The 54,669-nt window shown below is 66.2% G+C and carries 54 protein-coding genes, 1 tRNA gene and 9 pseudogenes (1 of these 64 only partly in view); 32 read left to right on the top strand and 32 right to left on the bottom strand.

Annotated elements, in window-relative coordinates; genetic code table 11:
* Positions 1-450 precede the first annotated feature (450 nt).
* Complete coding sequence (locus LPC10_RS00585) at positions 451-1,011, top strand: thermonuclease family protein (protein ID WP_231345039.1); 561 nt, start codon at positions 451-453, stop codon at positions 1,009-1,011.
* 766 nt (positions 1,012-1,777) lie between these two features.
* Here LPC10_RS00585 and LPC10_RS00580 read toward each other — a convergent pair.
* From LPC10_RS00580 to LPC10_RS00565, 4 genes and pseudogenes are all read right to left on the bottom strand, one after another.
* Positions 1,778-1,996, bottom strand: a complete 219-nt coding sequence (locus LPC10_RS00580) for a hypothetical protein (protein ID WP_131801310.1) — start codon at positions 1,994-1,996, stop codon at positions 1,778-1,780.
* Positions 1,997-2,473: 477 nt separating this feature from the next.
* A pseudogene (locus LPC10_RS00575) lies at positions 2,474-2,575 on the bottom strand (Na+/H+ antiporter NhaA); the annotation flags it as partial.
* A gap of 63 nt (positions 2,576-2,638) precedes the next feature.
* Positions 2,639-2,950 (bottom strand): annotated as a pseudogene (locus LPC10_RS00570) (integrase core domain-containing protein); the annotation flags it as partial.
* Positions 2,951-2,966: 16 nt separating this feature from the next.
* Positions 2,967-4,046: pseudogene (locus LPC10_RS00565) on the bottom strand (IS110 family transposase).
* 357 nt (positions 4,047-4,403) lie between these two features.
* Between LPC10_RS00565 and LPC10_RS00560 the strand changes: the two are divergent.
* Entirely contained in the window at positions 4,404-5,447 is a 1,044-nt protein-coding gene (locus LPC10_RS00560; protein WP_063987259.1) for a YeeE/YedE family protein, read from the top strand.
* 13 nt (positions 5,448-5,460) lie between these two features.
* On the opposite strand, the gene LPC10_RS00555 is transcribed toward LPC10_RS00560, so the two are convergent.
* Complete coding sequence (locus tag LPC10_RS00555; RefSeq protein ID WP_063987258.1) at positions 5,461-5,814, bottom strand: helix-turn-helix transcriptional regulator; 354 nt, start codon at positions 5,812-5,814, stop codon at positions 5,461-5,463.
* Positions 5,815-5,860: 46 nt separating this feature from the next.
* Positions 5,861-6,226: a thioredoxin family protein gene (locus tag LPC10_RS00550; RefSeq protein ID WP_231345038.1), complete on the bottom strand. Its 366-nt coding sequence runs from the start codon at positions 6,224-6,226 to the stop codon at positions 5,861-5,863.
* A gap of 156 nt (positions 6,227-6,382) precedes the next feature.
* Here LPC10_RS00550 and LPC10_RS00545 point away from each other — a divergent pair, with 156 nt between their 5' ends.
* The 10 genes from LPC10_RS00545 to LPC10_RS00500 all read left to right on the top strand — a co-directional run bounded on the left by LPC10_RS00545 (position 6,383) and on the right by LPC10_RS00500 (position 14,654).
* Positions 6,383-6,970 carry a thioredoxin family protein gene (locus LPC10_RS00545; RefSeq protein ID WP_063987275.1) on the top strand — a complete coding sequence of 196 codons (588 nt, stop codon included), beginning with the start codon at positions 6,383-6,385 and terminating at the stop codon, positions 6,968-6,970.
* Positions 6,971-7,139: 169 nt separating this feature from the next.
* Positions 7,140-7,616, top strand: a complete 477-nt coding sequence (gene soxX, locus LPC10_RS00540) for a sulfur oxidation c-type cytochrome SoxX (RefSeq protein WP_231345037.1) — start codon at positions 7,140-7,142, stop codon at positions 7,614-7,616.
* Between the two features lie 33 nt (positions 7,617-7,649).
* Complete coding sequence (gene soxY, locus LPC10_RS00535; protein ID WP_063987274.1) at positions 7,650-8,108, top strand: thiosulfate oxidation carrier protein SoxY; 459 nt, start codon at positions 7,650-7,652, stop codon at positions 8,106-8,108.
* A 41-nt stretch (positions 8,109-8,149) separates the two neighbouring features.
* On the top strand, positions 8,150-8,479 hold the full coding sequence (gene soxZ, locus LPC10_RS00530; protein ID WP_063987254.1) for a thiosulfate oxidation carrier complex protein SoxZ: 330 nt from the start codon (positions 8,150-8,152) through the stop codon (positions 8,477-8,479).
* A 58-nt stretch (positions 8,480-8,537) separates the two neighbouring features.
* The gene (soxA, locus tag LPC10_RS00525) at positions 8,538-9,380 is read left to right on the top strand and encodes a sulfur oxidation c-type cytochrome SoxA (RefSeq protein WP_063987253.1); all 843 of its coding nucleotides are present in this window, start codon (positions 8,538-8,540) and stop codon (positions 9,378-9,380) included.
* Positions 9,381-9,397: 17 nt separating this feature from the next.
* Positions 9,398-11,077, top strand: coding sequence for a thiosulfohydrolase SoxB (soxB, locus tag LPC10_RS00520; protein WP_063987252.1), 1,680 nt, complete (start codon positions 9,398-9,400; stop codon positions 11,075-11,077).
* A 53-nt stretch (positions 11,078-11,130) separates the two neighbouring features.
* A complete protein-coding gene (gene soxC / locus LPC10_RS00515; protein ID WP_063987251.1) occupies positions 11,131-12,426 on the top strand; it encodes a sulfite dehydrogenase in 1,296 nt (431 codons plus the stop codon).
* Entirely contained in the window at positions 12,410-13,087 is a 678-nt protein-coding gene (locus LPC10_RS00510; protein ID WP_231345036.1) for a c-type cytochrome, read from the top strand. Before soxC ends, LPC10_RS00510 begins: the two co-directional genes overlap by 17 nt.
* A gap of 26 nt (positions 13,088-13,113) precedes the next feature.
* Positions 13,114-14,091, top strand: a complete 978-nt coding sequence (locus tag LPC10_RS00505; RefSeq protein ID WP_082912022.1) for an MBL fold metallo-hydrolase — start codon at positions 13,114-13,116, stop codon at positions 14,089-14,091.
* Between the two features lie 239 nt (positions 14,092-14,330).
* Positions 14,331-14,654 carry a DsrE family protein gene (locus tag LPC10_RS00500; RefSeq protein WP_231345035.1) on the top strand — a complete coding sequence of 108 codons (324 nt, stop codon included), beginning with the start codon at positions 14,331-14,333 and terminating at the stop codon, positions 14,652-14,654.
* 204 nt (positions 14,655-14,858) lie between these two features.
* Here LPC10_RS00500 and LPC10_RS00495 read toward each other — a convergent pair whose 3' ends face one another.
* From LPC10_RS00495 to dsbD, 10 genes are all read right to left on the bottom strand, one after another.
* Entirely contained in the window at positions 14,859-15,560 is a 702-nt protein-coding gene (locus LPC10_RS00495; protein WP_231345034.1) for a sigma-70 family RNA polymerase sigma factor, read from the bottom strand.
* 94 nt (positions 15,561-15,654) lie between these two features.
* Positions 15,655-16,041 carry a rhodanese-like domain-containing protein gene (locus tag LPC10_RS00490; RefSeq protein WP_063987247.1) on the bottom strand — a complete coding sequence of 129 codons (387 nt, stop codon included), beginning with the start codon at positions 16,039-16,041 and terminating at the stop codon, positions 15,655-15,657.
* 11 nt (positions 16,042-16,052) lie between these two features.
* Positions 16,053-16,964, bottom strand: coding sequence for an MBL fold metallo-hydrolase (locus LPC10_RS00485; protein WP_063987246.1), 912 nt, complete (start codon positions 16,962-16,964; stop codon positions 16,053-16,055).
* 21 nt (positions 16,965-16,985) lie between these two features.
* Positions 16,986-17,795: a sulfite exporter TauE/SafE family protein gene (locus LPC10_RS00480; protein WP_231345033.1), complete on the bottom strand. Its 810-nt coding sequence runs from the start codon at positions 17,793-17,795 to the stop codon at positions 16,986-16,988.
* Entirely contained in the window at positions 17,792-18,235 is a 444-nt protein-coding gene (locus tag LPC10_RS00475; RefSeq protein ID WP_063987244.1) for a YeeE/YedE family protein, read from the bottom strand. Before LPC10_RS00475 ends, LPC10_RS00480 begins: the two co-directional genes overlap by 4 nt.
* Positions 18,236-18,238: 3 nt before the next feature.
* A complete protein-coding gene (locus tag LPC10_RS00470; RefSeq protein WP_063987243.1) occupies positions 18,239-18,664 on the bottom strand; it encodes a YeeE/YedE family protein in 426 nt (141 codons plus the stop codon).
* A gap of 252 nt (positions 18,665-18,916) precedes the next feature.
* Entirely contained in the window at positions 18,917-19,378 is a 462-nt protein-coding gene (locus LPC10_RS00465; protein ID WP_063987242.1) for a DsrE family protein, read from the bottom strand.
* A complete protein-coding gene (locus LPC10_RS00460) occupies positions 19,365-20,213 on the bottom strand; it encodes a L,D-transpeptidase (protein ID WP_231345032.1) in 849 nt (282 codons plus the stop codon). The genes LPC10_RS00465 and LPC10_RS00460 overlap by 14 nt, the downstream gene beginning before the upstream one ends.
* On the bottom strand, positions 20,213-20,848 hold the full coding sequence (locus LPC10_RS00455) for a DsbA family protein (protein ID WP_063987241.1): 636 nt from the start codon (positions 20,846-20,848) through the stop codon (positions 20,213-20,215). The genes LPC10_RS00460 and LPC10_RS00455 overlap by 1 nt, the downstream gene beginning before the upstream one ends.
* 40 nt (positions 20,849-20,888) lie before the next feature.
* Entirely contained in the window at positions 20,889-22,634 is a 1,746-nt protein-coding gene (dsbD, locus tag LPC10_RS00450) for a protein-disulfide reductase DsbD (RefSeq protein ID WP_231345030.1), read from the bottom strand.
* A 101-nt stretch (positions 22,635-22,735) separates the two neighbouring features.
* Between dsbD and LPC10_RS00445 the strand changes: the two genes are divergently transcribed.
* Positions 22,736-23,398 (top strand): response regulator, encoded by a 663-nt coding sequence (locus tag LPC10_RS00445; protein ID WP_063987239.1) that lies wholly within the window; start codon positions 22,736-22,738, stop codon positions 23,396-23,398.
* Positions 23,395-24,711, top strand: a complete 1,317-nt coding sequence (locus LPC10_RS00440) for an ATP-binding protein (RefSeq protein WP_231345029.1) — start codon at positions 23,395-23,397, stop codon at positions 24,709-24,711. Before LPC10_RS00445 ends, LPC10_RS00440 begins: the two co-directional genes overlap by 4 nt.
* Before the next feature lie 6 nt (positions 24,712-24,717).
* On the opposite strand, the gene LPC10_RS00435 is transcribed toward LPC10_RS00440, so the two are convergent.
* The gene (locus LPC10_RS00435; RefSeq protein ID WP_063987237.1) at positions 24,718-25,041 is read right to left on the bottom strand and encodes a helix-turn-helix transcriptional regulator; all 324 of its coding nucleotides are present in this window, start codon (positions 25,039-25,041) and stop codon (positions 24,718-24,720) included.
* Between the two features lie 219 nt (positions 25,042-25,260).
* Here LPC10_RS00435 and LPC10_RS00430 point away from each other — a divergent pair, with 219 nt between their 5' ends.
* From LPC10_RS00430 to LPC10_RS00410, 6 genes and pseudogenes are all read left to right on the top strand, one after another.
* Positions 25,261-25,470, top strand: coding sequence for a heavy-metal-associated domain-containing protein (locus tag LPC10_RS00430; protein ID WP_063987236.1), 210 nt, complete (start codon positions 25,261-25,263; stop codon positions 25,468-25,470).
* A 257-nt stretch (positions 25,471-25,727) separates the two neighbouring features.
* The gene (locus LPC10_RS00425) at positions 25,728-26,021 is read left to right on the top strand and encodes a hypothetical protein (protein WP_231345026.1); all 294 of its coding nucleotides are present in this window, start codon (positions 25,728-25,730) and stop codon (positions 26,019-26,021) included.
* A gap of 75 nt (positions 26,022-26,096) precedes the next feature.
* A pseudogene (locus LPC10_RS00420) lies at positions 26,097-27,059 on the top strand (carboxypeptidase-like regulatory domain-containing protein); the annotation flags it as partial.
* 131 nt (positions 27,060-27,190) lie between these two features.
* A pseudogene (locus LPC10_RS00415) lies at positions 27,191-27,619 on the top strand (integrase core domain-containing protein); the annotation flags it as partial.
* A 73-nt stretch (positions 27,620-27,692) separates the two neighbouring features.
* Positions 27,693-27,872: pseudogene (locus LPC10_RS25610) on the top strand (hypothetical protein); the annotation flags it as partial.
* 214 nt (positions 27,873-28,086) lie between these two features.
* On the top strand, positions 28,087-28,473 hold the full coding sequence (locus LPC10_RS00410) for a hypothetical protein (RefSeq protein WP_231345024.1): 387 nt from the start codon (positions 28,087-28,089) through the stop codon (positions 28,471-28,473).
* Positions 28,474-28,624: 151 nt separating this feature from the next.
* Here LPC10_RS00410 and LPC10_RS00405 read toward each other — a convergent pair whose 3' ends face one another.
* From LPC10_RS00405 to fabI, 4 genes are read right to left on the bottom strand one after another with little or no spacing between them, the layout of a single operon-like run.
* Positions 28,625-29,815, bottom strand: coding sequence for an acetate/propionate family kinase (locus LPC10_RS00405; RefSeq protein ID WP_231345021.1), 1,191 nt, complete (start codon positions 29,813-29,815; stop codon positions 28,625-28,627).
* Positions 29,812-31,221, bottom strand: a complete 1,410-nt coding sequence (locus tag LPC10_RS00400; protein ID WP_231345020.1) for a bifunctional enoyl-CoA hydratase/phosphate acetyltransferase — start codon at positions 31,219-31,221, stop codon at positions 29,812-29,814. The genes LPC10_RS00405 and LPC10_RS00400 overlap by 4 nt, the downstream gene beginning before the upstream one ends.
* Positions 31,218-33,593, bottom strand: a complete 2,376-nt coding sequence (locus LPC10_RS00395; protein WP_231345019.1) for a DUF3141 domain-containing protein — start codon at positions 33,591-33,593, stop codon at positions 31,218-31,220. The genes LPC10_RS00400 and LPC10_RS00395 overlap by 4 nt, the downstream gene beginning before the upstream one ends.
* A gap of 12 nt (positions 33,594-33,605) precedes the next feature.
* Positions 33,606-34,415 (bottom strand): enoyl-ACP reductase FabI, encoded by an 810-nt coding sequence (gene fabI / locus LPC10_RS00390; RefSeq protein ID WP_205780421.1) that lies wholly within the window; start codon positions 34,413-34,415, stop codon positions 33,606-33,608.
* Between the two features lie 295 nt (positions 34,416-34,710).
* Between fabI and LPC10_RS00385 the strand changes: the two genes are divergently transcribed.
* Both LPC10_RS00385 and LPC10_RS00380 read left to right on the top strand, forming a co-directional pair.
* Entirely contained in the window at positions 34,711-36,036 is a 1,326-nt protein-coding gene (locus LPC10_RS00385; protein WP_063988212.1) for an IS701 family transposase, read from the top strand.
* Positions 36,037-36,257: 221 nt separating this feature from the next.
* Positions 36,258-36,512, top strand: a complete 255-nt coding sequence (locus tag LPC10_RS00380) for a hypothetical protein (protein WP_063987230.1) — start codon at positions 36,258-36,260, stop codon at positions 36,510-36,512.
* 18 nt (positions 36,513-36,530) lie between these two features.
* On the opposite strand, the gene LPC10_RS00375 is transcribed toward LPC10_RS00380, so the two are convergent.
* Complete coding sequence (locus tag LPC10_RS00375) at positions 36,531-36,830, bottom strand: hypothetical protein (RefSeq protein WP_063987229.1); 300 nt, start codon at positions 36,828-36,830, stop codon at positions 36,531-36,533.
* A 450-nt stretch (positions 36,831-37,280) separates the two neighbouring features.
* Between LPC10_RS00375 and LPC10_RS00370 the strand changes: the two are divergent.
* Together LPC10_RS00370 and LPC10_RS00365 are read left to right on the top strand one after the other, a co-directional pair.
* Positions 37,281-38,156, top strand: a pseudogene (locus LPC10_RS00370) (IS3 family transposase); the annotation flags it as partial.
* A gap of 1 nt (position 38,157) precedes the next feature.
* Positions 38,158-38,460 (top strand): annotated as a pseudogene (locus LPC10_RS00365) (transposase); the annotation flags it as partial.
* A 203-nt stretch (positions 38,461-38,663) separates the two neighbouring features.
* On the opposite strand, the gene LPC10_RS00360 reads toward LPC10_RS00365, so the two are convergent.
* Positions 38,664-39,524 (bottom strand): helix-turn-helix domain-containing protein, encoded by an 861-nt coding sequence (locus LPC10_RS00360; RefSeq protein ID WP_231345018.1) that lies wholly within the window; start codon positions 39,522-39,524, stop codon positions 38,664-38,666.
* Between the two features lie 104 nt (positions 39,525-39,628).
* Here LPC10_RS00360 and LPC10_RS00355 point away from each other — a divergent pair, with 104 nt between their 5' ends.
* The 3 genes from LPC10_RS00355 to LPC10_RS00345 all read left to right on the top strand — a co-directional run bounded on the left by LPC10_RS00355 (position 39,629) and on the right by LPC10_RS00345 (position 42,987).
* The gene (locus LPC10_RS00355; RefSeq protein WP_063988385.1) at positions 39,629-40,825 is read left to right on the top strand and encodes an MFS transporter; all 1,197 of its coding nucleotides are present in this window, start codon (positions 39,629-39,631) and stop codon (positions 40,823-40,825) included.
* 565 nt (positions 40,826-41,390) lie between these two features.
* A complete protein-coding gene (locus tag LPC10_RS00350; RefSeq protein ID WP_063988384.1) occupies positions 41,391-41,987 on the top strand; it encodes a DUF6088 family protein in 597 nt (198 codons plus the stop codon).
* Positions 41,980-42,987: a nucleotidyl transferase AbiEii/AbiGii toxin family protein gene (locus LPC10_RS00345; protein ID WP_231345017.1), complete on the top strand. Its 1,008-nt coding sequence runs from the start codon at positions 41,980-41,982 to the stop codon at positions 42,985-42,987. Before LPC10_RS00350 ends, LPC10_RS00345 begins: the two co-directional genes overlap by 8 nt.
* Positions 42,988-42,989: 2 nt before the next feature.
* Here the strand turns inward: LPC10_RS00345 and LPC10_RS00340 are convergent.
* Both LPC10_RS00340 and LPC10_RS00335 read right to left on the bottom strand, forming a co-directional pair.
* A pseudogene (locus tag LPC10_RS00340) lies at positions 42,990-43,145 on the bottom strand (integrase); the annotation flags it as partial.
* A gap of 292 nt (positions 43,146-43,437) precedes the next feature.
* Positions 43,438-44,976 (bottom strand): Arm DNA-binding domain-containing protein, encoded by a 1,539-nt coding sequence (locus tag LPC10_RS00335; RefSeq protein WP_231345016.1) that lies wholly within the window; start codon positions 44,974-44,976, stop codon positions 43,438-43,440.
* A 39-nt stretch (positions 44,977-45,015) separates the two neighbouring features.
* Here LPC10_RS00335 and LPC10_RS00330 point away from each other — a divergent pair.
* Both LPC10_RS00330 and LPC10_RS00325 read left to right on the top strand, forming a co-directional pair.
* A tRNA-Leu gene (locus LPC10_RS00330) sits at positions 45,016-45,164 on the top strand.
* Between the two features lie 141 nt (positions 45,165-45,305).
* Positions 45,306-45,743, top strand: coding sequence for a hypothetical protein (locus LPC10_RS00325; protein WP_231345015.1), 438 nt, complete (start codon positions 45,306-45,308; stop codon positions 45,741-45,743).
* A 4-nt stretch (positions 45,744-45,747) separates the two neighbouring features.
* Here LPC10_RS00325 and LPC10_RS00320 read toward each other — a convergent pair whose 3' ends face one another.
* Positions 45,748-46,014: a pyocin activator PrtN family protein gene (locus LPC10_RS00320; protein ID WP_231345014.1), complete on the bottom strand. Its 267-nt coding sequence runs from the start codon at positions 46,012-46,014 to the stop codon at positions 45,748-45,750.
* A 66-nt stretch (positions 46,015-46,080) separates the two neighbouring features.
* On the opposite strand from LPC10_RS00320, the gene LPC10_RS00315 reads away from it, so the two are divergent.
* Positions 46,081-47,228 (top strand): IS3-like element ISMch5 family transposase gene (locus LPC10_RS00315; RefSeq protein WP_231343685.1). Its coding sequence is split into 2 segments (ribosomal slippage): positions 46,081-46,330 and positions 46,330-47,228, totalling 1,149 coding nucleotides; the frame shifts between segments, so codons are not numbered across the junction.
* Between the two features lie 329 nt (positions 47,229-47,557).
* Positions 47,558-47,734, top strand: a complete 177-nt coding sequence (locus LPC10_RS00310) for an SDR family oxidoreductase (RefSeq protein WP_370644751.1) — start codon at positions 47,558-47,560, stop codon at positions 47,732-47,734.
* A gap of 26 nt (positions 47,735-47,760) precedes the next feature.
* On the opposite strand, the gene LPC10_RS00305 is transcribed toward LPC10_RS00310, so the two are convergent.
* From LPC10_RS00305 to LPC10_RS00280, 6 genes are all read right to left on the bottom strand, one after another.
* Entirely contained in the window at positions 47,761-47,883 is a 123-nt protein-coding gene (locus tag LPC10_RS00305) for a DUF4113 domain-containing protein (protein ID WP_370644616.1), read from the bottom strand.
* 63 nt (positions 47,884-47,946) lie between these two features.
* Positions 47,947-48,786, bottom strand: a complete 840-nt coding sequence (locus LPC10_RS00300) for a DUF1194 domain-containing protein (RefSeq protein WP_231345013.1) — start codon at positions 48,784-48,786, stop codon at positions 47,947-47,949.
* Between the two features lie 12 nt (positions 48,787-48,798).
* On the bottom strand, positions 48,799-49,779 hold the full coding sequence (locus LPC10_RS00295; RefSeq protein WP_231345011.1) for an FAD:protein FMN transferase: 981 nt from the start codon (positions 49,777-49,779) through the stop codon (positions 48,799-48,801).
* A gap of 5 nt (positions 49,780-49,784) precedes the next feature.
* Entirely contained in the window at positions 49,785-51,902 is a 2,118-nt protein-coding gene (locus tag LPC10_RS00290) for a 4Fe-4S binding protein (protein ID WP_231345010.1), read from the bottom strand.
* Positions 51,899-52,912 (bottom strand): YVTN family beta-propeller repeat protein, encoded by a 1,014-nt coding sequence (locus LPC10_RS00285; protein WP_231347146.1) that lies wholly within the window; start codon positions 52,910-52,912, stop codon positions 51,899-51,901. The genes LPC10_RS00290 and LPC10_RS00285 overlap by 4 nt, the downstream gene beginning before the upstream one ends.
* A gap of 47 nt (positions 52,913-52,959) precedes the next feature.
* On the bottom strand, positions 52,960-54,186 hold the full coding sequence (locus LPC10_RS00280; RefSeq protein ID WP_231345008.1) for an ABC transporter substrate-binding protein: 1,227 nt from the start codon (positions 54,184-54,186) through the stop codon (positions 52,960-52,962).
* Positions 54,187-54,347: 161 nt separating this feature from the next.
* On the opposite strand from LPC10_RS00280, the gene pedF reads away from it, so the two are divergent.
* Positions 54,348-54,669 carry the 5' portion of a cytochrome c-550 PedF gene (gene pedF / locus LPC10_RS00275; RefSeq protein WP_003602763.1) on the top strand. Its footprint extends 101 nt past the window's final position, so only the first 322 of its 423 coding nucleotides appear in the window; it begins with the start codon at positions 54,348-54,350; its stop codon lies off the right edge, out of view.

Below are 54,669 nucleotides of genomic sequence, written 5' to 3'. Positions count from 1 at the left end.
GATTTTATGTAATACTTGTCGCGCAAAACTGCGACCGTGCAGATAAGGTCATTGACCTGCCCCGCGAGTTTACTGCTGATACTCAAATAATTTCTGTGCAGATAAAATAGGAAATGAAGTGGGTCTGGGAGCAAAGCTGATCATGATCGCGATCGCGGCTGGCATATTCATGCTTTTGATGGATGTGCTATCACCTCCAGATAGGTGCGACGACGAACAAGTGCAAGTTGATACAATTGCTGGGATAGCATGTATGCCACGAACGCGGTGAAACTTATAAATCTGACAGCGACACACAGATTTTCAATGCATTATTTGCATCACATCAGTATTTTTGTTAGAAAACCTTTCGGTATGGTCCGGCTTTACAATGCCACAGCTTAGCCGCAGTGTTCCAGTAGCTCGGCTGTCGCCTGTGATCGACACAGGGCATGTCGTTTGGTGGGATCAATGCGCAACCTGTATCCTGCTCTTGCAGCCCTGTTGCTGTTCAACACACCGGGCATAGCCGAGCCCCTTCGTGGGACTGCCACAGTCATCGATGGTGACACCCTTGAAATCCACGGCGCTCAAATCAGGCTCTACGGCATCGACGCACCGGAGCGTGGCCAGCTGTGTGGGGATGCACGCGAGCGGGACTATCCGTGCGGCCGGCGTGCTGCCCAGGCGTTGATCCAGAAGGTCGCTGGCGCCGCGGTCACCTGTGAGCCGAAGAGTACGACAGCGAACAAGCGTGTTTATGCCATATGCCGGGTTGGTGAAACCGATCTGGGAGCCTGGATGGTCAGGTCGGGCCTGGCTCTGGCCAACCGGCATGTCAGCCGGCGTTATCTGCCGCAGGAAGAGCGCGCCTGGGGCGCCAAGACAGGGCTATGGGCCGGCGTGTTCGAGATGCCGTGGGAATGGCGCAAGCAGCAGACTGCCAAACCTACACACAAGACAGCCTCGGCTGACGCGCCGGTAACCGGTGCCATATCCTCCCCAAGCGCACCTGTTGCGGACACCCAATAGCTGGGCCGCTTCGTTCCCAGCCCTGAGGCTTCCGTCTCGCCTGGCTTGCGCAGGACGGAAAACGCGCTGGCCGTCAGGGCAGCGGCCAGCCAGCTCCGCAGGGATGCAGATCAGGCAGTGTGCCCGCATCGCTCTCCGCACTTATGCGCCCGGCTTGCCTGTCGGTCGCCAAATACGTGGGCCACCCGGAATTGCTCGCGACGCAGATTCTGTCGCCGCCTGCCGTCAGAACGCCCGACAACTGAAACAGCTTTGCCGACAATACATGCGCGCAAAATTCAAAGGGTGAGCAGTCACCGGCGCGTACGATTTTGATCCCTTGCGGCGCTGATTTATTTTATTTTTTGGCCTGTACGTGCGGGATCTTATCGAGTAGGTACCCGCCTACGGTCTTCCATTACGGTTTTCGTCCGGGCGCATGGTTGCTACGTCACTGTAGTTCTCGACCGAAGACTCTCGCTTTCCCGAAGCGGGCGACAACCATTGTCGTTCGTCTTTTCCGGATGCTGCATGGCAGCGGATCGTGGCCCTCAGTCCATGGACCGCCATCAATCCTTGCATGGCGTTGCTGACAGCGTTCGGATGTAGCGGGACAAATCTCCCAAGACCTTCCTCGCACATCACAATTGCCAGCCCTTCACAAGCAAGGACGCATAATCTCTAAAGGTGGCGAGCCAGCCGCCCCCGAGAAGAGTTTGGCTGGCCCGCATGACGTCTGCTTTTTGTGTCAGAAGTCCCACAATCTTGACGATGATTTAGTAACAGATCAGACAGGGTCTTTCATCCCGCCCTCTTCCAGATTTGTGTTGCTTGCGCGGTTACTGAAAGTTCTCCAATCGATCAATTCGCCATTGGAGAGGCGGATGCCGACGTTCCGCATACCTAGCTTCGTAACTCGCTCAGCCTCTTGATAAGCGCTGAGGGCGGTCAGGCGCACCACCGACACGCACCCTTTGGACGTCGTCCACTGAACTGTGAAGGCCATCTCTACTCCGAGCGATGGTTCAGACTTCAATTAGCCCGCAAATCAAGCGTTCAAGGCGTTTTGATCTATCAGATATGCGCCAGATTTAAATAAAACATGATCTAAAATATGACTTTCCTTTGTCTGGATCGTCAATGCAGTAACTTGCTTTTCAAAAGCATTGCTAAAATATGTATACAAAATACGCAGCATTATACCTCATAATGCGACACCAACACAGATCACAACGAAGAGGTCGCCGGAGTGGCCGAGCTTTCTCATGCGGCGTACATGCCGCCAAATAGGGGCGCTTCGGAAGCCCATTCGTTGCACGAAACTTGGGAATGCATTGCCGCTCGCGCATCGCTCCAAACGGATTAGAGTCGTGCCCGGTGGTGTTGCGACAGGAGGGTAGCTGGAGCGTTGACCGGTGAAGGAGCCAGCGATGCTTCACCGTTGTCTGTCGAGCTGCGCGAGCGCGTCGTGGCGGCTGTGACTGAGCGCAGCAAAGTAGGACGGAGCAGCCGGGGAGTTGGCGACGATCAGCGCCAGTGCGGCGCTGAGGATGAGCACGATGCCGCCGGATGCCTCGCCGGTCATGAAACGTCGCAACAGCCCCGCGTGTGAACCGCGCCGGGTTTCCCGGAGGCCATTTGGTTTGTGTCAGGCGGCGGCCAAGGCTTGCCCCGCAGCCTGAGTGAAGTAGCACGCTTCGACCTCAGCGGGAGGCACGTTGCCGATCGGTTCGAGAAGCCGGCGGGTGTTGAACCAATCGACCCATTCGAGGGTGGCGAACTCGACCGCCTCGAAGGACCGCCACGGTCCACGGCGATGGATCACCTCGGTCTTGAACAGACCGTTGATCGTCTCGGCCAGGGCGTTGTCGTAAGAGTCGCCGACGCTGCCGACCGAGGGCTCGACGCCCGCCTCCGCCAATCGCTCCGTGTAGCGCAGGGCAAGGTACTGCGAACCCCTGACGCCCTTCTATGTGTCAAGGGGCGACACGGGTCTGATTGATCGTCCGCTGCCGGTGGGTGATGAGCGTGAACACCTCGCGGGCGATGTAGCGCTTCAGGCAGCGGATCGCTTCCAGCTTGGAGTGGCCTTCTGCGATGCGGCGGGCCACGTATGCCTTGGTCCGCTCATCGGTTCGCAGTCGCCCGATGGCGATGATGTGCAGCGCGCTGTTGGCCGTGCGATCACCGCCCCGGTTGAGGCGATGGCGCACTGTCTTGCCCGACGAGGCCGGCACGGGGCTCACGCCACACAACGCCGCGAAGCCTACCTCCGAGCGTAGGCGTCTGGGATTGTCGCCGGCCGTCAGGAGAAGCTGCGCGGCGCCATTGCGGCCGATGGAGTTGCGGGCCACGAGTTCCGGCGCGAGTTCGTCGACGATGGCGCCGATCATGGCATCAAGATCGGCGATCTCATCGTGCAGTTACAGGTAGCGCCGCGCTAGGGACTTCAGGCCGATCCGGTAGGCGGCCTCGACGTCGCGATAGGCGCTTAAATCAGGCCGCCACGCCGCCAGGGTCCGCACGAGCTGCATCCGGGTCATCCGGCGCAGCGTCTCGCGCAGTCCGTCGGGCGCGCACACGATGGTGTTGTGAATCATCTGCAGGGCGATGCGCCGAGCCGCAACCGCGGTCTTCCGGCACGCGCTCAGGACGCGCAACGGCTCGACCATGCCGTCTCGGGTGCGTGGTGTGACGGTACGGGTGCCAGCAAAAGCCGCGTGCGCCGCGCTCTGAGCATCGAAGTCGTCATTCTTGCCGCGCCGACGGCGATCCTGGGCGTCGGGGGCTGTCACCTCCAGCACCTCGATCCCAGCCTGTTGCAAGAAGCGCAGAAGACCAGCGCCGTAGCTGCCGGTCGATTCGACCCCGACGCGTTGCAGCAGGCCGAACGAGCGCATCCAGGCCAGCATCTGCCGATAGCCCTGGCGGGTCGCTGCAAAGCTGGTGGTCGCCAGAACCCGATCCCGGTCGTCGACGACCGCAGCAACGTGCAGATCCTTATGAGTGTCGACACCACCGACGACGTGTCGCTCATGAGCTTGCTGCGCACCCATCCCATCCTCCTGGCGATCGAGCCTGAGGGCTTCACCACGACCGGATGCGCGGACAGGACAGTCACGAGACCAGACGGTCAGGCCCTTCTCGGGTCACAGGCATCGGCGAGGCAAAACCTCACCGCAGGGCGTTCCCGGGCAGCCGACAGGTCCGGGGAAAGACACGATCGGTCGATTAGAGTGCGGGTCAGGCCACGCCAGGACGCCCTGCGGCGCCAACTTAACCGATGGTCCATCGCTGTGCGGGTTAGACCGCCCGGGAACTGGCGCCGATCTTCTGACTATCCGAGTGCGCCGAGCGGCGAAACGGACGCGGCCATTTGACAACACCCTGCGGGAATGAGCGAACCTGCGCCGATGTTGGAGACCCTGTCGGCACACCTCATCCGGGCGGCGCTCGGCCTGATCCTGGGAGCACTGCTGGGTTTTGTCGCGCGCAGGAGCCGGTTCTGCACCCTGGGTGCCATCGAAGATGCCGTCTACGCGCGAGACACGCGCCGCGCCCGTGCTTGGCTACTGGCCGCCGGCCTCGCGATCCTGGGGACGCAGCTTCTGGAAAGCCTCGTCGGGCTCGACCTCGGCCGGTCGCTCTACTCGGGGCCAACTCTGGAATGGGGCGGCCTGATCCTCGGCGGGACGATCTTCGGCCTCGGCATGGCCCTCGTCGGCACCTGCAGCTTCGGGGCGCTCCTGCGACTCGGCGGCGGCGATCTACGTGCCTTTCTCGTCCTGCTGGTGATCGGTCTGTCGGCCTACATGGCCATCAGCGGTGTGATCGGGGTCGTCCGCGTGTCGGTCATCGAGCCGTTGAGCCTCGATCTCGGCGCGCAACGACTCGGCGTGCTCCTCGGTCTCGACCGGACCGGCCACCTCGCCTTGAGCCTCACGTTAGGGGTTGCCCTGTGCATCGCGGCACTCGCGGCCCGTGACTTTCGGCAGAGCCGGCGCCTGCTCGTCGGCGCCGTCGTCATCGGAGGCCTGATCGTCGCCGGATGGTGGACCAACGGATATGCCGGCTACGACGCGTTCGAGACGCGCACGGTCGGCTCCTTCAGCTTCGCGCGGCCGGTCGGCGACACCCTGCTCTACGTCATGCTTGCCAGCGGAGTCAGGATCGACTTCGGCGTGGCCTCCGTCGTCGGCGTCCTTCTCGGATCCTACGCCGCCGCGCGCCAGGCGGGCGAATTTCATTGGGAAGCGCCGGACGACGCGCGCGAGGTGAAGCGCCACGTTCTCGGAGCGTTCCTCATGGGGACCGGGGGCGTGACAGCCCTGGGCTGCACCATCGGTCAGGGCCTGAGCGGGCTCTCGACGCTGTCGGTCGGATCGATGCTGGCCATCGCCTCCATCCTCGTCGGTGCGCGCGCGGGCCTCTACTACCTCGTCGATCGGCACGCCTGAGAAGGTGCGTCGCTCAACGATGCCGCGCGTCGCAGAAAGCGCGGTGCAGGGCCGCGATGATCTCACGGACCTCGGGACGGGCGAGGGCGTAGTAGATGTTCTTCCCGTCCCGGCGCGCCTCCACGAGATCGTCGGCGCGCAGGCGGGCGAGCTGTTGCGACACCGCCGGCTGGCGTAGATTCAGCAACTGCTCCAGTTCCGAGACGGACCGCTCACCCTCGACCAACAGGCAGAGGATCACGAGCCGGGCCTCGTGGGCGAGCGCCTTCAGGAGCTCGCTCGCGTCGCGGGCGTTGGCGAGCAGCAGATCGAGGTCGAGCGCTCCCTGCTCCGGGCCGGTCGTCACCGTTTCCGCCTGAAGCGGCATCGTCCCATCCTCTCAAACAGTGTCCGCGAGCAACTCTCATGCCCGGTCAAGGCGCTGGCGGCAGCCGACCGACCAGAGCCTCGATCCGGGCCCAGAAGAAATCCTCTCCGGAATAGCCCTCAATGCGGTCGACTTCACGCCCATCCTCGACGAGCACGAAGGTCGGTGTGTAGCGGATCGGGCCCGTCAGCGTGAGTCCGGTGGGGACACCGTCGCCGAGCGCGACGCGCCGCAGAGGCGCGCGCCGCCCCACCTCCGACTTCGGATAGATCGGCCCTATCGTGCGGTTCCAGATCGTGCACCACGGGCAACCCGCAAGTTCGAAGAGCACGAGTTCGGCCGCCACCGCGTTCGACGCGATGAGAGAGAGGCCGCCCGCCAAGGCCATCACCGATCGGCGCGTCGCCCGCATCACGCGTTCCCGCTCAAGCCCTGCCAGTGGCTCATGATATAGTAAAAGGCGAATGTGTTTCGAGGGGCTTTCCTGCCGCCGTTGCCCGAGGCGCTGACCTCGCCTACACATGCATAAAATCGAATATCGGCCGGGAGGGCTGCCACGATGGCGATCATGCTGACGCGACGCCGGTTGCTGAGTGGCGGCGTCGCGGGGCTGGTGTCGGGCTCCCTTGCCCGCCCGGCTCGAGCCCAGGCCGTCCTCGGTGACGACGGCCTCTATCATCAGCCCTGGTTTCTCGAGAGCTTTCTCGACCTCGCCGACGACCTGCGCGCTGCCGGCGCGCACGGCCGGCGCCTCGCAATCCTGTGGGAGCTGCGCGGCTGCCCGTTCTGCAAGCGGCTGCACCAAGTGAACTTCGCCGACGCCGCCGTCAGCCGATACATCCGGAAAAACTTCGACATCCTCCAGCTCAACATCATCGGAGCCCGCGAGGTCACGGATTTCGACGGCGAACGTCTGACCGAGAAGAGATTCGCCGCAAAGTACGGCGTCTACTCGACCCCGACGGTGCAATTCTTCGGAGAGACGGCCGAGACCCTGGCCGGCAAGCCTCCGGCGGAGCGGGAGGTGCTGCGCATGAAGGGTTATGTGCCGCCCGAGGAGTTCCGGCGCACCTTCGCCTTCGTGGCCGAGCGCGCCTATGCAGGCAGCGATCTCGAGGCCTACCTCGCTCGTCCGGCGACCGGAAGTAGCGAATGATTTTATCGCCGGTCGGTCGCGGCGTAGAAGTTTTTTTCTTGACTCGGACGAAGCCTCGGTCAAACTTGCAATAATTCGCATATGTCGATGGGTTGAGGCCCGGCGACGCAGCGAGCGGTCGGGACCGACCGCGCAAGCCGCTCCAGACGGCACAACGAGGAAACGCCAGATGCGCAGGCAGATCCATGCCTTGGCGGTCGCGGGAGCTTGCGCTCTGACGACGGCCGCCGGGGCGGAGACGAGTTCAGGCGGCCTTCCTCCGTTCCGGATCGTTTCCGTCGACGGGACCGCCGCCATTCCCGAGCCCCTCACCGAGAAGCCCGGCGATGCCGCCGCCGGCGCCATGGTCGTGGTGAACCGCCGTCAGGGCAATTGTCTCGGCTGCCATCAAGTCTCGTCGCTCAAGACGGAGTCGTTCCACGGCGAGGTCGGCCCCTCCCTCGACGGCGTCGCCGGCCGCTGGAGCCCGGCGCAGCTGCGCATGATCGTCGTCAACCCGAAGCACGTCTTCAGCGAGGCGACGGTGATGCCGGCCTTCTACCGGATCGACGGCTTGAGCCGTGTCCGCGCCGAGTTCCAGGGCAAGCCGATCCTCACCGCCCAGCAGGTCGAGGACGTGGTCGCCTACCTCACCACCCTCAAGTGATACAACCCTGACGTGATCCGGGAGCCGCTTCCGATGAGAAACGCAATGAATCGCCGCCAAGCCCTGGCCCTGGGCACTGGCGCCGTCGTGGCCGCGACGCTGTCCCTGCGCGCCGGACCGGCGCGTGCGGCCAAGAACAACAGCGAGGAGGCCATCAAGGCGTTCACCCGCGGCAGGGAGCCGGTCAAAGGGAAGGTCAAGCTCGAACTTCCCGAGATCGCCGAGAATGGCAACACCGTGCCGATGACGGTGAGCGTCGATGTACCGATGACGGAGAACAGCTTCGTCGAGGAGGTGATGATCGTCGCCGAAGGCAATCCGAACCCCGGCGTCATCAGCTTCCATTTCTCGCCGTCGAGCGTGGCCGAGGCCAACACGCGCATTCGCCTCGCCGAGACCCAGAACGTCGTCGCGATCGCCCGCATGAACGACGGCTCGGTCTTCAGCGACGTCCGCCAAGTGAAGGTCACCATTGGCGGCTGCGGCGGCTGACGTCTGGGCGAACCAAGACAACGCAAGATCTGGAGGACGACATGGCCGACGTGAAACCGCGGATCAAGCTGGACAAGAAGGAGATCGTCAAGGGTGGCGTCATCGAAGTGAAGACGCTCGTCTCGCACACGATGGAATCGGGCCAGCGCAAGGACAAGGATGGCAAGACCATCCCGCGCAAGATCCTGAACACGTTTAACTGCGACCTGAACGGCAAGACGATCTTTAGCGCCAACATGGAAGGCGCTGTATCGGCCAACCCGTACTTCCAATTCAAGATCAAGCCCGCTGAGTCGGGAACATTGACCTTCACCTGGATCGACGACGACGGCTCCAAAATCCAGGCCACGGAGCAGATCAAGGTCTCGTGACGCTTGCCCGGGGCCTTCCGCCCCGCAGCGCCCGCCAACGCCCGAGTCGGAGCCCTCCATGCCGTCCGTTCCCCTTCGCGCGGCCCTGACTGCCGCCGTGATCCTGGCTTCCGCCGTCGCGCCGCACGCGCAGGACGGCGCGGAGCGGCCGGCTTGGCAGGGACATGGCATCAAGCCGCAAAGCCCCAATTCTCCGTTCGATCAGGTCGTCTCGGGCCTGTATTTCCGCTCGAAGGAGACACAGGCCATGCAGGCCGACGACTTCAACAATCCGGGCTTCCTCGCCGTGGAGCAGGGCGAGGAACTCTGGTCGAAGATCGACGGGGCGGCGGCCAAGTCCTGCGCGAGCTGCCACAACGAGGCGGCGACCTCCATGAAGGGCGTCGCGGCCGCCTATCCGAAGTGGAACGAGAAGCTCGGTAAGCCGGTCAATCTCGAACAGCGGATCGACCTCTGCCGCAAGGGGGCGATGAAGGCCGAGCCCTGGGCCTTCGGCTCGCCCGAACTCACCGCCATGACGACCTACCTCCGCAACCAGTCCCGCGGCATGCTGGTCGCTGTGAAAGTCGACGGGCCGATGACGCCCTGGTTCGAACGCGGCAAGGCGCTCTATTACCAGCGCAACGGCCAACTCGACCTCGCTTGCGCGAGTTGCCACCAGTCCAACCACGGCAAGTATCTGCGCGCGGATTTCCTCAGCCAGGGCCAGAGCAACGGCTTTCCCGTCTACCGCCTGCGGGATCAGCGCCTCGTGCCGCTGCACGAGCGCATGGAAGGCTGCATGCAGGACGTGCGTGCCACACCCTTCAAGCCGCTCTCCGACGAGTTCATCGCCCTCGAAACCTACGTCGCATGGCGCGGCCTTGGCCTTCCGGTCGAGACCCCAGCCGTCCGCAACTGAGCGCCGGGACGCGAACCATGACTTCACGCCGCGACTTCCTGCAGATCGCCGCCGCCACTGCCGCCCTCGTGCCATCGGGCTGGACCCGCGCCTTCGCCCAGCAGCGCCTCACCCAGGACGACCTCCTGGCCTTCGAGCCGATGGGCAACGTCACCCTGGTCCATCTGACCGACATCCATGCGCAGCTCCGGCCGGTGCTGTTCCGCGAGCCCTCGACCAATCTCGGCGTCGGCGAGGCGCGGGGGCAGGTACCCCACATCACGGGGCGTGCCACGCTCGACCTCTACGGCATCCCCGGCGGCTCGCGGCTCGCCCACGCCCTGACGCCGGAGGATTATGTCGCGCTCGCCCGCAGCTACGGCCGCATGGGCGGCCTCGACCGCATCGCCACGATGCTCGACGCGATCCGCGCCGAGCGAGGCGACAAGGTGCTGTTCCTCGACGGCGGCGACACTTGGCAGAACAGCTACACGTCAATGCTCAGCAAGGGCCAGGACATGGTCGATTGCATGGCGCTGCTCAAACCCGACGCCATGACGGGCCACTGGGAATTCACCCTCGGCACCGACCGCGTGAAGGAGATCGTGGACGGGCTTGGCTGCCCGTTCCTCGGCCAGAACGTGCGCGACGCCGAGTGGAACGAGCCGGCCTTCGAATCAACGAAGATGTTCGAGCGCGGCGGCGCGAAGGTCGCAGTGATCGGGCAGGCCTTCCCATACACGCCCATCGCCAACCCGCGCTGGATGATTCCGAACTGGTCGTTCGGCATCCGCGAGGAGGACGTGCAGGCCAGCGTCGACAAGGCTCGCAAGGAGGGCGCCGACCTTATCGTCCTGCTCTCGCACAACGGCTTCGACGTCGATCGCAAGCTCGCTTCGCGGGTGAAAGGCATCGACGTGGTCCTCACCGGCCACACCCACGATGCGCTGCCGCAGGCGGTGAAGGTCGGCCGGACCCTGCTCATCGCCTCGGGCAGCCACGGCAAGTTTCTGACCCGGGTCGATCTCGACGTACGGGACGGCGCGGTAAAAGGTTTTCGGTCGAAGCTGATCCCGATCTTCTCCGACGTGATTGCCCCGCAGGCGGCGATGGCGGCCAGGATCCAGGCGATTCGGGCGCCCCACGAAGCCATGCTGGGGAAGGAGCTCGGCCAGACCGAGAGCCTGCTCTACCGGCGCGGCAACTTCAACGGCACCCTCGACGATATGATCTGCGACGCGCTGCTCTCGGAGCGGGATGCCGAGATCGCGCTCTCGCCGGGCTTCCGCTGGGGCACGACCCTGCTTCCGGGCCAGCCGATCACCCGCGAGGACATCTATAACGCCACCGCCATCACCTACCCGGCGGCCTACCGCATGACCATGACCGGCGCCCGGCTCAAGGAGGTGCTGGAGGACGTAGCCGACAACCTCTTCAACGAAGACCCGTATTACCAGCAGGGCGGCGACATGGTGCGGGTCGGCGGCGTCTCCTACGCTATCGACATCGCCCGCCCGGCCGGCCAACGAATCTCCGACCTGACGCTCCTGCGCACCGGCAAGCAGATCGAGGCGGGGGCGTCCTACACTGTGGCCGGCTGGGCCAGCGTCAACGAGGGCACCGAGGGGCCGCCGATTTGGGACGTCGTGGCTGCGCATGTCCAGCGGAAGGGAACGGTGAGCCCAACGCCGGCGCAAGTCACCGTCCGCGGCGCCTAATCACACCTTAGATATTCACGTATCAGAATACATGAAACAGTTCGGAGAGACCCATGTCTGAACCGAAGCAACGCCCCGATGCGTCGCGGCCGACCTCCCGGAGGACCTTTCTGCGCAGCGGGCTCGCACTGGGCGGCGCGGTCGGAGCCGGCGCCTTCGCCGGCCGGGCCGCCGCCGAGACGCCGGATGCCAAGAACCTGCCGCCGAACGTGCCCGAATGGTCGCAATCCCTCGGCGACGGCGTCGTCAGCCGGCCCTACGGCCGCCCCTCGAAGTTCGAGGCGGACGTGGTTCGCCGCGACGTCGAGTGGTTGACCGCCTCGCGCCAGAGTTCGGTCAGCTTCACGCCGCTGCACCGGCTGGAGGGCATCATCACCCCGAACGGCCTCGGCTTCGAACGTCATCACGGCGGCATCGCCGAGATCGACCCGGCCGAGCATCGGCTGATGATCCACGGCCTCGTCGAGAAGCCGCTGATGCTGACCCTAGAGGACGTGAAGCGCTTCCCCCGCGTCAACCGCATCGCCTTCCTCGAATGCGCGGCCAATTCCGGCATGGAGTGGAAGGGCGCGCAGCTCAACGGCTGCCAGTTCACCCACGGCATGATCCACTGCGTGATGTACACCGGTGTGCCGCTCAAGCGCCTGTTGGAAGAGGCGGGACTTAAGACCAACGCCAAGTGGCTGCTGCCGGAAGGCGCCGACGCCTCGGCGATGACCCGCTCCGTGCCGATCGAGAAGGCGCTGGACGACGCCATCGTCGCCTACGCCATGAACGGCGAGGCGCTCTATCCCGAGCACGGCTATCCCTTGCGCCTCGTCCTGCCCGGCTGGCAGGGCAACATGTGGGTGAAGTGGTTGCGCCGGATCAAGGTCGGCGACGAGCCCTGGCACACCCGCGAAGAAACCTCGAAATACACCGCCCTCCTGCCGGACGGGCAGGCCCGGCGCTTCACTTGGGCGATGGACGCCAAGTCCGTCATCACCGATCCGAGCCCGCAGGCGCCGTTGCACCGCAAGGGCTTCACGGTGCTCTCGGGCCTCGCCTGGTCCGGCCGCGGCGCGATCCGGAGCGTGGATGTCTCGCTGGACGGCGGGCGCAATTGGCGCGCCGCGCGCCTCGACGGGCCCGTGCTCGATAAGGCGCTGACGCGCTTCTACTACGAGTTCGACTGGAACGGCGATCCGCTGCTGCTGCAATCGCGCGCAGTCGACGAGACCGGCTACGTCCAGCCCACCAAGGCGGCGTTGCGCCAGCACCGCGGTCTCAACTCGATCTACCACAACAACGGCATCCAGACCTGGCACGTGCTGCCCAACGGGGAGATCGAGAATGTCGAGGTCGCCTAACCGCATCCTGATCGCCTTCGCAGGCCTCTTCCTGGCGGTCGCGCCGGCTTCGGCGGAGCGGCTGAACATCGGGCGCGCCGCGACGCCGGAGGAGATCAAGGGCTGGGACATCGACGTGCGCCCCGACGGCCAGGGTCTGCCGGTCGGCAAGGGCACGGCAGCGCTCGGCGAGACGATCTTCCAGGAGCGCTGCGCCAGTTGCCACGGCGAGTTCGGTGAGGGGGCCGGCCGCTGGCCCGAACTCGCCGGAGGCGCCGGCACGATCAAGTCGGACAGCCCGGTCAAGACGGTCGGCTCGTACTGGCCCTATGTCTCGACCGTGTTCGACTTCATCCATCGCGCGATGCCGTTCGGCGCCGCGCAGACGCTGACGCCGGACGAGACCTATTCGGTCACCGCCTACCTTCTCTATCTCAACGACATCCTGAAGGATCAGGACTTCGAGGTGAACGAAAAGAACCTCGCCACCATCCGCCTGCCGAACGAAATGAACTTCTTCATGGACGACCGCGAGACCGCGGAGAAGGAATTCTGGAACGCCAAGCCCTGCATGAAGGACTGCCTGCCGAAGGAGGCGACCATCACCAGTCGTGCGCGCGTTCTCGACGTGACTCCCGAGAAGGCAGCCGAGGCGGCCAAGCAATCGGCGCCGGTCCAGTAGGCTACGGCACTCCGGGAGGCCTGACGATGCCCGACTTTCAGAACATGGTGAGGCCCGGATCGGCTGCTCCGACTTGCGACAGGCGGGCGGTCGTCGCCGGCATAACGGCGCTGCTGGCAACTGCTTGGCCGGCCGGCCGGACAGCCGCCGCTTCGGTGGAGGTCGTCGAGGCAGGCCAGGACACAAGTAAGGGCACGGTGGAGACGGTCAGCGATGGCACGCTGTCGTCGTCACTCGGCTTCATGCTGCCCGAAGCGCCGCGCGCCGAGATCGACGCGCTGTCCAAAACCGCAGGAGCTTCCGTCGAAGCCAGCCCGATCCCGACGAATGTGTCCGTCGTGCGCGTCGGAGGAGGGGTCATCCTGATCGATGCGGGTTCCGGAAATTCCTTCCAACCGACGGCGGGCAAGCTCGCAGATACGCTGGAAACGGCCGGCGTCGCGCGCGAGGCGGTCACCCAGGTCGTGTTCACGCACGCTCATCCCGATCACCTTTGGGGCGCCATCGACGATTTCGACGACAGCGAGCGGTTTCCCAATGCCCGCTATGTCGTGCCGACCGCGGAATGGGACTTCTGGACCCGCGACGACGTCGAGACGATGGTGCCGGACTGGCTGAAAGGGTTGGCGGTCGGCTCCCGGCGCACACTCAAGCGTCTGGAAGGCAAGATGGAGCGGCGCAAGCCCGGCGAGACCGTCGCACCGGGCCTCACCTATGTGGCGACGCCCGGACACACGCCGGGGCACGCCTCGGTCCTCGTCGATGCGGGTCGTGAGCAGATCCTGATCGGAGGTGACGCTTTGAGCCATGCGCTCATCTCCTTCCGCCGGCCCGACTGGGCGTTCGGAAGCGACCTCGACCGCGATCTGGCGATCCACACCCGCCTCGCTCTCCTCGACCGCTTGGCCAACGAGCAGATCACGCTCGTCGGATTTCACCTCCCGGGCTCGGGCGTCGGGCGCGTCGAGCGATTCGATCATGCCTACCGCTTCGTGCCCGGGTGAATTGTTAGGGATCGGACGACTGCAAGGGGCTGCTTTAAGGTCCGCTTAAGCATCGGCCAGCAGGCGAGCATGAGCCTAGGGCCGCGTTCGGAGGAGCGAACATGTTGCTGTCGCGCAGGGGCGTTTGGGGCATTGCAGCGCTGATGACTGGCATCGTGTCCTCACGGATCGCAGGAGCCGCGGAGGCCGGCCCGAAGGCACATCGGACCGCGATGCAGGTCAGCACGAATGATGCCGGTGTGTTTGATCTCGCCCTCAACAACGCCGTGAACCTTGCCCGTGAGTACGGCGAGGCCGCGGAAGACATGGAGGTGGAGATCGTCGCCTACGGGCCGGGGCTGCACATGGTCCGGACCGACACGTCCCCGACGAAGGCACGGATCAAGTCCGTGTTGGAGAGCGTGCCGGGCGTCGTGATGTCCGCCTGCGGCAACACCATCACGGCGATGGAACATGCAGAGGGACGTAAGCTGGAGCTCCTACCGGGCGTCGGCGTGGTTCGTGCCGGCGCGGTCCGCCTCGTCGCGCTGCAGGAAGCCGGTTGGAGCTACCTTCGCATCTGATTGGCCCTCAGGCAGCTCCGAGCGGGTTCTTTGCGCACGGGTCCCTGTGCGGTAGCCCGAGCGCTTTGCTCGGAATACGGCGTAGGGCGCTCAGCATCAGGAGCCGGCGACCGCGAGGGGGATTGCTGCTCGTCTTGAGCTCGGTCAGGTGTTTAGCGCCGCGAACAGGAGTGGGTGGTCGCGGTCAGGGATGGAAACGGTGTTTCAAAGGCCTTTGAAACTGAGCGACGAGGCGTTCTTCGTAAGAACCTCGACGAGAAAGGTCCGAGCCCGGCTTACCCGACTTTTCACCGTGCCGACCCGGCATCCGAGCCGGGCGGCTGCCTCCTCGTAGGTGAAGCCCTCGGCCCCCACGAGCAGCAGCGCCTGACGTTGCGGGAGCGGCAGCGTCTCGATGAGGTTCATCACGGCCCCGAGCGCCACGACGTGGTCCTGGTCCGGTGCCGCCGTAAGGGTCGCGGCGTGCGCGCCCTCGGCGTCCTCGACCTCGCGCTTGGCCTTGCGCATCTCGGTGTAGAACTGGTTGCGCAGGATGGTGAAGCTCCAGGCCGTGAAGTTGGTGCCGGGCACGAACTTCTCCCGGTTGGCCCACGCCCGGACCATCGTCTCCTGCACGAGGTCGTCGGCGCGGGCCGCATTCGCGCAGAGGGACATCGCGAACGTCCGCAGCATCGGCAGCGCCTGGAGGAGATTGTCCCGGAACGTGACTCCGAGACGCTCGCCGGATGCGACCAGCGACGCCTCGAACCGTTCGACGAGAAGCGAGAGCCTCTCCGGGATGGCCGCGTGCTCGGCGACCGAGAAGTAATCCCGCAAGGGGCCCGTAAGATGGGCGGCGATGCCCGCCTTGGGGCAATCGCCGCTGGGCAACGCCGTTGGATCGGCGGCATGCGAGGTGTCGGTCACGGTCGAGAGCCTCTTCGGGCAGGAGCAAGGTACGACGACCGCACGATGCATTCGGTGTGGCGCGGAACCCCCAGCCCGATCGCTGGGACGGTCCTCAAGCGGGATCGACCAATGCCCCCGCCTCGGCCAGGGCGGGGAAACTGCCGGCGACATGGGCGACCGGTCCGAGGCCCATGTCGTTGAGCGCCTTCGCGGCCAGGGCCGAGCGATTGCCGGAGGCGCAGTAGAGAACCAGGCGCCTGCCGCCGCCGAGCTCGGCCTTGTGGGTCGGGCTCTCCGGGTCGGCCTGGAATTCCAGGAACCCGCGGGGCACATGGACGGCGCCGGCGATCCTTCCGGTCTTGGCCAGTTCCTCGCCTTCCCGGACGTCGACGAGCATCGTGTCGGGCTGGCCGAGGCGGGCGAGCGCCTCCTCGGCCGACAAGGTCTCCACCTCGCGGTTGGCTTGCGCCACCAGGTCCTTCGCGCTTTTCATGGTCATGGCTTCCTCCGTCACTCGCCCCAGGCCGCGCCGTCGAGGGCGTCCAGCGGGATCTTCAGGTAACGCCTGCCGTTCGCCTCGGGCTCGGGCAGGCGGCCGCCTCGGATGTTCACCTGCAGGGAATGCAGGATGAGCTTGGGCATCGGCAGTTCGCGGTCGCGTGCCTCGCGCATGCGGACGAACGCCTCCTCGGTCGGGGTCTCGACGAGGTGCGGGTTCTCGGCCCGCTGCCTAGCCACCGTGCTCTCCCAGGCCGCCTCGCGCCCGTCCGGGCGGTAGTCGTGCCCGGTGAACAGCCGCGTCTCGTCCGGCAGGGCCATGATGCGCTGGATGCTGCGCCAGAGCGCGTGCGCGCTGCCGCCCGGGAAGTCGGCCCGCGCCGAGCCGCTGTCGGGCATGAACAGCGTGTCGTGGATGAAGGCGGCGTCGCCGATCCGATAGGCGATGGAGGCCAGGGTGTGGCCCGGCGTGAACATCACCTCGACGTCGAGGTCGCCGATCCGGAAGCGCTCGCCGTCGGCGAACAGGCGGTCCCACTGCGAGCCGTCCGTCCGGAACGTGTCAGGGAGGTTGTAGAGCCCCTTCCAGAGCCGCTGCACCTCGACGACCTTCTCGCCGATGGCGGTCGGGACGCCGGTCTTGTCGTGCAGGTAACCGGCCGCCGAGAAGTGGTCGGCGTGCGGGTGGGTGTCCAGGATCCACTCCAGTTCGCAGCCCTCGCGCTCGACATGGGCGAGCAGGGCGTCGGCGGAGCGGGTCGCGGTCGCGCCGGACTTCGGGTCGAAGTCGAGCACCGGGTCGATGATGGCGCAGCGCTTCGTCTCGGGATCGGCCACGACGTACTGGATGCTGCCGGTCGGCTCGTCATGGAAGCCGGTCACGATGGGATGCCCGCGCAGGGCTGCGATGGTCTGGTCCGACATGAAACGCCTCCTTTTCCGGGTTCAGGTGTTTGCGCCGAGGAGCGGCAGGGCTCCGCGGGCGACGACGTAGAGGCCGACCAGAATGACGAGGCCGGCGAAGGTGACGGTCAGGGCGCGCTTGCGCCCGGCGAGCCGTTGGCCGAGGCGCGTGCCGGCGAGGCCGCCGAGCACGCCGCCCAGGATGAACAGGCCGGCCAACGGCCAGTCGATCAGGCCGGAGGCGGCGTAGCTCGCCGCGGTCGCCGCCCCGAAGGCGCTGACCGCGACCAGCGAGGTGCCGATGGCCATCGGCAGCGGCATCGACGTCGCCAGCATCAGGCCGGGCACGATGAGGAATCCCCCACCGATGCCGAAGAAGCCGGAGAACAGGCCGACCGCGAAGCCGATGCCGATGAGCCAGGGCAGGAGCAGCGGGGCACTCGCCTTGGTCAGGCGCACCTCCGGGTCGCCCTCGCCGCGCCGGGTGCGCAGCATCAGGCTCCCGACCACCAGCATCACGACCCCGAACAGAGCCAGGAGGCTCTGCCCGTCGACCGCCTTCGCCGCGGTTGCGCCGGCGAGCGCGCCGAGGATGCCGGCCGTCGAGAACACCGCCGCGCAGCGCCACTTCACGTTCCCGGCCCGCCATTGCGGGACGAGGTTGCCGGCCGCGCTGACCGACACCGCCAGGGCGCTGGTGCCGATCGCCACATGTGGCGAGGACACGCCGACGACGTAGGTCAGGAGCGGGACGGCCAGGATCGAGCCACCCCCGCCGATGAGACCGAGGATCACGCCGACGACCCCACCCGAGCCGGCCGCGAGGCCGGATGTCAGCAGGCCGGGCGTCATGCGTCGGCTCCCTGGACCGCCGGCTTCGGGGCTGCCGCGGGGAGAAGGCGAAACGCCAGCATCCCGACGACCATGGCGACGAAGGTCGCCGCTTGCGCCGGTGCGACCGTCAGCAGGGTGAGCGCGGGTCCCGGGCACAGGCCGGCGAGGCCCCAGCCGATACCGAACACCGCGGCGCCGGCGATCAGGCGCGGGTCGAGGTTGCGCCGGTTCGGGATCTCAAGCCGGGAGGCGAGCAACGGCCGCCCACGGCGCCGCGCCACGAGATAGCCCGTCGCCGAGACCGCGACGGCGCCGGCCATCACGAAGGCGAGGCTCGGGTCCCAGCGCCCGGTCACGTCGAGGAAGGCGAGGACCTTGGCCGGATCGGCCATTCCGGAGACGTGCAGGCCGAGCCCGAACAGGAGGCCGACGGCGAAGGCGGAGGCGGTCTTGGCCATGGCTCAGGCTCCGACGAGATGGCGCACGACGAGGACGGTCAGGATGGCGACGGCCATGAAGGTGCCGGTGGCGACCAGGGAGCGGGGCGAGCCGCGGCCGATGCCGCAGACGCCGTGGCCGCTCGTGCAGCCGGCACCGAGGCGCGATCCGAACCCGACCAGCAGGCCGGCGACGGCCAGCAGCGGGAACGAGGCATCCACCGTCACCGGAGGTAGGCCACCGCCCATGCCGGCGTAGGCGAGCGGCGCCAGGACCAAGCCGGCCAGGAAGGCGATCCGCCAGCCCGTCTCGCGGGAGGGCGGAGCGAGCAGCCCGCCGAGGATGCCGCTGATGCCGGCGATGCGTCCGTTAAGGAGCAGGAACAGGGCCGCGGAGGTCCCGATCAAGGCACCGCCGGCGAGGGCGCTAACAGGCGTGAAGCCATTCATGGTGGTCGCTCCCAAGCGGTGGTCCGGGGGATGCCCGGCTGGCCGAAAGGGACGTCCTCCCCTGCCAAACCAGAGCATTAGATTAAGCTTAATTAGCATCAACTAATGTAATGGCAAGCGTGAAACCGACGGCCTGGATTGGGACGCGCAGAGGGGGTGCGGTGGCGCACGGGCGCCTTCGCCTTTAAGCAAACGCATCGTTGGCATGGCCTCGATGCCGACGGAAGGTTCGCCGTCTCCCGTTCGACCAGCTCAGGGATGGATGTAGGCGAACCCCATGCCCTGCAGCCGCGCCAGCTCGGCGGCGCCGCTCGGCACGACGTCGTCCTCGGTGACGCCGTAGAGCGTTCCACGGTCGATCTTCCGCTCGCGCAGGGTATGGCCGCAGACGAGGAACCGAACGCCCATCCCCTTGAGGGCATCGATACGGGCGGCGAGCTCCCTATCGCTCGCGGCCGACTGGAAGAGCGCGACCCCGTTGCCGTGGCTCACCACGCGGATCTCGACGTAGGTCTTGCCCACGGTCTCGACGTGGTTGCGCAGGTTGCCGAGCAGGCGCTTGAAGTATGCGGCTCCGTCGGGGCCACCGTCGTTGTGGTAGGCCACCTTCTGGTCGGCGTAGTACCCGGCGGGCGCCTCTGAGCCGGCATGAGCCGCCCCTACGCCCAGGGTCGCAAGCACGACCGCGATCATCAGACTCCTAAAGACCGTCATCGTCCGCCTCCCCGTCGTAGGCCGGAGGCTCGGGTGCTTCCGACGCGCTGCGCGATAGGTTGTCGAGCCCCGCATGATCGAGGCCGTCGTCCGGCTTCGGTCCGGAGGATGCGCCGTTCCTGAGGCTGCCCGTCGTCTCCGGCGCTTTTGGCCGTGCGGCGTGGACGGTGCCTCGGGACCCGAGCACCACCACCTTCGTGCCGGTGGGGACGCGCCGGTGCAGGTCGATTACGTCCTGGTTCAGCATACGGATGCAGCCCGAGGACACCGCCTCGCCGATGCTCCACGGCTCTGTCGTGCCGTGGATGCGGTACAGCGTGTCCTTGCCGTCCTTGAACAGGTAGAGCGCCCGGGCCCCGAGTGGGTTCCTGTCGCCGCCCGGCATGCCGCCGGCCCAGCGCCCGTTCCGCTCCGGATCACGCCGGAGCATGTCAGGAGTCGGCGTCCATCGCGGCCAGGACGCCTTGCGGGCAACGGTCGCCTCGCCGGTGAACTCGAAGCCGGCCTTGCCCACCCCGACCGCGTAACGCATCGCCTTGCCGCCCTCCATGACGAGGTAGAGAAAGCGTTTGTATGGGTCGACCACGAGGGTGCCGGACGGCTCCTTCGATGGGTAGTCGACCAATTGGCGGACGTTGCGAGCCTTGAGGTCGCGCGGGTCGACAGCCTCGACCGGGAAGGGTTCGTCCGTGACGGCGGCGTACCGACGCAAGACCTCCGGGGCGATCTGCGGCCGGGCTTCCGCGACGGGGGCCGGAGCCCCCTGCGAGGTCGAGCAGGCGCCGAGCGCCGCGGCGAGCGCGATCAACGTGGTAAGGCGGAGGGGCCGCGGCATCACGGGCGGCCCTTGGCGCGCGCCTGGGCGACCGCCTGCCTGAAGCCGTCGTACTCGAGAGCCGCCGCGACCTTGAGCTGGCCGATCAGGAAGACCGGCGTTCCCTGGAGGCCCAAGGCGTCGGCCTGGTCGAGGTTGCGCTGGAGCAGGGCCGCGATCTCGGCCTGGTGCGCCTTCCGGTCCTCTTCCAGGCGGGCGAGGTCGACGCCCGAGGCGGCCACCGCCTCCAGCATCCGCTCCTTGGGAATCTTGCGACCCGGGATCGCCATGAGCGCGCGGTGCACTTCGTCGTAGCGGCCCTGATACTTCGCCGCGAGGGCGAGCTGGGCGCCGTAGACGGAGGCGTCGCCGAGGATCGGCCAGTCCTTGTGGACGAGGCGGATGCGCCCGTCCGTCTTCACCAAGCGGGTGAGGTCGGGCTCGGCCTTCTTGCAGAAGGGGCAGTTGTAATCGAGGAAGGCGACGATGGTCAGATCGCCCTTCGGGTTGCCCGAGACCGGCACCTCCGGGTCGTTGAGGATGGCGTTCGGGTCGACGCCCTGGGCGAAGGCCTCCTCGATGGGGGGCGCCAGCGACAACAGGGCAGGAGCGACCGCGACGGCGGGCAGTAGGGCGAGCAGGGTCCTGCGGTTCATGACGGTCTCCGGGGATGTGGGTGGGTCGAAAAGGGGCTGCTCAGGCGCCGACGAGGGCGAGGCGGCGCGTCAGGTCCTCGACCGTGAGCTCGCCCTCGGTGCGGGCCTCCCGGACCTCGCCGCCGTCGGGGCGCATCAGGATGAGGGTCGGCGGTCCGACCACCTCGAAGCGCCGCATCAGGGCGCGGGTAGCGTCGTCGTCGCGGGTGACGTCGGCGCGGATGACCGAGACGGCCTTTAGCCTCGCCCGGATGCCGGCATCGGCCAGGACCGTCCGCTCGTTCGTCTTGCAGACGGTGCACCAGTCGGCGGCGAACTCGACGAGCACCGGCTTGCCCTCGGCACGGGCCGCCGCGAGGGCGGCCTCGAACGCCGGGACGGAGGAGACCGTCCGGCTCTCCCCGACGTGGAGCGCCTGCGCCCGGCCGAGGTCGGCGAGCGGCCGGAGCGGGTCGGTCCCGCCGCTCGCGGCGCCGACGACGAGGGCGCAGCCGTAAGTCACGGCAACGATACCGGCACCCTTGCCCAGCCGGCCCGCGGCGCCTGCCGTGACGACGTCGAACGCCCCGACGAATGCGCCGATGCCGATCGCCAGCGCGCCCCAGAGCACGAGGGAGACCTCGGACGGCACGAGGCGCGAGACCATGGTGATGGCCAACGCGAGGAAGACCACGCCGAAGGCCTGCTTGGCGGCGACCAGCCAAGGACCTGACTTCGGCAGGATACCTGCCCCGAACGTCCCGAACGCGATCAGCGGCAGGCCCATGCCGAGGCCGAGCGTGAAAAGGGCGGCGGCGCCTCGCGCCACGTCGCCGGTCTGGGCGACGTAGAGCAGGGCCGCGGCAAGCGGCGGCGTCACGCAGGGTCCGACGATCAGGGCGGAGGTGAAGCCCATGACGGCGGCGGCGCCGAGCGCGCCGAACCGACGCCCGCTCAGGCGTGACAGCCGGCCGGCGACGCCGGACGGCAGCGCCAGATCGAAGACCCCGAACATCGACAGGGCCAGGGCGACGAAGGCCGCGGCGAGGAGCCCGAGCGCAACGGGAGTCTGGAGCGCGACCTGGAGGTTGCGCCCGGACCAGGCCGCGGCGACGCCGAGCGTTCCGTAGGCCAGCGCCATCGCGAGCACGTAGGTGCCGGACAGGACGAAGCCGCGCCAGGCCGAGAGGCGCTCTCCGGACCGGGCCAGCATGCCGGCCAGCACCGGGACCATCGGGAGCACGCACGGGGTGAAGGCCAGGAGCAGGCCGAGTCCGAGGAAGGTCGCCAGGACGCCCGCGAGATGGCCCGAGAGCAGGCCGCTCTCGGCCTCGGGCTGCGCGTCCGTGGTCGGCGTCGCGGCGGTCGCGGTCGCCTGCGCACCTGGCGCCGGGACCTCGACGAGCGTGTTGGCCGGCGGGTAGCAGATGCCCTTCTCGGCACAGCCCTGATAGGTGACGCGCACCTCGCGCGCCCCCGCGAGAGCCGCACCCGGCACGAAGGCCTCCGTCGCGCCGTGATAGACTTCCGTCGGCCCTAAGTTGGGGTCGTCCTTGGTCTCGCCGGGCTGGGTGTTGACGGGAAGCTCCCTGCCGCTTCCGTCGGTGGCGGCGATCTTGTCACGGTAGAGGTAGGTGCCGGGTGCGATGGTCCATCGCAGGCGCAGCGAGAGGTCAGGATCACGGGCCGCATCGACGGTGAACGGCGTCGGCAGCGCACCGGGCTCGCGGCACTGCCCCGGCGACCACAGCGAGGAGCCGGTCCAGACCAAGGCGGCGAGGATGAGATTGGCGAGGATGCTCGGCATGGGCGAGGTCCGGGATCGGATCGGTCCGCCGCGGGTCGGAAACGCAGCTTAAGCCAGGCTTAAGCGGGGCCCGGAGGATGGGGCCGTGAAGGGAGACACGCATGCGCATCCTCGTCGTCGAGGACGACACCATCCTGTCGGACGGGCTCCGGGCTGGCTTGGGACTGGGCGGGGCGACGGTCGATTGCGTCGCGACCTGCGCCGACGCCGAGGCGGCGCTGGCCACGAGCGCGTTCTCGGCCATCGTGCTCGACCTGATGCTGCCCGACGGCTCCGGCCTCGATGTGTTGCGGGGCCTTCGCCGCCGGAACGACCGGACGCCGGTCGTCCTGCTGACGGCCCGGGACGCCGTGTCGGACCGGATCGCTGGGCTCGACGGTGGCGCCGACGACTACCTCGGCAAGCCCTTCGACCTCGACGAGCTCTCCGCCCGCATCCGCGCCGTCGTCCGGAGGGCCTCGGGTCGGGCATCAGCGATCCTGGAGCACGGCGGCATCCGGCTCGACCCCGGTAGCCTCGCCGTCACCGTCGACGGTTTGCCGGTCGCCGTCTCCCGGCGCGAGGTCATGGTTCTGGCGGCCCTCATGGAACGACCTGACGTGCTTCGGTCCAAGGCCGAGCTGGAGGAGCGGCTCTACGGCTGGCAGGAGGAGGTCGAGAGCAACGCGGTCGAGGTCCACGTGCACAACCTGCGCGCCAAGATCGGCAAGCATGCCATCGAGACGGTCCGGGGTCTCGGATACCGGATGAGGGCACCCGCATGAGGTCGCTCCGCGTCAGGCTTTTCGCCATCCTCGTCCTCGCCACCGGCCTGATCTGGCTCAGCGCGGTCGCCTGGATCTACCTTGGCTCGAAGCGCGAGGTGGAGCAGGTCCTTGACAACCGCCTGCAGGAAGCCGCCCGCATGGTCAGCTCTCTGGTGGGAGCGGTCGGTGGCACGGCCACGGACGGGGCTCCCCGAACCTTCCCGGCCCCGACGGCCTACGAGCGGCAGCTTTCCTGTCAGATCTGGTCGCTCGACGGACGCATGGTCGCGCGGTCGACCGGGGCCCCGGAGCGGCGCCTGACCGACGCGCCGGCGGGCTTCTCGCAGCGCGAGGTCGACGGCGAGATCTGGCGGGTGTTCACCGTGGAGGATGCCGAGAGGGGCGTGCGGGTCATGGTCGGTGACCGTCTTGGCCTCCGTGAGCGCCTCGTCACCGACCTCATCATGGGCCTGGTCACGCCCGCCATCCTGATGGTGCCGTTGCTCGGCATGCTGATCTGGGCGAGCCTCGGGCGGGGCTTGCGTCCCTTGCGGCTGATGGCGCGGGACCTCGCCGGTCGCGGCGCCGACGACATGAGTGCGATCGACACAAATCGGACGCCGACGGAGGTGCGTCCCCTGGCAGACGCCCTGAACGGGCTGTTCCTCAAGGTCGAATCCGCGCGCCGGCACGAACGGGAGGTGACAGCCTTCGCTGCGCACGAGCTGCGAACACCGCTCGCCGGCCTCAAGGTCCAGGCCCAGGTCGCCATGGCCGCCACCGACCCGGACGTGGCGAAGGCGGCGCTGCGCCAGATCCTGGCGGCCGTCGACCGGACCACGCGCCTCGTCCGCCAGTTGCTCGACGCCGCCCGACTCGACGCCGCGGGGGAAACACCCTCCCTGGCGGAGGTCGACGTGGGCGCGCTGGTGACGGAGACCGTGGAAGGTATGCGGACGCCCCCCGGGGTTCGAACCCAGATCGACCCGGGCTTGCGCGGCTATATCCTGCGGGCCGACCCGGAGGGCTTGCGCCTCGCCGTCCGGAATCTGCACGAGAACGCCGTGCAGCACATGGAGACCGGGACGGTGGCATGGGGCGCGCGGCCGCATGGCGGGGGCATCGTCGTCCGCGACGAGGGGCCGGGCATCCCGGAAGACGAGTTGCCCCACGTCACGACACGGTTCTTCCGGGGACGCCACAAGAGCGCGACGGGTAGCGGCCTCGGCCTCGCCATCGCCGACATGGCGTCCCGCCGGAGTGGCCTCAGCCTGCGGCTGCGCAACCGGACGGATCGCCCGGGGCTTGAGGCTGAGATCGCCGCGGGCTGAGACCGGTCAGCCTAGATCGGGGCAGAAGATGTCCTTGAGGGTCGCCAGAACCCGCGCGGCCCTGGGGTCCTCAAGGCGGTAGTGGATCGTCTGGCTCTCGCGCCGGAATGCGACCAACCCGTCCTCGCGCAGCTTGGCGAGGTGCTGCGACAGGGCCGATTGGCTGAGCTCGACCTCCCCGGCGAGGCTGGTCACGTCCATCTCGCCGCGGGCGACCAGCAGGCATAGGATGAGCAACCGCTTCTCGTTGGCGAGGAGGCGGAGCAGGCGGGCCGCGTCGGCGGCCTTGTCCTGCAGGCGAATCAGGTCGGTCGGCGTGACGGCGTCCATCGGTCCGTGTCCCTGAATGTCAGACCCGGCTTTTTTAGGTTCTCCTAATATAATGTCACCGTATGCGGCTGTCTTCCTCCGAGCCACAGGCCATCGGGGGATGCATCGTCTACCCCGTGCCATCGTCCGAACTCATTGACGGGCCAGGCCCCGCCGGACCTTGACCTTCCCATCGTGGGAAGCCCCATCTGGATGGGACGTCATCCACGGGAGAGCGTCATGCATCGCTTTAAGGTCGAGAAGATGGGCTGCGGCGGCTGCGTCAACTCAATAACCCGCGCAGTCCTCGGCATCGAGCCGAACGCCCAGGTTGAGGTCGACCTCGGTGCGAAGCTCGTCACGGTGTTGGGTGCGACCGTCCCGGCCGACCGGATCGCCCAGGCCATCGCGAATGCCGGCTTTCCCGCCGCGCCGCTGGCCGCGGCCTAAAACGTGACGGCGGCAACCATAAGCCCCGATCCAGCATTCACGTCCCACCCGCCGACATAGTCCCGCCACCCGAAACGGTGTAAGCCAGACCCATGAGCCCCGACCGGCAGATCGCGCGCCTGATGGCGGCGATGATCCTCGCGATTATCGCCTACGTCGCGCCGTCCGCCGTCTAGGCCCACGAGGGCCATGCGCACCACGGCCACCACGTGGCCGCGACCCGGCCTACGGTCGTCCCCGCAACGGCGTAGACAGCGGTGGTCACCCCCGCCAAGCCGGTGACCCGGCCCGTGGCCCCGACCTGGTCCAAGGTGGCGCTCCCGGCCGTCGTGGCCGCGCGCATCGAACTCGCGCAAGACGATTGCTGCCAGCCCGGTTGCCAGACCCGCTGCTGTGGGACGATGGCCTACTGCGCCACCGGCGTGCTGTTGGGCCCCTCGGTCCTGTCCCCGTCGCTGTTCCGGACCGTCACGCTGGTCCCGCGCGACGTCGTCGGCCGTTCGGGTCCCGGCCCCGAGGCCCTGCCGAAGCCCCCACGAACCCTCGCGTGAAGTAGGGCGCGCCCGAGGCGCGCGACGCCCGGATTGCGCCCGCGAACGGCACCGTCCGGACTTCCCGACGCGAGGATTCCTTTCCAAGCCGATCCGTCTTGCCGCCGCCTATATGGCGCGGTGGCGTTGCTTGCCGCCGTCCTGGCGGGGCCTGTGCACGCCCACGAGGGGCATGACCACGGCGCCGCCCCGCCGCCCATCTCGAAGACCATAGCCCCGCGTGGCGAGGCCCTCTCGGACGCCTTCGAGCTCGTCGCCATCCCGCGGGACGGCACCCTGTCGCTGTTCTTCGACCGCTTCCGGACGAACGAGCCCGTGCCCGGCGCGACCATCGAGGTCGAGACGCCGGACGGTCCCAAGGTCGCGACCGCCACGACCGACGGCGGGTACGCGCTGCCGGCCCCGTGGCTGTCGAAGCCCGGCCGGCACGAACTCGTCGCGACCGTCACCGCGGGCGAGGACGTCGATGTTCTCACCGTCGCGGTCACCGTGCCCGACCCGAACACGGCAGAGGCCGCCGCACCCGCCAAGCCGGACCCAATGCGGACCGCACTGGCGCGCGTGTCCGAGGTCGCCCACGGCGTCAGGGAACGCCTGGGCGCCAAGGACCCGATCCTCTTGGCCGCGGTCGCCGTCGCCTTCCTGCTCGGCGCGCTCGTGACGGCACTCGCCCGCGGGCGCCGGGGTACGCCGGCCGTGGCCCTGCTCGCCGTCGGCATCACCCTCGTCATCGGCACGGCCGCCTTCGCGCATGGCGACGAGGACCACGACGCGCCGGTGCAGGGGACGGTGCTGATCGAGCCCCGGGCCCCTGGCTCGTCAGACCTCGCGCAACGCCTGCCCGACGGCTCCGTCTTCGTGCCCAAGCCCACTCAGCGCCTGCTGGTCCTGCGCACCACCATGACCGAACAGGGCAGCTTCCACCGCTCGGTCGAGCTTCCGGGCCGCATCATCCCGGACCCGAACGCCAGCGGCGTCGTGCAGTCCTCGGTCGGCGGCCGCCTCTCGCCCCCGCCCTCCGGCATCTTCCCCCGCTTGACTGACGTCCCCCCATCGCTTTGGTCCGTCCTGAGTGGGAGTTTTCCGGTTTTGTGAGACCCTGACGGGAGGATCGAAGCCGTGAAGAAGAGCAGGTTCACCGAAGAGCAGATCGTCTTCGCGCTGAAGCAGCCCTGACGATCGTCGATGCGTTCACGCGCGAGGCTCTGGCGATCGAGGTCGACCAAGGCATCAAAGGCGAGCAGGTCGTGGCTGCCGTCGCCCGCTTGGCACTGCTGCGCGGAGCGCCGCGCGCGATCCAGGTCGATAACGGGCCTGAGTTCGTCTCGAAGGCGCTCGACCGCTGGGCCTACGGGAACGGCGTCACGCTGGACTTCTCGCGGCCTGGCAAGCCGACCGACAACGCCGTGGTCGAGTCGTTCAATGGCCGCCTGCGCGACGAGTGCCTGAACGCGAACTGGTTCTTGTCGTTGGCCGACGCGAGGAGCAAGATCGAGACGTGGCGGCGGCAGTACAACGAGAGCCGTCCTCACACCGCCCTGGGGTGGCTGACGCCCCAGGAATTCGCCTTGGCGGCGGCTCAACAAGTCGCCGAATGAGACCCGGAGGCTCACCTTTCGGCCGGACCAAAATCTGGGGGACCCTCAAGCCAACCCGGCACTTAACGTAGAACTTGGACTACCGCGTGGGGGCCGATCACTCGACGCCTCAGTTTGCGCCTATGCCCCGACTGAGCCGGACCTGCTCGTCATTCCGGACCTCGGTGCCGACCCGCGCACCCGGGCCAACTCGCTCGTCACGGGAGAGCCGCGCATCTGTTTCTATGCCGGGGCGCCGCTGCGTACCCCGGAGGGCCAGCATGGATTGAAAAAACGACGTTGATGGCCGTTAATTTGGTCGAGTCATCGAGGTCGACCACGCAGCGAAAGCTGAGTGTCCACACGATCTCTTGACCTTGGCGGCAACGTGATCTGGCACTTTCCGTTACATCATTCGGTCACGCAAGTGCGCCAATCTCCACAGGCACGCCATCGAATATGTATCTCCGCACATGGAGAATGTCCGCATGACATCAATTTCCAGCAATTATAGCAGACCAGTGGAAGAGAAGCGATCATGTGGATCAACAGAAGAGCATAAACAGACTGGTCCGGCGGATGAAAATGTGGCCAGCAAGCAGACGTTTATTGCTCTAATCCATGCCATCCGTGTTTTTGAGTTGTCACTGGATCACATGCACGAAATCGGAGCCTATTTCGTCTCCGATGCAGGGGGTCGAACTTTTCATGTGAGGCGCATAAGCCAATCTGGCAGCCTGATCATATTCGAGGGCATGTTCGATGGCCATCCGATCCACCTGGTAAAACATTATACGCAGGTCAACATAGCTTTGACCGCCTTACCAAAAATAAGCGCCGAACCAGTACGTATTGGATTTGTTGCGGTCGATTGATGTTTTCGGCAAGTTTACAGCGATTCACAAGCCACATCTGAAATATACAATCGAAGATGCATAAAAAAAAATACTAGACACAATTTTGCTTTATGTTAGAATGGATGACAGAGATACTTGCATAAAAAACAACACATCACGTTAGAGATGATCAACAGTATGGGCTCCGCATTAAATTCTTGACTGCCCGAGCGATGACGATTTCTTCATTCGTCGGGATAACAAGCACGTGGGTCCGGCTGAACGATCCGTTGATCCGCCGCTCGCTCGCCTTGTTGCGCTCGCGATCGAGCTCGATCCCAATCCAGTCCAGCCCCTCGCAAACGCGTTCACGGATGTAACGCGAGTTCTCGCCGATACCACCGCAGAACACCAAGGCATCAATACCACCAAGTGCCGCGGCTAAGCCGCCGAGCTCGCGCCGGATCCGGAAGACGAAATAGTCGATCGCTTCCATCGCCTCGGGCGTTGCGGCCGCCTCCAGCGTGCACATATCGTTCGACAGCCCGGACAGGCCGAGGAGGCCTGACTTGCTGTAGAACAGCTCGCGCACTTCATCGATCGTCTTCCCCTCCTGCTGCACGAGGTAGAAGACGACACCCGGATCGATCTGTCCGCAGCGTGTCCCCATCGGCAGGCCGTCAAGCGCCGTGAACCCCATGGTGGAGGCGATGGAGCGACCGCCGAGCATGGCACACATCGAGGCGCCATTGCCGAGATGCGCAACGACGACGCGGCCGTCATAGAGCAACGGCGCAATGCGCTTCAGCTCGCCCGCGATGTACTCGTAGCTCAGCCCATGGAAGCCGTACCGCCGCACACCCTTGTCATAATACTCGCGCGGTAGCGCAAAAACGTCGTTCACCTTGGGCTGGTGCCGGTGGAATGCCGTGTCGAAGCAGGCAACCTGGATCGCTTCGGGAAAGGCCGTCAGTGCTGCCTCGATGCCGGCGATGTTGTGCGGTTGGTGGAGCGGGGCGAACGACGACAACGCGCGCAACTCATCGAGCATCGCGCTTGTGACCAGCACGGGCACGGCATAATGCGGTCCGCCATGAACAACGCGGTGCCCGACGGCCGTCACGTTCAACTCGCCGAGATGCTCCTGCAGGAACGTGAGCACGATATCGAGTGTACTTGCGGGAGTATCCGTCTCCCGCGCGCCGAGATCACGGCTCTCGAACAGCTCGCCTCCGGCCTTCATCTTGATGCGCGGCCGATCGCCGATCCGTTCGATCAGGCCGATGGCGATCTCCTCGGGCTCGCCCCGTGCGATATCGTAGACAGCAAATTTCAGTGAGGAGGAGCCCGCGTTGAGCGTCAGGGCAATCGACCGGCTCACTGCTGCGCAAGCTCCGCGACCCTGCTAGCGGAGACTCGCGCGTGATGTACCGCGGCGACCGCACAGGAGGCCAAGCGCGCCTTCTCGCCGTCGGCCCGCGACGTCATGATGATCGGCACCTTCGCGCCCATGACGAGTCCTGCTCCCTCGGCTTTCGAGATATAGGTGAGCTGCTTGGCGAGCATGTTGCCGGCGTCGAGCCCCGGCACCACCAACACCTCGGCCTGACCGGCTACGGCACCCGTAAGGCCCTTGGTTCGCGCAGCCTTGAGGTCCAGTGCGTTGTCCATGGCGAGTGGCCCATCGACGATCCCACCCGTGATCTGACCGCGCTCGGCCATCTTGGACAGCAGCGCCGCGTCGACGGAGGAGGGGATCGCCGGATTGACCGTCTCGACCGCCGACAGAATACCGACCTTCGGCTCGGGGATCCCGAGTGAGATGGCGAGATCGATCGCGTTCTGCACGATATCGACCTTGGTCGTGAGGTCCGGGGTGATGTTGATCGCGGCATCAGTGACGAGCAGGGGGTGGGCGAGCCCCGGGACGTCCATGACGAAGACGTGTGTCAGGCGTCGACCGCTGCGCAGGCCGTTGTCCTTGCGCAATGCGGCGCGCAGGAGATCGTCGGTATGGAGATGTCCCTTCATCAGCGCCTGGGCACGACCTGCAGCGATGAGGTCGACGGCCTTGTTCGCGGCTGCAACGTGCCCGCTGGTGTCGACGATCTCGACCTGGGTGATGCTTCTGCCGATCTCACGCGCCGCCGCCTCGATCCTGGTCCGATCGCCGACGAAGATGGGGGTGATCAGATGATGCTCGGCCGCGAGTAGCGCGCCGCCCAGCGAATTCGGTTCCTCCGGTGCGACGACGGCAACGGTGAGCGGCGGCAGCGCCCGGGCGCGCTCGAGAAGGGTATCGAAATGCCTGTGGCGCTGGACCACCAGCCCCGGGAGATCGAGATCCTCAAAGCTGAGCTTTGCTGAGGGCGCCTGAACCAACGCCTCGCCGCGCACCAGCGTCGCCCCGTCCGAGGGTCGCTCGACGATGGTCGCAAGCCGAACCCTGCCATCGTCGTGCTTCTCGAGCACGGTGACGCGGGCGACGAGGTCGTCGCCGGCCTGGGCATGGCCAAGGAACTGCAGATCTTGCGCGCGATAGAGCGTACCGGGTCCGGGCAGGATGTTGCCGAGCACCGCCGAGATCAACGAGCCGACCCACATCGCCGGTGCGATCGGCTCGTCTTTCACGCCATCGCCATCATGGTCGTGTTCGGGCAGGTGCAACGGATTATGGTTGCCTGATGCGGTGGCGAAGACGAAGAAGTCGTCCGCCGTGCAGGTCCGCATCAGTTCGGCGGAGTCGCCAGGCCGGATCTCTGCAAAAGTCCTGTTCTCGCGGATCATTCAGCGGCGGCTCCGGTCTGGGACGCGGTCCGTCGATCGGCCCCTCGAGCCCAACCAGCCAGCTGATCGGGCGCCTCGCCCCTGCCGCCCAATGGGTTCTCGAGAACGTCCTTATTGATCGGCGGCACCTCAAGTGCCGCGTGGAGACGCTGGAGCAGACCGAGGGTGCCCGGCGCCATCTCACTGAGCCGCCCCGGGATGTAATGCACGAGTCTCAGCGCAAGCTCACGCTCCGCAGGGCTCGGCAGTAGATCTAGGAGCGTCTCGATTGCCTCGGTGGGCGCGAAGCGCACGATCAGAGTCTGCTCGTGGATGATCCGCGCTCGCTCGGCGGCGGTCAGCGAGCGGAATGGTTCGTTGTCGGCGAGCATCTGAGCCGATCGCTCGAGCCTGTCGCGTCGGACGCTTCCCGCCGACTGAGCCAGCAGGACGAGCATGCGAACGACCGCCTCGACAAATCCGCCAGCCCGCAGGTGACCGAGCGCGATCGCCACCTCGGGCAGCGCGCGCAGCTCCGCCGCGCTCTCGAGGGTACGATGGTGATCGTGTGGCTTGCCGTAGTCCTGCGCCCAGGGGGAATTCCACAGTGCGAAGAACGCCTGCTCGTAGGCCATGTCGCGCATATCGCGGAAGAGATCGAGCGACTGAGCGAACATGTCCGCCATCATAGCCTCGGCCGCGGCGAACGGATTGTCTGCCGGGAGCTCGCGTCGGCCTGGCTTGACCACGTCGGCCATCATGCGGAGCGGGGCTGCAAACGGGTTCTGCGTCGACATCATCCGACGCTGCACCCGCAGGGGATGCAACGCGCGGCTTGCCTCGGCCACAGGGGTCGTCACCATCGCCTTAACGAGGGGCCGGACCAGCACATCGTAGGCCTCGGCCTGCGCGGCGGAGAAGCGGTCCACGGCGGCGAAGGGCCTTTCGTCGAGGCGACCGTCGTCGATCCGGCGCACATCGTCGAGTGTGCGTTCGTAGAACGCAACCGTGAACTGCCGGTCGACCCCGTCTCCTTGCGCCGCCTCGATCTTCATCTCGTAGAGGCCCGGCGGCAGGCTCTCGATCGTTCGCATGACCGAGCTGACCTCGGTATGCTCCTTCCTGGCGATTTTGGCCGAGACGAAGATGCCGAGGTGGCCGACCTCCTCATTGAGCATGTAGATGATGCGCTGACCGTGGATACGCATCTCATCGACGTCGGAGTAGGTGTCGACGAGCCAATTCAGCGCCTGCTGCGGCGGAGTGATGTTGTCTCCGAAACTCGCGAACAGGATGATGGGTGCGCGTATGCTCTTAAGCTCGATGAGCCGACCGGGCTCGATCTGCGCAGTGTTCTTGACAAGCTTGTTACCGACAAACAGCTGTTCGACAATCCAGCGGATCTCCGGCTCGTTCATGAGGAACATGCCGCCCCACCATTTCTCGAACTCGAGGAAACGCGTGCGACCGGTGTCGATGGTGGTGAAAAGGTCGTAGTACTTGCCGAAGTAGTTGCGGCTGGGATTGAGTATCTCAAAGTTGTTGACGAGGTGCGCCCCATCGAACACACCGCCGCCGATGTCCGACCAGAACATTGCCTGCCAGGTTCCGCCGATGAGCCCAGCTTTGTAGCGCATCGGGTTGGTGCCGACCTCACCGGACCAGGCTGCTACCGGCGCACCATTGAGCACGATTGGGCCGCTGAGGTCGGGATTGGTCGCTGCAAGCAGCAGTGCCGCCCAGCCGCCCTGGCAGTTGCCGATGATGGCCGGCATCGGGCTTTCGGGATGACGCCGCACGATCGTACGGACGAACGTCGCCTCGGCTTGGGCCACATCGGCCAGCGTCTGCCCGACCTCAGGATCACGGCGGAATCCCACGAAGTAGACCGGGTTGCCGCGCGCGAGTGCCACGCCGACCTGGCTGTCGAACTTGAAGCCGCCGATGCCAGCGCCGTGCCCCGCCCGCGGATCGATGATGACGTAGGGACGCTTGCTGTCCAACACGGTCACGCCCGCGGGTGGCACGATGCGCAGCAGCATGTAGTTGCAGGGCCGCGGTAGATCGCGACCATCCATCACCACCTCATAGTCGTAGATCAACACCGGAGGACAACCAGCACCCTCGTGCGCGATGAAGATGTCCCCACGCTCACACAGCGCATCGAGGGTGAGGACGGTCCGCTCGGCGCGATCGCGTAGATATGCAGCCCAATCCTGAGGCAGCGACCCACTCATCGCGGAGCTCACCGTCTCCTGGAAGCTGGTGTGCAGGCGCTCAAGATTTCTCAGGCTTCGCTCGATGTGTGCGCTCGAGATCGCCGACCACTGACGCGAGGCTGCACGCAACAGAAGCTCGCTCGCGGCCGCGCCTTGGGCGAAATACTCCATCATCTCCCCCAAACATCATCCAACGATGCTGTAGCCGCCATCGATCAGGTGAATGCCACCCGTGACGTTGGCTGCTTCCCTGCTCGCCAGGAAGGCGGCATAGGCACCCACATCGTCGATGGTCGCGAGCATGTGGGTGGGTGCCTGCTCAGCCGCGCTGTTGAGCAGCTTGTCGAACTCGGCAATGCCGGATGCAGCGCGCGTTTTGAGTGGTCCAGGCGACAGCGCATGCACCGAAATACCTTTCGGGCCGAGTTCTGCGGCGGTGTAGCGGACGACAGCCTCTAGGGCGGCCTTCACCGGCCCCATGATGTTGTAGTGCTCCACGACCTTCTCGGAGCCGTAGAAGCTTACCGTCATGCAGGTCCCGCCACGCTCCATCAGCGGTTCTGCCCGCTGGAGCATGCGCAAGAAGGAGTGCACGGAGACATCCATCGCCTGCGCGAAGCCCTCCGCCGAGCAGTCCACCACCCGTCCATGCAGGTCGTCCCTGGGGCAGAACGCAATCGAGTGCAGGAGTGTGTCGAGGCGCCCCCACCGGTTCATGATCTCCTCGAACAGCGCATCCATCTGCCCTGGCTGGCTGACGTCCAGTGGCATGATGATCTGCGCATCGAGCTGCTCCGCCAGCGGGCGGACGTACACCTCGGCCTTCTCGTTGAGGTACGTAATCGCCAAGTCGGCGCCCTGCTGGCGAAGCGCCCTGGCGCACCCCCAGGCAATCGATTGATCGTTCGCGACCCCGACAACGAGCGCACGATTTCCCTTCAACGAGAACACGCGATCCTCCGCCAAGCATGACCCTCTTGGGCCACGGCTTTCCATCGCAGTGCAACATACCTGCGTGAAGCTTGCGCGACGCAATAAAGGCAGAGAGATCAAGGCAATGAGTGGGCTTGGCAGCCGAAGTCACCGCCTGGGCTATGAGGACGCCGGCTGAGGTGAGCTATGAGGCGCTGGGTCACGATACCTTCAAAAAATCGAAAGATTTGGATTGTCCCTGTCCGGCGGCGGGCGAAGCCGTACGTGCAACAAAAAGCCCCACGCCCTCTAGCACTACCTGGGCACTTTGAAGAGCGTTGGGCGTTCTGATCCTGCGGTGGCACTGCGGGAGACGGACATGGCCGAGAGACCGTTGGGTCAGGATCTCGATGCGTGGCTGGTGCCGTTCCTAGCTGCGATGGGGCGCAAGACGCGGCGGACCTGGGCGCCGCTGTACCTGCGCGGCCTGCTCGGCCCCGGGGATCGCAAGAGCCTGCAGCCGATGGCCGCCCGTCTCGGGCTGCCGGGCCACGACCAACTGCAGCACTTCATCGCCAGCCCGGCCTGGGACGACGGCCCGCTCTGGGCGGAACTCACCCGTACCGCGGACCGGCTGGTCGGCGGATCCGATGCCTGTCTGGTGATCGACGATACGGCGCTGCCGAAGAAGGGCACGCGCTCGGTGGGCGTGGCGCGCCAGTACTGCGGGCACCTCGGCAAGAAGGCCAACTGCCAGTCGCTCGTCTCCCTCACCCTGGCGCGGGGCGAGGTGCCCGTGCCGTTGGGCCTGCACCTGTTCCTGCCGGAGGAGTGGGTCGCCGACCCGAAGCGGTGTGAGCGGGCAGGTGTGCCCGAGGCGGCGGTGGTGCCGCAGAGCAAGGGCGAGATCGCGCTTGCCGAACTCGACCGCCTGCAGGCCGAGGGCGTTCGCTTCGGTGTGGTGCTGGCCGATGCCGGCTACGGCTGTAGCGCCGTGTTTCGGCATGGCCTCGACGCGCGCGGGCTGACCTGGGCGGTGGGGATCGCCAAGAACCAGAAGGTCTACGATCCCGACGTGCGGCTAGTGGAGCCGGGCGGCAGGGCGCGCAGACCCGTGCCGGATCAGGAACCGCGGGAGGCCGAGGCGGTTCTCGCCACGCTGCCGTGGCGGCGCGTGACGTGGCGGCAGGGCACGAAGGGCGCGCTCGCGGCCCGGTTTGCCATGACCCGCGTGCGGGTGGGCGACGGTCCGATCTGGGGCAACAATCGCCACCTGCCGGGCGCCGAGGTCTGGCTGGTGGGCGAGTGGCGCACCTCGGGCGAGCGCAAGTACTATCTCTCGAACCTGCCGCCCCGCACGACCCGGCGCGCCCTGGCCGGCACAATCAAGGCGCGCTGGGTGTGCGAGCAAGGCCACCAGCAGCTGAAGGAGGAGCTGGGCCTCGACCACTTCGAGGGCCGCTCCTGGACCGGCCTGCACCGGCACGCGCTGATGACGTGCATCGCCTGCGCCTACCTGCAGCACCTGCGCCTGGCTGGGCCCGACCGGACGGATGGGGGAAAAAAAGGTGGCCGGCCTACCGGGACCGCCACTGTCTCCGAGCCTGCCGGCCGTGCGGCAGGCCATCATCGGCCGCCTGTTCGTCGATCTCATCCCACCGGTGCGATGCCCACACTGTCGGCGCCGCTTCCGGCTGCCATCTGACCTCAAAGTGCCCAGGTAGTGCTAGGGGGCATGGGGCAGGTCGAGAGAGGTACCCCTTGGGAGGAGTGCGGTACAACGAGCATGTTGAATGCAGACCCGCAACCGATTTTGAACGAACAACCAAGCAAGATTGAGCGACGTGCGTCACCGCACTTTGTAAAAAACTTTCTAATCTGGCAAACTATACTGGACACAGCAGATCTTGCGCCTATGAGGGGAGCATGACGCCCGTGAGCCGCTGCCTTCACAAGGTCGATCACCTCTCCGCCGTGCCGGACAGCACCGTTGTGAACCGCGTCAACGCCGCGCTTGATGAGCTGGAAGGAGCCTACCGCAAGCCCTGCGAGCGCATTATGGCGCTAGAGATGGTCTTGCAGGAAGTTCATCACAACCGAAAGATCGGCGGCACGCCCTTTGACCGCTTTGTCCGGGTAAGCGTCGAGCGCCGTCAGGTGAAACTATCGCGCTGCGCCTGACGGCGCTCAGGGGAGCCATCAATGGGCGGACTGCTCCGCTGAACCCGCCTTCCGGCCCTTCTTCTTGCGCAGTTTGCTGGCCTTCACCGGCTCGTCGTCGTCCGGCGCACGCTCGGTAATGGCAAAGCTGTGCAAGTCCCGAAGGCGCTCAGGGGTGTCGCCCTGGCTCTCGGTCAGCGCATAGAAAGCCGCGCGGACAACCTCTTTCTTGGTCACTTCCGGATGCCGCTCGCGCACGGCGGCCAACAATGCCTTCGGCTTCATGCCGCTCACCGCTACGCCGCGCAGGGTGTTTGCAATCGCTTCAAGCGAATCCATATCGAACCTATCAATCTCCTAGCGCCCCCTCTGGCGCGTCGAGCGTTGAACGACATCTGCCCGACACAGCATGACAGACGGGTGACAGTCTCCGCAACCGGAATGTGGCAGGGGAGAGACACAGAATCCCGGAGCCGTGGCGTACGAAGCCCATAGTTCCTTTGTGAGACCGGGAACCACCTTGCGGCGCGGCGCGGCTTCGACCGCACGCGCCGTTTTCGTCCAGCAAGCCGCACAAGGCCCAAACCGAGGGTGCGGATCACGTCGGCCACGATCTGGCCCTGCGCAATCAACACGTCCGCCTGCCGCAGCTTGGCGACCACATCCTCAGGCTTATGCCGCTTCGTTCCCATCTGTCCGTCCACGTCCTTTGACGTCCCCCCATCGCTTTGGTCCGTCCTGAGTGGGAGTTTTCCGGTTTTGTGAGACCCTGACGGGAGGATCGAAGCCGTGAAGAAGAGCAGGTTCACCGAAGAGCAGATCGTCTTCGCTCTGAAGCAGGCCGAGACCGGGACACCGGTCGCGGAAGTGCTGCGACGGATGGGCATCTCCGAGCAGACTTTTTACCGCTGGAAAAAGCTCTACGGTGGCTTGGGGACGGGCGAGTTGCGGCGGCTGAAGCAGCTCGAGGACGAGAACCGCAAGCTCAAGCAGCTCGTGGCGGATCTGAGCCTCGACAAGCACATCCTGCAGGACGTGCTGGCAAAAAAGCTCTGACGCCTGCTCGGCGACACGAGCTCGTGCACCAGGTTCAGGAGGCGCACGGGGTGAGTGAGCGGCGCAGCTGCGCCGCGCTCGGCGTCGGCCGGTCGAGCATCCGTTATCGCTCGACCAAGTCCGATCCGGCACCGCTGCGGATGCGCATCTGCGATCTGGCCAAGAGCCGGGTGCGCTACGGCTATTTCCCGGATCTACATTCTGCTGTGCCGGGAGGGCTGCCGGGTCAATCACAAGAGGGTCCCCCGCCTCTCCAGGGACGAGGGCTTGAGCCTGCGGCTCAAGCGGCCGCGTCGGCACGTCAGCGCAGCCCAGCGGGAGCGCCAGCCTGCCGCGCTCCGGCCGAACGAGCGTTGGTCTATGGACTTCGTCTCCGACGCGCTGTTCGACGGCCGCCGGCTGCGAGCCCTGACGATCGTCGATGCATTCACGCGCGAGGCTCTGGCGATCGAGGTCGACCAAGGCATCAAAGGCGAGCAGGTCGTGGCTGCCGTCGCCCGCTTGGCACTGCTGCGCGGAGCGCCGCGCGCGATCCAGGTCGATAACGGGCCTGAGTTCGTCTCGAAGGCGCTCGACCGCTGGGCCTACGGGAACGGCGTCACGCTGGACTGTACTCAGACCCGGCGACACCGTCATCCTCGACAACCTGCAGGCCCACAAGGTGACGGGTGTGCGCGAGGTCATCGAGGCTGCCGGGGCGAGACTGCTCTACCTCCCGCCCTACAGCCCGGACTTCAATCCCATCGAGCAGATCTTCGCCAAGTTGAAGGCTCTGCTCCGAACCGCAGCGGTCCGCACTGTCCCAGACCTGTGGCACACCATCCGCCAAGCCTTCGCTCGCTTCACGGCCAACGAATGCCGCAACTGCATCGCTGCCGCCGGCTACGATACCGATTTGGCCGTTGCTACCTGAACGGGCTCGGCTCTAGCGGCTCCGTGAAAACAGTCGAAAGCTGCCAGCCTGGATCGAAGTCCCCACCCACGAGGTCATCCAGGCCGGCTGGGACGTACCTCGCCGAACGTTCGACGCTATCGCCGTGGGTTCGCATCCAGCCATGACGATTGCCAGCCTCCGCTCCTCCGACCTGCCAGAAACCGGACCTTCCGAGGCCCTGCTCAGAGATAGGGAGCAGGCTTCGTCTCCCGGACCGTAAGCAGACGTTCCGCCGCCGATTCCACTCGGCCTCGGGGATCGACAAACGAAATGCTCCGAAGTGTTCGTACGTCGGATGTCTGCATCGGCAGCAAACCCTTCGTCCGCTCCCGCAGGGCTTGAATGCTGCGATAGCCGACAGAAGCCGCGACTTGGCGCGGCGTCCACCCATCGGCAGCGAGTGCCAAGGCCCGCACGACCCTCGCCCGAGCCCGCCATTGACCGAAGGTGAGTTCCGTCTCGCGGCGGAACCTGCGCGTCAGGGTGCGACGGCTAAGGCCGGAGCGATCCGCCCAGGCGTCGAGGTCGAAGGTTGTCGCGGGTGCCTCGATGAGGCCGAGGCAGACCCGGCGCAGGCGGGGATCGCTTGGCAAAGGCAAGGTCAGCTTGGTCTCCGGCGCCCGCTGGATCTCGTCCAGCACCAGAGCAGCGAGGTGCCCGCCTCGAGCCGCTTCGTCGTAGAGGACCGGTTCCGCCCCGAGGGCCGCAAGGCTGGCGGCGAGTAGGGCCGAGACCTCGATGACGCGGGCTCGGGTGGGAAAGCCTCGCACTGCCTCGACGGAGAGATAGGCCGAGCACATCGCGACCGCCCCGTGCATCGCCACCGCATGTGTCAAGCGCGGCGGTATCCACAGGGCATGGCCTTCGGGAACGACCCAGGTCCCGTCCTCGGCGGTAGCCATCATCAGGCCCGCGGTGGCGTAGAGCAGCTGCGCCCGCGGGTGGGAGTGAGGAGCGATGCGACTGCTGGCGGCGTAGTGCTTCGGCATCACCGCAACGGCGCGGGGGACGTCCTGGTAATCCTCCGCGCGGATCGAACGCATGGTGCCTAACCCTCGGCCGTTTTGGCCCGATCGCGTACATCTTCGGCCCGACAGCATACAACGGGTCAGATAGGAAGGGGCAGGCTTACGGAGATGCCTGACTCATGGACGCCGAGACCCTGTCCCGCCGCACCCTGCGCTTCGTCAACGTTGCGCATGCCCTCGACCACTTCGTTCTCCTCATCTACCCGACCGCCGTCATCGCCATCGCGGCACAAACGGGCTTGGGCTACGGCGAGTTGATCGGGCTTGCGACCGGTGCCTTCGTCGCCTTCGGACTCTGCTCGCTGCCGATGGGATGGCTTGCCGACCGGTTCGGCCGGCGCACCATGCTAGCGATCTTCTTCTTCGGCTACGGCCTGTCCTGCCTCGGCGTGGCGAGTGCGGCGAGCCCGACTGCGTTTGCAATCTGGCTCTGCGTGCTGGGGCTCGCCTCGGCGATCTACCATCCGGTCGGCTCGGCGATGTTGGTCACCCATGCGGCCCGCCTCGGTCGCGATCTCGGCGTGAATGGAGTCTGGGGCAACGCCGGGGCGGCGACCGCATCCGGCATGACGGCCCTGCTCGCCGCCACCCTCGGTTGGCAGGCCGCCTTCATCGTGCCGGGCCTGATCTGCCTCGCCTGCGGCGCGGCCTTCCTGGCTCTCGTGCCCGGCGACGGGGAGGGCAGCCGCGGCAAGGCGGGGGGCGCTCCAATCATCCCCGTGGCGCGCCCGGTCCCTCTCCTCACCGCGTTCGCCTTCGCCATCATTGCGGGCGGCATGACCTTCAACATCACCACCATTGCCTTGCCGAAGGTCGTGGACGAGCGTGTCGGCACGGGACTTCCATTGGCCTTTATCGGCTCGGTGGCGACCCTCGTCTTCGCGTTCGGGGCCCTGACCCAGCTGGTGATGGGGCGGCTGATCGACCGCTACAGCCTACCGGCCCTCTTCCTCGGTCTATCCATCTTGCAGCCGCTCGGGCTCGGCATCGCCGCTGTGAGCACGGGCCTACCGCTGCTCGCCGGCTTGGTGCTGACGATGGCGGCGCTCTACGGCCAAGTGGTGATCAACGACGCGATGGTTGCTCGCTACGTGCCGGCAGCTTACCGGACCAGGGCCTACAGCGTGCGCTATTTCCTGGGCTTTACCGTCAGTGGCTTCGTGGTGCCGATGATCGCCGTCCTGCACGATCGCGGCGGCTTCAGTCTCGTGCTCGGTGTCGCGACGAGCTTCGGCGCCGTCATCTTCGCCTCGGCCGTCGGCTTCTTCGCGCTGACCCGCACAGGGGCATCGCGACCGCACGCTGCAGCGGAGTAGGACGGCAGAGGGAGCAGAAACGGAGGAGGCTTGCGGAACAGCGCCATTGCATCCTTCGCCATGAAGGGTTTGTTTCCGCATCCTCGGCATCACCACGAGCCGCATGGCTAGACCTCAAAGCAACCCATCAAGTCATAGGCGTGAATTTATTTAGATAGCATTAGATATTTTCTCAGAAGTACTCACGCCCGAGCCCGTAAGTGCTCCATAAGCGAATCATATATCAGCAACTCCATGTTTTTATCCAGGTATATTCTCTGCAGAAGACAAACCCTTGATGATTGACCCATCGGAAAACACATCGCTCCTTGCTTCCGCTCGCAGCGAAATTGATTCAATGCCTAGTTTCGATAGTTTGTGCAACTCGCCAATTTCTGCTGTTCCATTCTGGTTGAAGGCCTTTCACACACGGAAGCTATCTCAATTGGCGTCCAATGCTGCAACCGGCATGCTCCTTAACCTCGACGCCCGCGTCGCCAGTCGCCGCGCCGGACACGGTCGGGATCAACGCCGATCATTGTCCGTTGTCAGAAACTGCGATACGAGCTTCTGACAGGAGGGCGTCATGAAATCATTGTCCCAGAGCGTCCTGGCCGTCATCAAGCGGAAGCGCGAGGGTTCGGTCATCACCGCCGAAAGTCTGTCGGAACAGGGATCTCGATCCGCGATCGACCAGACGCTGTCGCGCCTGGCTGCGAAGGGGGAAATCATGCGCATTTCCCGGGGCGCCTACGTCGTGCCGCGGAAAAGCGAATTCGGATCGTTCCCGCCGTCCGCCGAGCGTGTCGTCACCTCCATGTCGAAGCGCACGGGCAAGCCGATCGTCACCAACGGGGCGGTGGCCGCCAATCGGTTCGGGCTGACCACCCAGCAGCCGATCCGGCGGGTCTATCTGACGTCCGGTCGGTCGGCGTTGCTCGCCCTCGGCTCCAATCCGGTCGAGCTTCGGCACGTCCCGAAGTGGCAGACGGTCCTGCCGAACGAACCTGCAGGCGAGGCCATCCGCGCAATGGCTTACCTTGGGAAGGAGCAGGCTAGGGAAGCGGCGCGACAGCTTCGAGAGCGACTCGAACCTTCCCAATGGTTGAAGCTCAACAAGGTCGCGCCGAAGCTGCCGAAGTGGATCGGCTCGGCTATAAGGGAAGCCGAACTGCATGGCTGAAAAGTTCCTCCGACTGGCCTCCGGCCGACGCCGTGACGCCCTCGGCGTCGCTTCGGAGCGCTTGGGACGGCCGCCAGAGATCATCGAGAAGGACGCCATGGTCGTTTGGGCGCTCTCCGTCATCTACGGGAGCGACTACGGCGCGCACCTGTCATTCAAGGGCGGGACGTCATTGTCGAAGGTTTACGGGGTGATCGACCGCTTCTCCGAAGACGTCGACCTCACCTATGACATCCGACGCTTCCTGCCCGATTTCGACGTCACGCCGGACGGCATCCCGCCAAGCAAGAGTCGGGGTCGGAAGTGGACCGAGGAAGTGCGGGAGAAGCTCCCCGCGTGGATCAAAAGCGAGCTAATTCCGCTGTTCTCGGCGGCAGCCGAGCGGGACGGAACCAACGTCCGGTTCCGGCAGGATACCCGCGAGAAGCTCTTCATAGAGTATGAAACTGTGACGCCGGGCAACTCCTATGTCGCTCCAACCGTCATGCTCGAATTCGGTGCCCGGTCGACGGGCGAGCCCGCGGAGACGGCGGACGTGGCCTGCGATGCCGCCGCCGCGGTGGAAGGGCTGGACTTCCCGACCGCTCGCGTCCGAGCGATGTCCATCGGGCGAACCTTCTGGGAGAAGGCCACTGCTGCGCACGTGTACTCAATCCAGGAAAGCCTGAAAGGCGACCGCTTCTCGCGCCACTGGCACGACCTCCACTACATCGCCTCCTCCGAACGCATCGAGGGCGTCGTTGCGGACCGCGACCTCGCCGAGAAGGTCGCCACTCACAAGAGCTTCTTCTTCGCCGAAAAAGACGGCAAAGGAGGCTGGATCGACTACGCCGCCGCGGTGACAGGGGGCATGCGACTCGTACCGGCCGGCGAGCCTCTCAGAAAGCTCGCCGACGACTACGCCCGTATGGCGGAGGCCGGCATGACTTCCCGACATGCCCCACCGTTCGACACAGTGATGGAGACGTGCGCGAGGCTCGAGCGAATGATCAATCGCTGAGTGTTCGGTCCTGGCATATGGTGTGACGGATTGAGCCAAAAGCGTTCGGTCTCTATCGTCCGGTGGTAGATGAATTCGTAGGGCGTGAGGCCACGCAGTATTTTGAGCCGGCGGCCGTGGTTGTAGGCCTCCACGAACAGGTGCAGCCGCAACCCGTCGAGGCGTCATTGATGGTGCGGTGCGTCCGCTACTCGCTCGAGGTCCGGACGGCGGCCATCGAGAAAGGTGGTCGTGACGTCCGAGGCGCGACGCATTCAGAGCAACAGCCTGCAGTCCACGCGACATGGTGCACCTCCTCGCACGCGGCGATCCAGCCTGCTCACAAGACCTGCAAATGCACTAACATTTCTAACTCAGACCACTAGGAGCAACGCTGTCCCATACCAATAATTAGTCAAGTATTTTATTTTGCCTTACAAAAATATCATCAGTCAAAAAAATAGACTATTATCATATCTCTTCGCCTATATCTGAATCGAAGGATCGACTGTTCCATTTTTTAGCTTCAAATTTGGCAGCAGAACCTTTGCCATATCGCGCTTTACGAATCATGGATGCCAGTTCTTCTTTGTTCTCCGGACGAAGCAATGGATCCGCTCTAACGGCGGCGTCGCGCAGTTCGTCAATCCATAGGCCCCACTTCGATAACATAACAGCCTTGCGGTTCATTTCCTCGTCCCAATCGTAAGCATCGGTCGCATCTCCCGGACGACCTTCGTTATGGTCGAGCACGAGTTTCGATTCTTCGCGCGTAAAGCCCAAATGCATCTTGCCATAGGTATGAAAGGCGCGACGGACGCCATGCGGAGAAAGATCCACACCGGGCATTGCCAGCAAATTGTGATTCAAGGCCCCGGGATCCATGGTCGGCGACTTTCTCTCGACTGCCTTGTGTTTTGGATAGCTAACAGGAAAGAGCCAAAATTTGGCCCTCCGCTTGGTACGCATTTCATATTCGTCTTCCAACAGCAGATCTACAAGCTTGGCAGCAGACCCGTTGAGCGGAAGTCTGTGAGGAGTTGCGACACCGCGTCTCCGAGCCGTTTTGCGGTAGAACGCGGGCACGTTCCATACGACTGTGCCAGGAGGAGTGTTCGGGTCTCGCCAGCTGAAGTCCTCTGCGTAAGCTGCAACGATTGGGCGGCGACGTTGCGCAGTGTAGAGCAGGAGGCCGATCGCCCAAGACACCGAATCGTCCAAGACTTCCGACTCTGCGATGGCCAAGGCGCGTCCCAGGCTCGCCTCGCTTGGAAGTTTCGGCTCCGCGGATTTCCGCGAGGTAGTTGCGGGAGCAGACACGCGCGCGCCGCGATCACCGTTCTCTCGACGTGTACGCTCCGGAGGCTGCAGACGGTACAGGAGATTGGGCTGGACACGTGAAAGGCGTTGCTGCCCATCACCAGCAAGCCACGACCAGAAGGATCGCACGACTCTGAGAACGTGCGCGGCATGCGATTCGACGCCGCGCTCGTGGATGGTTCGGATCGCAGCTGCAATATCCTCCCGCTCGATATCGGCGATGCGCCGCCCATGGAGTACCCTGAGTTCCTTCGTGTTCTCGAGAATCCGCCGATAGTCGGTGTAGGTATCAGGGCGGCGCGTACGTGCGATATGCACCAGGAACGCGGCAACACCCGCCTCCCAATTCCAGGACGCAGGAGGCGCCACTATCGGTGGAGTGTCCGTCTTAGATGCCATTGGGTCCAAGTTTCGCCGGAGGTCTTCCCGAATGCGAGCGGCCTTCTCCCGAACAGCCGCGATTCCATCACGCGTGGCAACGGCCGGACCGAGATCCCAACGCTTCTCCTTGCCGTGCAGTCTGCCCTTGTACGACCAGCGCACCCCCGCTCGTGGCCGGACCCGCAGTACCAGTCCTGGGCATTCCGGATCACGTTGCTCGCTCTCTGCCGCCCCGACTTCGCGAAGCAAGGCCTTCAGCGTCTCGACGGTGATCTTCGACTGCTTGCCATTCGCGAGGTGCTCAGCCATGGTCTGGGTCGCATCTGGGTCGCGCTTCGGATCCGGTCGGGCGAGAGGCGGTGCGAACGCGATCGAAGCAATTGCCTATATCTAGTATACGATTCCCTAATATTTGGTTCCTTCGAAGCCTTAAAAGTCAGTCGAAAGAAGGAATCATAATCCTTGTGTCGGGGGTTCAAATCCCTCCCTCGCTACCACTCTTTTCACCCGCCCGGTCAATGACTTGGCGGGTTTTTCGTTGCCCGAATGGTGTTCCCGCGTGCTTGCAACACGCTGCAACACGAGTCTTGCTTTTACAACGAGTTACATCCAGCTGTCGGCGGCTCCGCGCAACACGGATGGAACACGTTTCCAGCCGTGGCATAAACCGCCTCAGGGACGGACCGGACGCCTACTGGGGAGGCGATATGGCGGATAGGAAGGCTATGCCGAAAGCACCTCAGGTGCGCTTCCGAATCGATCCAGCCTATGCTCCAGCCGAAAAGATCGCTCGGCGTCTCTGCCTCAGACCCGACCAGTTCCGCGACTGCGCGTGCCGGCTCTACGCCCGCGGCTTCCCGCTGCCGGACGAGACCACCGGGATGTACGACCTCGAGGCGGTCGATCGCTGGCGGATGAAGCAGCGGCCAGACCTCTACCCGGAAATCGGCTTCCCCGCTCCGTCATCTCTGCCACCTTCACCACGCATCGATCTGGTTCAACGAGACAGAGAGGCACTCGAAGCCGAGCGGCAGCGGCGCGCCGAGATCCGGTCTCCACGCCGACTGAAATCGTAGGTCCTTATCCCTGCCCGGTAAGCTGGCGGCACTCCTTCCGGGCCGCCTCGACGCGACGGTCGATGTAGGCTGCGAGGTCGATCAAGGAGACGCCCTTAGCGCACCTGGCGCTGTCCTCGATCCGCGTGAGGGGGAGGGCGATATCGCCGGCCGAGATTTTCCGCACGAGCTTCTCGGTGGTGAGGTGCGAGAAGAAATCCCTCGCGACCCACTCGATCGGGATCACGGCCCGAGCGTCGTACTGCGCCATCAGCAGGAACACGGTCTTCATGGTGTGGCCTGCTGCCGGTTTCACGGACACCCTGTTTAGGTGTGAAGGTGAAGCCGGAGGTGCTCCATGCAGCGTCGCAAGTTCGGACGTGAGTTCAAGATCGAGGCGGTTCGACTGATTCGGGAACGTGGTGTCAGTGTCGCGCAGGCCGCGCGCGATCTCGATGTTCACGAGACGATGCTGCACCGGTGGGTGAGGCAGGCGGCGGCCGATCCCCAACACGCTTTTCCCGGTCAGGGGCAGATGAAGCCCGAGCAGATCGAGATCGACCGGCTGCGCAAGGAGGTCGCTCGTCTAAAAGCGGAGCGTGATATCCTAAAAAAGGCCGCCGCATACTTTGCGAGGGACGCGATATGAAGTTCGCGTTCATCGCAAAGCATCGTGCTGTCTGGCCAGTTGCCTGGATGTGCGCGGCGCTGGGTGTCTCGCGCTCCGGCTTCCACGCTTGGCTCACCCGGCAGCCTAGCCGACGCACACGGGACGACGAAGCTATCCTGAGCAAGGCCCACGCGAGCTTCGTGGCCAGCGACCGCACCTACGGCGCGAGGCGCGTCTGGCGCGATGTGCTCGCCCAGGGCGTGTCATGCGGGCTGCACCGCATCGAGCGGATCATGCGCGAGAATGCCTTGCGAGCGCGACCGCGCCGACGGGGCCTGCCAAAGGACGAAGGTGAGCGGGCCGCTGCCTCGCCCAATCTCCTGGAGCGGCGGTTCGCGGCCGACGCTCCGAACCGGAAGTGGATCGCCGACTTCACGTATATCTGGACCGCCGAGGGCTGGCTCTACGTCGCCGCCGTCATCGATCTGTTCTCGCGCCGTGTCGTGGGCTGGTCGATGCAGGCCAGTATGACGGCTCAACTCGTGACAGATGCGCTCGTCATGGCGATCTGGCGCAGAGGCAAGCCGGATGCCTTGCTGCATCACTCGGACCAGGGCTCGCAATACACGAGCGAAGCCTTCCAGCGTCAAATGACCGAGCACGGCGTGACCTGCTCGATGAGCCGTTCGGGCAACGTCTGGGACAACGCGGCAATGGAGAGCTTCTTCTCCTCGCTGAAGACCGAGCGCACCGCCCGACGGACCTACCGGACGCGGGATGAAGCCCGTGCAGACGTGTTCGATTCCATCGAGCGCTTCTACAACCTGGCGCGGCGGCACTCGACCTTGGGCTACCTCAGCCCCGTCGAGTTCGAAAACCGAACCCAATTAGCTTAGGACGGTGTCCAACAAACCGGCAGCAGGCCACACGACATCGAGAGCGTGGACGAAGCGTATATCGCTCAGATCCTCCGGGAGGTGGAGCGGGGCGAGTGCCGGGCGGATCAGGGCAAGAGCGAGCTCGCCGTCATTCGCCGCGACTTCGTGGGCTACTTCGGCGACAAATCCATCGACGCGGTCACAGAGGCCGGTCTCGAGCGCTACGCGGAGTGGCGGCGCACCAACTGGACGGAGGGCACTGGTAAACTCGTCACGCACATCGAGTACGAGCGAGATGGCCACCGCCTTCGTCGCCCTGTATGGCGCCCGGCCCGGTCTAGACGCCGATCCAGCCGATCGGGAAAAGTCCGGAGCAGATCGAGAAACTTGGGGCCGCTACGCCCCTCGGCCGAGCCGGGCAGCCGGCGGAGCTTGCTCATGCCTACATGTTGCTCGCCTCGCGCGAGGGCAGCTACATGTCGGGTGCGCTCGTGCCCGTCGCCGGCGGCACGCCGATGTACTGACGGGCCGCCCTGGGGGACAGTGAAGGTCAGAACGCATCAGCCGAAGCAATCGGTAGCTCGTCGACCTGCATGGTGTAGCGCGGCGTTCGCATCGCAAACTTCGTCGCCCAGGCCCGCCGCGGCTGCGCCAGCCCGGCCCGCGCCAGCACGACGCTGCCGCGGCCGAAGCGGGCGTTGCGAAGCGTCCAACGTGCCCATCGGCCCTGGTGGTGTCACTCGTCGCGGCGACCCGGCGCGAGGCCGCTAACTTCGATCACGAACTTCCGCCGCAGGGCCCGCGAGAAGTCGCCGTAGCCCGCTGCTTTCAGGAGAAAGGCGCCGGGACCGGCCACGACGTGGGACCTGTACCACTGCGTCAGATCCGTGCGCTCCTGCGGGAGCGGCGTGGCGCGCAGTCCGTAGCCCGGAGCACGGTAGGCGCCGGCGCCGACGACGTCGTTCTCGCCCGGGACCAGGATCGGCAGGCCGTTGATCGTGGCACCGGCCGCCAGAAGCGCCGTCCGCTCCGTTTCGAGATTCTCGGGATCGGTACAATTGTCGATGCCGTCGCCCGAGACGTCGACAACGATCCGCTCCGCCGGAACCGGCATTACCGGAAGGACGCTTGCGGTCACGGTGCGGAACATCTGGCCGAGACAGGTGAACTCCCCCGATTGCCGGGGCGTGACACGGACCTGGGCCGCGGCTGCGAACGCGTCGGCACGGCTGGCGATCCGCCGCCAGCCCACGGCGAGGCCCGCGCGGTCGGCCCAGGTGACCATGGCGAAGAGCGTGCCGCCGGGATGGCCGGTCATCGCCGCGATCACGCCCGGATCTTCCAGAGCCTCGGCGATGCCCTCCATCTGCAGAACGAAGCGGCTGTCATCGACCGATTGCGACACGTCGACGGAGACGACGAGGGCGACCGCGGCGGCGGCCGCCGGTTCGGCCCTGGCGCCGCCGTCGGTCAGGCCGATCAGGAGCGCTGTTGTCGCCGCGAAGCCGGTTCGGACGACACGGCGAAGCGTCCTTGCAAAGTCTCCGCGGAGGCCGGATCGGAGGGGGCGCATCATCGGTGCTCGCGATTAGGTTTTGCCGACGAAGCGGACGGAGCAGCCCGGCCACTGCGCCACGAGCCGCCCGCCTGCCTCGGGTCCGAGCACCATGCAGGCCGTGGACAGGCCGTCCGCGAGGAGACCGGTTTCGGCCGTGACGGTCACGGAGGCGAGGCCGCGCGGCGAGCATCCGGTGGTGGGATCGAAGATGTGGTGGTCGGCGCGGTCGGGCGAGAAGCTCATGGCGTAATCCCCCGAAGTCGCGGCAAAGCCCGAGAACGGGGTGATCGTCGCCGACAGTGCCTCCGGCCGGCGCGGGTCGGCGATGCCGAGCTGCCACGGCGTGCCGTCGGGATGCGCGCCCATGGCGCCGAACTCGCCGGTATCGACGAAGGCGTCCGTGATGCCCCGCGCCCGCAGAGCCACCATCACCCGATCGGCGGCATAGCCCTGGATCAGGGCGTTCAGTGTCAGCGCCGTGCCGGGCTCCAAGACGATACGCTCCGGCGTCAGCGCAACGCGGCGCCAGCCGATCCGGGCGACGGCGTCTTGCAGGTCCTGGGGATCCGGCTGTTCTCCGCGCGCAGCGGCACCGGCCCAGGCCGGCCAGAGCGGCTGCACGGTGGGATCGAACGCCCCGCCGGTCCGCTGCGCGAGATCGAGGGCGAAGCCCAGCATCGCTGTGAGATCGGCGGGGGGCGCATCGAGCCGCCCGTCGCGGTTAAGATGCGACAGGGCGCTGTCGGCGCGAAACAGGCTCGCGGCGGCTTCGACCGCGCGCATCGCGGCAAACCCGTCGGAGAGGGCGGCATCGAGTGCGGCCGGGTCGGGGCCGGCGGCGGTGAGAGCGACGGTGGTCCCGAAGGCGAGGCCGGCGCGAGTGCGGGTGGTCAATCCTTGCTCGACGGCCAGTGTACGGAAAGCGGACGGGCCACCGAGGCCCGCCATTGCTGCGAGCCCGGCCATGCCGAGGAGGATGCGGCGGCGGGGCGTGCGTGCAGTCACCGGCATGGCTCTCACTCCGCCGCGACCGGCTGCGGCACGATCCGCTTTCCGCGCCGACGCGCGACCACCTCCGGCACGCATTGGCCGGGATCGTGGATGATCGTGACGCAATCCATGCACTGGAAGCACTCGGGATAGTCGATGTGGCCGTCGGGGCGGATCGCGCCGTAGCGGCAGCGCACCTTGCAGAGCTGGCACGGGCTCCCGCATTCGGCCCTTCGCGGAATCCAGTCGAGCAGCCGCAGACGGCCGAGGACGGCGAGGCTCGCGCCGAGCGGGCACAGGTAGCGGCAGAACCCCTTGTAGATGAACAGGTTGAGGACGAGCAGACCGAGCGCGTAGGCGACGAACGGCCACGCGCGCACGAAGTACAGGGTGATCGCGGTCTTGAACGGCTCGGCCTCGGACAGGCTGTCGGCGAGCGGCGAGCCCGCGGCGGCGGCGATGAGGATGCCGGCGAGCAGGACGTATTTCACCTGCCGCAAGGCGCGGTCGAGACGCAGGGGCACCGCGACCGGCCGGATGCACAGGGGCTTGGCCAGCCACGCGGCGAATTCCTGCAAGGCGCCGAACGGGCAGAGCCAGCCGCAGAACGTGCCCCGGCCCCAGACGACCAGGGTGGCGATGACGAAAGCCCAGAGCAGCAGCGAGGGCGGGTCGTAGAGCAGGAAGGTGAGATCGTGCGTCACGGTCGCGGCGCGCACGAGGCCGACGAGGGTGACGATGGAGAGCTGCGCCTGGGCGTACCAGCCGATGAAGAGAAGCGTGAAGGCGAGGTATGCGAGCCGGAACACGGGAAAGCGGCGCCGGTCCGCCACGAGGCCGCGCTGGCGCGCCAGCACCGGCACCAGCCCGGCAAGCGCCAGGGTGATCACGCCGAGTTCGACGCCGCGCGCCCGCCACGGATCGATCCAGCTCGGCCCCGCCTCCGCTGCCTCGCGGATGAAGAGATCGGCCGGGAGCGCGTAGTCGGCAGGGAACTCGCGGGTGATCTTCTCCGGAAAGATCTGGCCGCGCTCGCGCACGATTTTGGTGCTCAACGTCCACGGGGCGGAGGGGTCGAAGCCGGCAGCGCCCGTGATCCGCAGAATCGTCCAGGGGCCGTCCGGCAGGCCGGGAGCGGCCTCACGGCGCTCGATCGCCATGTCGCGGGCGTTCACGGCGAGCCCGCCTTGCGTCACCGTCAGCCGGTCGGGGATCGAGCCGAGCACGAAATCCTCGCCGAGGGGGTTCTCGGGGCCGTGGCTCACCACCAGCACCGCATGGTCGCCGGGGCCGAGTTCGCGGGTCAGGGCGGCGAAGCGCTCGGCCCCAAGCAGGATACGGCCGATCGCCGGCACGTTGAGGTCGGCGAAGGTCAGGTCGACCAGCGGCGCCTCGGCCGGGCCGTCACCGCCGCCCGCCACGCCCGTGTCGCGGAAGGCGGCCTCGGCCCCCGCGTTGGTGACGGTCAGCCGCCGGAGCCAGCCGCGCGCGGTCAACTCGGCCACCGTCAGGGCTTCGCCGGTATCGGGCCGCGCCTCGACCCTCAGGCCGAGATTGGCGGCCCCGAAGCCGAGCTTTGCCCGCGCCACCGTCAGGGAGGCGGCGAGGATCGATTCGTTGATCACCCGCGTCGAGGCGGTGGCCATCGAGATGCCGTCGACCATCGTCTGCGGCGCAGCACCCGAGCCGCGGGCGTTCGGCCGCCCGACCCGGATCGGGCGTCGGGCCGACATCCCGACATACTGCTCGACGAAGGCGAAGAGCGGCTCCGAGCCGAGCCCTTCCAGAAACACCGGCTCGTGATGGGAGATAACCTTCACGTCGCGGAACGTGCCGTCGGGGGCGAGTGCCACGAGGAGGTCGGGGGGGGTGCCGCCGAAGCCGGGAATCGGCGCGAGGTCGATCGACTCGAAGGCATAAGCGAAAACTTCGTAGCTGCCGGCCTCCTGCTTCAGGATCGGCCAGACCGGCAGCGTCGCGTCGCGCTCGCCGACCACGAGCGGCGCGGGGAAATAGCGTTCCATCCCGGCCCTGTCGAGGCTGCCCGCCGCAGCGAATGGGACGGCCATCACCAGGGCGAGGAGCGCGAGCAGCGCCGACCACAGGGCGCTCGATGCGGTGTCGCCGCGTCCGGTTCGCGTCACGGGGCGGCGCCCGCCGACCGCTCGGGCGTGCCGGATGCGGGGCGCACGGCGACGCCCCAGGGAAAGCGGCCAACCTTGACGCTGCGAATCGGGCGCTGGGTCGCCACGTCGATCACGGTGACGTCGCCCGACACGCCGTTGGTGGTGAAGAGCCGCGACTCGTCCGGCGTCATCGCGAGCTGCCAGACCCGGCGGCCGACGAGGATGTAATTCACGACCTTGTAGGTCTTGGCGTCAATCACCGCGACCCGGTCGGAGGGGCCGAGCGCGACGAAGGCGAAACGCCCATCCCGGGTCAGGGTGATGCCCACTGGCTGGAGCCGGTCGGCGGCGATGCCCTTCACCGCGAATTCAATGGTCTCGACCACTTTGCGGGTGGCAGCATCGATCACCGCGACCGTGCCGCCGATCTCGGAGGAGGCCCAGAGCATCCGCCCGTCCGCGGAGAAGGCGGCGGCGCGCGGGCGCTGGCCCACCGGGGTCGCGTCGGTGGCGCTCAAAGTCGGCACGTCGATCCAATGGACCATGTTGGTGGTCTCTGAGGTGGTGACGGCGGTCTTCCCGTCCGGGCTCACCGCCATGCCCTCGGGCTCGATGCCGACATCGATCTGCGCCAGCACCTTGCGGGTCTGCGCGTCCACGACCGTAGTGGTGGCGTTCTCCTCGTTGGCGATGAACAGGGTGCGGTCGTCGGGGGCCAGCGCGAACTGCTCCGGATCCTCGCCGGAGGGCAGGTTGTGGCGCAACGCGCCGGTGTCGGGGTCGATCACCTGCACCGCGTCGGAATCGCTGGCACAGACGTAGAGGGTACGGCCGTCGCGGGAGAAGGTGAGCCCGCGCGGGCGTCGGCCGACGGGGAAGCTGCGTGTGACCTCGAGGGTGGCCCCGTCGATCACCGAGACGGTGTTGTCGCGCTCGTTCGAGACGAAGATCTCTTCCGCCTCGGCCGATCCCGCGAGGCCGAGCAGGCCGGCGGCGAGGAGGAGGCGGAGGGTCGCGGCGCGGCTCATGAGGCGGATCCCGTTCTCGTAGGTGGCTCTGCGGATGGGCGCCCGCATCAGCCCGGTTTCCGAAAAGCCCGGCACGCGCTCTCCGGCTCGTCGGGGCCGAGCGTGTCGAGTTCGGTGCGGTGATGCTGGAAGCCTTCGATCGGGGCGGTGGCGGTCACCGCGCCCGGCCAGAGCAGGAAGACCGGTTGGCGCAACTGCCCGTCCCAGGCGCGGAAGCTCAAGGGACGTCCCTTGAAGCCGCCGACCTCGAAGCGCGGCGACAGCACGAGCGCCGCCACGGTGTCGGGATCGGTGCTGCGCGCCTGTACAGCCGCCTCGCCGAGCGCGTGCACCGCCATCCAGCCAGCATAGTCGATTGGCCGCATCGCCCGGCCGGCGAGGCGACGAAACCGGGTCTGGAGCTGCACCGCCGCCCAGGCCTCGACCGGGCGTCCCCAGGCCGCCGGGGTGAGCCCCTGCGTGCCGATGACGGGCCGGGCCGCGGCGGTGTTGTAGACGAGGTTCGCCCCGAACGCCCCGGCCTCGTCGGCCACCGCGACCACGTCGTGCTCCGGGCCGCGGGTGGGCAGCACGAATTCGCGCAAAGCGGTGTCGCGGGTGTCGCCGCCCTGCGGGTCGAAGCGGGATTCGGCCACGATCCGCGCGCCGAACTTCTTGGCGCTTTTCTTCAACGCTTCGGCGTAGAGCGCGTCGGCGGGAGCCGGGCCGGAGAGCAGCAGGATGCGGGTCCAACGCTTGTAGGCGAGGAACTGCACCAGCGCGTCGGCGAGCATTGCCCGGGAAGGCAGGACGTGGAGGAGTCGAGGCCGGCAATCGGCCTCGCGTAGCCGCGCATCCGGCGCGCCGACATTGAGGAACACGCTGCCCTTGGCCTCGGGCATGTCGGCGAGCGCCAGCACGTCCTCGGCCGGCACATTCAGCACGACGAAGCGGGGTTTCTCGCCCAGCGCGCGGAAGGCGGCGCGAAGATCCTCGTCGGGCCCGACGACGCGGCTGTCGAGGCGGAAGCCGAGGGACACGAACCGGCCGGTGGCGTTCGAATCCTTGAGCCCGAGTTCGGCGCCCTTCAGCCCCTCGTCATCGGGGATCGGGTCTTCGTTGTTGAGGAGCGTCGGGCGCTCGATGCGCCGCTCGAGGTAGTGGATCGCCAGCGGCTCGGCTTGGGCCGCGACGGGCAGCAGGCCGAGCAGAATCAGCCCGAGGCCGCGCGCCCTGCGCCGCGGCTTCGTTGCCCGAAGCGGGCCGCCGTGCCGTTTCCCGAGCCGCGCCAGCATCGCGCTCTGCTCGCCTCCCGATTGTTGTTGGGAGAGTGATACGTGCGATCGGGGCAGTCCCGGTATTGGACCAAGGTGCTACCGACCGCCCCCTACCAAAGCACAATGGGTTCGGCCGGGCGCGCTTGCTAACCCTCCCCTCAAGAATGGGAGGAATGAGAATGAAGGCTGCACCCCTCAAGGGCGGGCTCCTCGCCGTCGGCCTTGTCCTGTCCGTCTCCGCCGCCCTCGGCCATGGCGATGTGCAGCCGCAGCCCGTGGATACCGCCGGCCTCGCGCCTCTGGGCGAGACGTGGCGCGAGGAGAACCCCTATCGTGGCGACGCGAAGGCGATCACCATCGGTGATTCCGGGTTCAACCAGAACTGCGCCCGCTGCCATGGCCTTCAGGTGATCTCCGGCGGTCTGGCGCCGGACCTGCGCTACCTTCCGCTCGGCAAGGAGGGCGACGAGTACTTCGTCGAGCGCGTCCGCCACGGCGCGA

Source organism: Methylorubrum sp. B1-46, from assembly GCF_021117295.1.
In the GTDB taxonomy this organism is placed as follows: Bacteria; Pseudomonadota; Alphaproteobacteria; order Rhizobiales; family Beijerinckiaceae; genus Methylobacterium.
The sequence above is the reverse complement of the archived record's forward strand: the minus strand, read 5'-3'. Positions and strand labels throughout refer to the sequence as shown.

What these genes read in the sequence shown, in the direction of transcription:
- LPC10_RS00585 (WP_231345039.1), top strand. Translation starts at nt 451, where the DNA reads ATGCGCAACCTGTATCCTGCTCTTGCAGCCCTGTTGCTGTTCAACACA.
- LPC10_RS00580 (WP_131801310.1), bottom strand. Translation starts at nt 1,996, where the DNA reads ATGGCCTTCACAGTTCAGTGGACGACGTCCAAAGGGTGCGTGTCGGTG.
- LPC10_RS00560 (WP_063987259.1), top strand. Translation starts at nt 4,404, where the DNA reads ATGTTGGAGACCCTGTCGGCACACCTCATCCGGGCGGCGCTCGGCCTG.
- LPC10_RS00555 (WP_063987258.1), bottom strand. Translation starts at nt 5,814, where the DNA reads ATGCCGCTTCAGGCGGAAACGGTGACGACCGGCCCGGAGCAGGGAGCG.
- LPC10_RS00550 (WP_231345038.1), bottom strand. Translation starts at nt 6,226, where the DNA reads ATGCGGGCGACGCGCCGATCGGTGATGGCCTTGGCGGGCGGCCTCTCT.
- LPC10_RS00545 (WP_063987275.1), top strand. Translation starts at nt 6,383, where the DNA reads ATGCTGACGCGACGCCGGTTGCTGAGTGGCGGCGTCGCGGGGCTGGTG.
- soxX (WP_231345037.1), top strand. Translation starts at nt 7,140, where the DNA reads ATGCGCAGGCAGATCCATGCCTTGGCGGTCGCGGGAGCTTGCGCTCTG.
- soxY (WP_063987274.1), top strand. Translation starts at nt 7,650, where the DNA reads ATGAGAAACGCAATGAATCGCCGCCAAGCCCTGGCCCTGGGCACTGGC.
- soxZ (WP_063987254.1), top strand. Translation starts at nt 8,150, where the DNA reads ATGGCCGACGTGAAACCGCGGATCAAGCTGGACAAGAAGGAGATCGTC.
- soxA (WP_063987253.1), top strand. Translation starts at nt 8,538, where the DNA reads ATGCCGTCCGTTCCCCTTCGCGCGGCCCTGACTGCCGCCGTGATCCTG.
- soxB (WP_063987252.1), top strand. Translation starts at nt 9,398, where the DNA reads ATGACTTCACGCCGCGACTTCCTGCAGATCGCCGCCGCCACTGCCGCC.
- soxC (WP_063987251.1), top strand. Translation starts at nt 11,131, where the DNA reads ATGTCTGAACCGAAGCAACGCCCCGATGCGTCGCGGCCGACCTCCCGG.
- LPC10_RS00510 (WP_231345036.1), top strand. Translation starts at nt 12,410, where the DNA reads ATGTCGAGGTCGCCTAACCGCATCCTGATCGCCTTCGCAGGCCTCTTC.
- LPC10_RS00505 (WP_082912022.1), top strand. Translation starts at nt 13,114, where the DNA reads ATGCCCGACTTTCAGAACATGGTGAGGCCCGGATCGGCTGCTCCGACT.
- LPC10_RS00490 (WP_063987247.1), bottom strand. Translation starts at nt 16,041, where the DNA reads ATGACCATGAAAAGCGCGAAGGACCTGGTGGCGCAAGCCAACCGCGAG.
- LPC10_RS00485 (WP_063987246.1), bottom strand. Translation starts at nt 16,964, where the DNA reads ATGTCGGACCAGACCATCGCAGCCCTGCGCGGGCATCCCATCGTGACC.
- LPC10_RS00480 (WP_231345033.1), bottom strand. Translation starts at nt 17,795, where the DNA reads ATGACGCCCGGCCTGCTGACATCCGGCCTCGCGGCCGGCTCGGGTGGG.
- LPC10_RS00475 (WP_063987244.1), bottom strand. Translation starts at nt 18,235, where the DNA reads ATGGCCAAGACCGCCTCCGCCTTCGCCGTCGGCCTCCTGTTCGGGCTC.
- LPC10_RS00470 (WP_063987243.1), bottom strand. Translation starts at nt 18,664, where the DNA reads ATGAATGGCTTCACGCCTGTTAGCGCCCTCGCCGGCGGTGCCTTGATC.
- LPC10_RS00465 (WP_063987242.1), bottom strand. Translation starts at nt 19,378, where the DNA reads ATGACGGTCTTTAGGAGTCTGATGATCGCGGTCGTGCTTGCGACCCTG.
- LPC10_RS00460 (WP_231345032.1), bottom strand. Translation starts at nt 20,213, where the DNA reads ATGCCGCGGCCCCTCCGCCTTACCACGTTGATCGCGCTCGCCGCGGCG.
- LPC10_RS00455 (WP_063987241.1), bottom strand. Translation starts at nt 20,848, where the DNA reads ATGAACCGCAGGACCCTGCTCGCCCTACTGCCCGCCGTCGCGGTCGCT.
- dsbD (WP_231345030.1), bottom strand. Translation starts at nt 22,634, where the DNA reads ATGCCGAGCATCCTCGCCAATCTCATCCTCGCCGCCTTGGTCTGGACC.
- LPC10_RS00445 (WP_063987239.1), top strand. Translation starts at nt 22,736, where the DNA reads ATGCGCATCCTCGTCGTCGAGGACGACACCATCCTGTCGGACGGGCTC.
- LPC10_RS00440 (WP_231345029.1), top strand. Translation starts at nt 23,395, where the DNA reads ATGAGGTCGCTCCGCGTCAGGCTTTTCGCCATCCTCGTCCTCGCCACC.
- LPC10_RS00435 (WP_063987237.1), bottom strand. Translation starts at nt 25,041, where the DNA reads ATGGACGCCGTCACGCCGACCGACCTGATTCGCCTGCAGGACAAGGCC.
- LPC10_RS00430 (WP_063987236.1), top strand. Translation starts at nt 25,261, where the DNA reads ATGCATCGCTTTAAGGTCGAGAAGATGGGCTGCGGCGGCTGCGTCAAC.
- LPC10_RS00410 (WP_231345024.1), top strand. Translation starts at nt 28,087, where the DNA reads ATGACATCAATTTCCAGCAATTATAGCAGACCAGTGGAAGAGAAGCGA.
- LPC10_RS00400 (WP_231345020.1), bottom strand. Translation starts at nt 31,221, where the DNA reads ATGATCCGCGAGAACAGGACTTTTGCAGAGATCCGGCCTGGCGACTCC.
- LPC10_RS00395 (WP_231345019.1), bottom strand. Translation starts at nt 33,593, where the DNA reads ATGATGGAGTATTTCGCCCAAGGCGCGGCCGCGAGCGAGCTTCTGTTG.
- fabI (WP_205780421.1), bottom strand. Translation starts at nt 34,415, where the DNA reads ATGGAAAGCCGTGGCCCAAGAGGGTCATGCTTGGCGGAGGATCGCGTG.
- LPC10_RS00385 (WP_063988212.1), top strand. Translation starts at nt 34,711, where the DNA reads ATGGCCGAGAGACCGTTGGGTCAGGATCTCGATGCGTGGCTGGTGCCG.
- LPC10_RS00380 (WP_063987230.1), top strand. Translation starts at nt 36,258, where the DNA reads ATGACGCCCGTGAGCCGCTGCCTTCACAAGGTCGATCACCTCTCCGCC.
- LPC10_RS00375 (WP_063987229.1), bottom strand. Translation starts at nt 36,830, where the DNA reads ATGGATTCGCTTGAAGCGATTGCAAACACCCTGCGCGGCGTAGCGGTG.
- LPC10_RS00360 (WP_231345018.1), bottom strand. Translation starts at nt 39,524, where the DNA reads ATGCGTTCGATCCGCGCGGAGGATTACCAGGACGTCCCCCGCGCCGTT.
- LPC10_RS00355 (WP_063988385.1), top strand. Translation starts at nt 39,629, where the DNA reads ATGGACGCCGAGACCCTGTCCCGCCGCACCCTGCGCTTCGTCAACGTT.
- LPC10_RS00350 (WP_063988384.1), top strand. Translation starts at nt 41,391, where the DNA reads ATGAAATCATTGTCCCAGAGCGTCCTGGCCGTCATCAAGCGGAAGCGC.
- LPC10_RS00345 (WP_231345017.1), top strand. Translation starts at nt 41,980, where the DNA reads ATGGCTGAAAAGTTCCTCCGACTGGCCTCCGGCCGACGCCGTGACGCC.
- LPC10_RS00335 (WP_231345016.1), bottom strand. Translation starts at nt 44,976, where the DNA reads ATGGCTGAGCACCTCGCGAATGGCAAGCAGTCGAAGATCACCGTCGAG.
- LPC10_RS00325 (WP_231345015.1), top strand. Translation starts at nt 45,306, where the DNA reads ATGGAACACGTTTCCAGCCGTGGCATAAACCGCCTCAGGGACGGACCG.
- LPC10_RS00320 (WP_231345014.1), bottom strand. Translation starts at nt 46,014, where the DNA reads ATGAAGACCGTGTTCCTGCTGATGGCGCAGTACGACGCTCGGGCCGTG.
- LPC10_RS00300 (WP_231345013.1), bottom strand. Translation starts at nt 48,786, where the DNA reads ATGATGCGCCCCCTCCGATCCGGCCTCCGCGGAGACTTTGCAAGGACG.
- LPC10_RS00295 (WP_231345011.1), bottom strand. Translation starts at nt 49,779, where the DNA reads ATGCCGGTGACTGCACGCACGCCCCGCCGCCGCATCCTCCTCGGCATG.
- LPC10_RS00285 (WP_231347146.1), bottom strand. Translation starts at nt 52,912, where the DNA reads ATGAGCCGCGCCGCGACCCTCCGCCTCCTCCTCGCCGCCGGCCTGCTC.
- LPC10_RS00280 (WP_231345008.1), bottom strand. Translation starts at nt 54,186, where the DNA reads ATGCTGGCGCGGCTCGGGAAACGGCACGGCGGCCCGCTTCGGGCAACG.